This window comes from Nonomuraea phyllanthi (assembly GCF_006334985.2).
Lineage (GTDB): Bacteria > Actinomycetota > Actinomycetes > Streptosporangiales > Streptosporangiaceae > Nonomuraea > Nonomuraea phyllanthi.
The window spans coordinates 228,173-285,843 of the sequence record NZ_VDLX02000006.1 but is presented as its reverse complement, the minus strand read 5'-3'; the positions used below and the strand labels follow the sequence as shown (position 1 = coordinate 285,843).

Genomic DNA, 57,671 nt, shown 5'->3' with positions numbered 1-57,671 from the left:
CGAGTTCAACCGCACCTACGTCTACACCGCCTCCGCCGTCGACGGCACCTGGACGAAGCGCTCACGGATCAACAACTGCTACTACGACGCCGGCCTGCTGATCGACACCGACGACACGATGTACGTCGCCTACGGCAACGGCACCATCAGCGTCGCCCAGCTCTCGTCCGACGGGCTCAGCCAGGTACGCGCCCAGCAGGTGTTCCAGACGCCGAGCAGCGTCGGCACCCTGGAGGGCTCCCGCTTCTACAAGCGGAACGGCTACTACTACATCTGGCTGACCCGCCCCGCCAACGGCCAGTACGTCCTCCGCTCCACCTCGCCGTGGGGCCCGTACGAGATGCGCCAGGTCCTGCTCAACATGCCCGGCCCCATCTCCGGGGGCGGCGTCCCCCATCAGGGCGGGCTCGTCCAGACCCAGAACGGCGACTGGTACTACATGTCGTTCGTCGACGCCTACCCCGGCGGCCGGGTCCCGGCGCTCGCGCCGATCACCTGGACCGGCGACTGGCCGACCGTGCAGACCGTCAACGGCGGGTGGGGAGCCACCTACCCGAAACCGAACATCCAGACCGACCGGACCGTGGCGTCCATGATCGGTCCCGACACCTTCACGTCGAGCAGCCTCGGGCCTCGCTGGGAGTGGAACCACAACCCCGACACCAGCCGCTTCTCCACCGGCAACGGCCTGCGCCTGCAGACCGCGACCGTCACAGGCGACCTCTACAACGCCCGTAACACCCTGACCCACCGCATCCAGGGCCCGTCGTCCACGGCGACGATCGAGCTCGACTACTCGCAGATGGCCAACGGCGACCGCGCCGGGCTGGCCATGCTGCGCGACCAGTCGGCCTGGATCGGCGTCAAGCGCGACAACGGCGTCAACCGGGTCGTGATGACCAACGGGCTCACCATGAACGGCTCGTGGCAGACCACCGGCACCGGTACGGAGGCGGCGAGTGCGAGCATCTCGGGCGGCCGGATCTGGTTGCGGGTCAACGCCGACATCCGGCCCGGCTCCGGCAGGCAGGCCCGCTTCTCCTACAGCACCGACGGCAGCACCTTCGTGAGTCTCGGCCCGGCGTTCACGCTGAACAACGCCTGGCAGTTCTTCATGGGCTACCGCTACGGGATCTTCAATTACGCGACCCAGTCCCTCGGCGGCGCGGTGACCGTGCGCCGCTTCGACCTCACCACCCCCTGACAGAGCACGTCGATGGAGGGCGTCCATGAAACGACGTCTGTCCGGCTCGATCCTTCGCCGCCATGTCCACCAAGTCGGATGAATCGGAGCACATCGTGAGATTGAGATTTCTGGCCATCCTCACGACGATGGCCGCCTTACTGGCGAGCCTGTTCGTCGGCATCCAGCCCGCCGGCGCGGCCACCGTCGACACCAACGCGTGGTACGTCCTGGTCAACCGCAACAGCGGCAAGGCCCTGGACGTCTACAACCTGGCGACCAATGACGGCGCCCGCATCACCCAGTGGGCCAGGAACAACCAGAACCAGCAGCAATGGCAGTTCGTCGACTCCGGCGGCGGCTACTACCGCCTCAAATCCCGCCACTCCGGCAAGGTCCTCGACGTCTACAACTACTCCACCGCCAACAGCGCCGCCGTCGTCCAATGGAGCGACCACAACGGCACCAACCAGCAATGGAGACTCTCCGACAGCTCCGACGGCTACGTACGCCTGATCAACCGCAACAGCAACAAGGCCCTCGAAGTCCAGGGCGCCTCCACCGCCGACGGCGCCAACATCGTCCAGTACGACGACTGGGGCGGCGCCAACCAGCAATGGCAACTCGTGCCGATCGACGGCGGCGGCGGTGACCCCGACCCCGACCCCGGGAACTGCGACCTTCCGTCGTCGTACCGCTGGACGTCGACGGGCCCGCTGGCGACCCCGAAGTCGGGGTGGGTCTCGCTCAAGGACTTCACCGTCGCGCCCTACAACGGCAGGCATCTCGTCTACGCCACGACGCACGACACGGGCACGCGGTGGGGCTCGATGAACTTCAGCCCCTTCACCAACTGGTCCGACATGGCCTCGGCCAGCCAGAACACGATGTCGTCCGCCACTGTCGCGCCCACGCTGTTCTACTTCGCCCCGAGGAACATCTGGGTGCTCGCCTACCAGTGGGGCGGGACCGCCTTCTCCTACAGGACCTCCAACGACCCCACCAACCCGAACGGCTGGTCGTCGCAGCAGGTGCTCTTCTCCGGAAGCATCTCGGGCTCCGGAACGGGACCGATCGACCAGACGGTCATCGGTGACGGCACGAACATGTACCTGTTCTTCGCCGGGGACAACGGCAAGATCTACCGGGCCAGCATGCCCATCGGGAACTTCCCGGGCAGCTTCGGCTCCAACTCGACGGTGATCATGAGCGACTCGACGAACAACCTGTTCGAGGCCGTCCAGGTCTACAAGCTCCAGGGCCAGAACAAGTACCTCATGCTCGTCGAGGCGATCGGCTCGCAGGGCCGCTACTTCCGCTCGTTCACCGCCACCAGCCTGAACGGCTCGTGGACGCCCCAGGCCACCAGCGAGAGCAACCCCTTCGCCGGCAAGGCCAACAGCGGCGCCACCTGGACCAACGACATCAGCCACGGCGAGCTGATCCGCACCAGCGCCGACCAGACCATGACCGTCGACCCCTGCAACCTGCAGCTGCTCTACCAGGGCCGCAGCCCCAGCTCCGGCGGCGACTACGGCCTGCTGCCCTACCGGCCGGGCCTGCTGACGCTGCAGCGCTGATGGCGTGACAGGTTCCGGCTCGCATGTTCCTGACGTCCACGGCGACGGCGCAGGCCCTCCGGGGTGAGCGCCGTCCCGGCAGGCGGTCAGGAGCGGGCGGAGCCGGCGTGGCGGGCTCGGTGCAGGCCCGAGCCCGCCACGGTCACGACCGCCGCCGGCGCGGCCACCCCCACGGCCGCCCCGCACCTGATCGGCGGGCCCGGGGCGGCGGAGCCGCTGGCTAGACTGCCGCCATGACCGCGGAGCCGTCTCCCCTCACCATCGCCCAGCTCGCCGAGCTGGCCGGAGTTTCCACCGCGACGGTCTCCAAGGTCGTGAACGGCCGGTCCGAGGTGTCGTCCGAGACCCGTGCCGCCGTGGAGGAGCTCATCCGCCGGCACGGCTACCGCAGGCAGCGCCGCCGCTCCACGCCGACGGCCCTGGTGGAGCTGGTCTTCCACGCTCTGGAGGGCGACTATCCCGTCGAGATCACCAAGGGCGTCGCGGAGGTGGCTCGTGAGCACGGGCTCACGGTGGGCATCTCGGAGCTGCGCCGCGATCACTCCGCCGTGGACGCCTGGATGGAGGGTGTGCTGCGGCGCCGTCCGAGCGGCGTGATCGCCGTGTTCTCCGGCCTGGCGGAGGCCCAGCACGAACGCCTCGCCCACCACGAGATCCCGCTGGTGCTCCTGGATCCGGCCGACGCTCCCGGCAAGAACATCCCGTCGGTCGGCGCGGGCAACTGGAACGGCGGGCTCACGGCCACCCGCCACCTCCTGGAGCTCGGGCATCGCCGCATCGGCATCATCACAGGACCGGACTCCGCGCTGTCGAGCCGGGCCCGGCTCGACGGATACCGGACGGCTCTGGACATGGCCGGCGTGCCCGTCGATCCGGAGCTGATCGGCCGGGGGGACTTCCTCGTCGAGGGCGGGCTGGCGGAGGCGCACCGCCTGCTGAGCCGGCCCGGCCGGCCGACCGCGATCTTCGCGACCAACGACGGCCAGGCCATCGGCGTCTACCACGCCGCTCACGAGCTCGGCCTGCGCATTCCTGACGATCTCAGCGTGATCGGCTTCGACGACCTGCCGTCGGTGCGATGGGCCATCCCGCCCCTGACCACCATCCGCCAGCCTCTCAGCCAGATGGCCGCCGCGGCCACCTCGATGATGCTGACGCTCGCCGCCGGCGAGCCGCTGCCCCAGAGCCGCATCGAGCTCGCCACCGACCTCGTCGTCCGCGGCAGCACCGCCCCTCCCGGGCTCCCGGCTTCCTGAGCGGATCGCGCCTGGCCGGCGTCGCTCCGGAAGCAGTCGGTACGGCGTGACGTGGGACCCGACGTGACGGGCGGGCGGGGTTGACCCCGGAGGTCGATCGAAAATAGGTTGTCCAGGAAAAAGTGATCGATCACTCTTTGGCCGCCCGAAGGAGCTGCGCATGCCCGCGTCCTCGTCCCCGGTCCGTGTCGCCGTCATCGGCGCCGGTGGCATCGCGAAAGCCTGTCACCTTCCCGCCCTGGCCGCGGCGGGCGACGCGGTACGGGTCGTCGCCGTGTGCGACGTCGACCCCGGCCGCGCCGAGGAGCTGGCCGACACCTTCGGCGTCCCCGGCCGCCACACCGATCCGGCCCGGATGCTGGCGGACGAGAGCCCCGACCTCGTGGTCGTCGCCACGCCGCCGGTCGCGCACCGCGACGCGGTGATCGCCGGCCTGGACGCCGGCGCGTGGGTGTGGTGCGAGAAGCCGCCGACGCTGTCGCTGGCCGAGTACGACGAGATCGCCGCCCACGAGCAGGACGGCGGCCCGTACGCGAGCTACGTCTTCCAGCACCGCTTCGGGAGCGCGGCGCGGCGGCTGCGGCGGCACATCGCCGGCGGCGAGCTGGGCGCGCCGCTCGTCGCCGTGTGCAACACCCTGTGGTATCGCGGTCACGAGTACTTCGAGGTGCCGTGGCGCGGCAAGTGGGAGACCGAGGGCGGCGGCCCCACCATGGGCCACGGCATCCACCAGATGGACCTCCTGCTGAGCCTGCTCGGCGACTGGAGCGAGGTGCACGCCGTGGCGGCCACGCTCGGCCGCCGCGTCGAGACCGAGGACGTGTCGTTCGCGACCGTCCGCTTCGCCTCGGGCGCCATCGCCTCGGTCGTCAACAGCGTGCTGTCCCCGCGCGAGACGAGCTACCTGCGCTTCGACTTCACCGACGCCACGGTGGAGGTCGAGCACCTGTACGGCTACGAGAACTCCAACTGGCGCTGGACGCCCGCGCCCCACGTCACCGACGCCGCCAGGATCGCCGGCTGGGCGCCCGCCGAGAACACGCCCAGCTCGCACCGCGCCCAGCTCGCCGCGCTGCTGGCCGCCATGAAGGCCGGAGAGCGGCCCGCCGCCAGCGGCGCCGACGGCAGGCGCGTCATGGAGCTGATCACGGCCATGTACCAGTCCGCCATCACGGGACGGGCCGTCTCCCGCGCCGAGCTCGGGCCCGGCAACCCCTTCTACCACTCGCTCAACGGCGGCGACACGCCGACCGCCGTCGCCCACCTCCAGCGCAAGGACCTTCACCATGCCTGACGCCACGCTCGCCGTCCGCGACGAGGACACGTCTCTGATCATCACCGCCGGCGACGTGGAGATCGCGCAGTACGTCCACCGTCCGGACGCGCCCGACGCCGAGTCGCCCAAGCCCTACCTGCACCCCATCCGCAGCCTGTCCGGCGCGCCCATGTCGGTCTACCGGCCGTGGGACCACCGCTGGCACAAGGGCCTGCAGATGACCTGGGCACACCTGTCGGGGCAGAACTTCTGGGGCGGCCCGACCTTCTCGGTGGAGCGGAACTACCACTGGGAGGACAACCTCGGCCGCATCGACCACACCGGCTTCACCGAGCTCTCCTCGGACGGCCGGCAGGTCGTGGCCGCGGAGAGCCTGCACTGGGTCTCGGCGCAGGGCGAGCACTGGATCACCGAGCAGCGCCGCCAGGTCTTCCACGGCGTGGACGCCGCGCGGGGCATCTGGGCCCTCGACTTCACCACGGAGCTGCGCAACGTCCGCGGGGCCACGCTCGACTTCGGCAGCCCCACCACGCACGGCCGGCCGTTGGCCGGGTACGCGGGCTACTTCTGGCGCGGCCCCAGGTCCTGGACCGGAGGCACGATCATCGGCGCCGACGGTCAGGGCGGCGAGGAGATGATGGGCGCCGAGGCCCCGTGGCTGGCCATGGTCGGGCGGCACGACGAGATCGACGGCGGCGGCACCGTGCTCGCCGTCGCCGGGCACTCCAGCGCGTCCGTGCCGATCAAGTGGTTCGTCCGCAACCAGGCGTTCGCCGTGATCAGCCCCTCCCCCTCCTTCGACGAGGAGATCGCGCTGGCCGACGGCGACACCCTCGAACTCGCGCACCGCTACGTCTTCATCGACCACATGTGCGACCGGGCCGAACTGGACGATCTCGGCGCGGAGTTCGCACTGTGATCACCCGGAACGTCGCGCCGTGATCACGCGGAACGGGGGCCCGCCCGGGGCGCGCACGCGGAACGCGGGTGCCTGCCTGGGACGCGTGCTCAGGCGGGCGGCGGGCCGACCGTCTCGCGGACGATGACCCGGTTGAGCGGCCGTTCGGCCGGCGGCGGCGCGGGCTCACCGCGCACCGCCGCGACGAGCCTCGCCATGGCCTCGCGCCCCTGCATCTCCCGGTTCACGGCGACCGTGGACAGCGCGGGGGTGGCGAAGCGTCCCAGCTCCTCGTCGTCCCAGCCGAACACGCTGACATCGCCGGGAACCCGCCAGCCCCGCGAGAGCGCCCCGCGTACGGCGCCCATGGCCACGTGGTCGTTCACCGCGACGACGGCCGTCACGCCACACCCGTCGGGCAGGCCGCGGACGGCGTCGTAGCCGGACTGGGGGCTCCAGTCTCCGAGCGCGACGCCGTACGAGGTGAGCCCGCGGCGCTCGATCACCTGCTCGTAGACGAGCCTGCGGTTGCGGGCCGAGGCCCAGCTCTGCGCGCCCGCGATGTGGAAGAAGACCCGGTGGCCGAGCGAGGCGAGACAGTCGATGATCTCCTCGACCGGGGAGGCGTCGGCGAGCTCGTTGGCCCCGCGCAGCTTGTCGTCGTAGTCGCCCGTGACGACGATGGGCACCGGCGCGGCGGCGGGGTCGATCTCCAGCGGCGTCAGCGACAGGACGCCCTCGACCTGCCCCGACCCGGCCAGCTCCAGGACCCGCTCCGCCCTGGCGCGCGGATCGCCCTCGACGCTGACGACCTCCAGCTGGAAACCCTCGTCGTGCGCCGCCGCGGCGGCGGCCCGGAGCAGGCGCGCCGGCCACAGGTAGAGGGAGGCGGGCAGGGTGATCGCGAGCCGGTTCGTACGGCGCGTGCGCATGGAGCGGGCGACGAGGTTGGGCCGGTAGTTGAGCTCCTGGACGACCAGGTCGATCTTGGCGCGGGTCGCCGGCTTCAACGTGTCGTTCTGGCGGAAATATCGGGAAACCGTCTGGTGCGAAACACCCGCGCGCCGGGCCACCTCGTGGATCGTGAGGCGCGGCGTCTCCGGCTCGTCCAAGAGGACCCCCTCCTCGCTCTGCGCGTCACAGCCTAGCCGGTCAGCGGATCCTGCCCCCCGGTCGAGCCGGTCGAGCCGGTCGAGCACCCTTGACGGCCGGCCGGGCCGCCCGCGGCGAGGCCCTCCGAGCGAGGCGTGGGTCAGGGCGTGCCCGACGACCTCACCGTCGATCTGCTTCCGGAGCTTTCGGGGTGCGCGACGACGGACGTGGTCATTCCGTCCAGGGTCAGTTCCAGCACCGGCGCGAGGGTGCCGCCGAAGTTCGCCCGTGCCCGCGCGGCCTCCTCCCGCCGGATGTCCACGCCCGGCGCGGACCGGTAGTTGGCGAAGCTCACCACGCGCAGGTCGGGCAGGACCAGCCAGGCGTAGGCCTGGTCCGGCTCGGCGCGCGGGTTCCGGATCACGAGCCCGGACCCGTTGAGCGGCTCGTACGGTCCCGTCAGGCCGGGCGCGGCGAAGCCGTAGAGCCCGGTGGGTGCGCGCCCGGCGGGGTGGAAGGTGTGGTGCTGGGTGGAGAAGAAGAGGTAGTACCGCGATCGGTGGACGACGATGTGCGGCCGCTCGAGCTCGTGGTTGACGCCGTCGGCCACGACGAGGGGTGGCAGCAGGGACCAGGCGCCGGCCCGCCGCCCGGCCAGGGCGACGGCGCCCGTGAAGCGGCCGGACCCGGCGGTGGACGCAGCGGTGGACCCGGCGGTGGACCCGGCGGTGGACCCGGCGGTGGACGCGGCGACGAGCAGGTACTCGCGTCCGTCGGCGGGGTCGCGGAACCAGCCGGGGTCGCGGAACGCCCTGATGGTCCCCGGTGAGCCGTCGGCCTCGTCGGCCGGCAGGTACACGCGGCCGTCCGGGCGGAGGACCTCCCGGTGCGCGGCGTCCCCGCTCAGCCGGATCCGGCCACCACCGGTGATCAGGGCGGGCCGGGTCTCGACGACGCGCTGCCGGAACGTGGGTCGCGCCTCGCCCCGCCGCCCGGCGGCCGTGTAGAACACCGACACCGTGCCGTCCGGCCGGCGGACCGCCGATCCGGACCACTCGCGGCTGCCCGGGGAGGCCCCGCCGGCGAAGGCGTACCCCAGGTCGCTCCACCGCCCGGCGCCGTCTCTGGCGAGCAGGCGGATGCGGGCCCGGTCGTGGCGTTCCTCGGGGTGGCCTCGGGCGGGGGCGGACAGGGCCATCCACAGTTCGCGCCCGTCGATCAGGGTGGTCGAGCCGTCCTCGTCCTGGACCGGCCACAGGTCCCACAGGTCGTGCTCCGGCAGGATCCGCGGCAAGGCCGCGAGGTCGATGGCGGGCGCCGTGGTCGCGCGGCTCTCCGCGAGCCGGTCAAGGTGCCGGCCGGTCCAGAGCGCCGGTCCTGCTGGGACCATGAACGACCTCCGCTTTCACTCGTGGTGGTGTGCTCGGGGAATGTCTTGTCAGCCCTTCAAGGAGCCCTGGAGCAGGGCCTTGACGAAGTGGCGCTGGAAGATGAGGAAGATCGCGAGCGTGGGCGTCAGGATCAGCAGCGATCCGGCGCACAGCAGCGGGATGTCGGTGCCCCACTGGCCCTGGAAGGCGCCCAGCGCGCCGGACATGGTCCGCTTGGCGGGGTCGTCCACCAGGACGATGGCCAGCAGGAACTGGTTCCAGGTCCACAGGAACAGCAGGATGCCCAGGGACGAGATCGCCGGCATGGCCAGGGGGACGTGGATGCGCCGGAACAGCTGCCACACGTTGGCGCCGTCCATCCGGGCGCTCTCCGACAGCTCGCCCGGCATGTTGACGAAGTGGGCGCGCATCCAGAAGACGGAGAACGGCATGAACAGGCCGATGAGCGGCAGGATGATCGCCCAGCGCGTGTTGAGCAGCCCCATGTCGCGGATCTGGTAGTACAGCGGCGTGATGATGCCCTCGAAGGGGAGGGTCAGGCCGAGCACGAACAGCAGGAAGACCACCCTGCCGCCGATCACGCGCAGGTGGCCGATGGCGAAGCCGGCCATCGTGCCCAGCAGGATCGAGATGGGGACCACCCCCAGCACGATGAGGACGCTGGACTTCAGCAGCTCGCCCATGTTCGCGGCCTCGAAGGCGCGCGGGAAGTTGCCCCACTGCGGCTCGTCCGGCCAGGCCAGCCCGGCCGGGTAGGTGCCCGAGGGGTGCAGGGCGGTGACGAACAGGCTGAGGAACGGCAGGAGCGTGATCGCCATCATGAGGATGAGCAGCAGCCTGCCGGTCCAGGCCTCCCGCCGGGCGGTGATCATCGGTTGCCGTCCTTCGCGAACCACTGGATGGGCAGGGCGCAGGCGATCACCAGGACCATGAGCACCACGGCGAGGGCCGAGGCCGTCCCCACCTCGCGCTCGGAGAAGGCCAGGTAGAAGATCTGCAGGCCGGGCACCATGGTCGTGTTGCCGGGGCCGCCCTGGGTGGAGATGTAGATGATGTCGAAGCTGGCCAGGGCGGCGATCACGGTCACGGTGACGCAGACCGCGATCTCCTGCCGGAGGCTGGGGACCGTGATGGAGACGAACTCCCGCCACGGGCCGGCGCCGTCGAGCCGGGCGGCCTCGTACAGCGCCGGGTCGATCTTGCTCATGCCCGCGAGGAGCAGCAGCGTGCAGAGGCCGAGCAGCACCCACGCGCCGATCATGCCGACCGCTGGCAGCGCGGTGGCGAAGTCGCCCAGCCACGCCCGGGTCACCCCGCCGAGGCCGACGAGTGAGAGCAGCTGGTTGACCACGCCGGTGGAGGCCAGCAGCCAGCTCCACGCGATGCCGGCCGCGACCAGCGGGATGACCTGCGGCAGGAAGAGCACGGCGCGCGCCACGAGGGCGAGCCGGCTCTGGGCGATGCGCCGGATCGTGGCGGCGATCGCCAGGCCGAGCACGACGGGGATCGCGCTGAAGAACACGATCAGCTGAAAGGCGTTGACCAGCGAGTCGAACAGGTCGGGGTCGGTGAAGACCTTGCCGTAGTTGGCCGGGCCCGCCCAGGTGGACGGGCCGATGCCGTCCCATTCGTACAGCGAGTACTGGAACGTCAGGGCGATCGGGCGCAGCACGAAGACCGCGTAGAACGCGAGCGCCGGGAGCACGAACAGCCAGCCGGCCAGGCCGCGCGTACCGCGCAGCCTGGCCGCGGCCGCTCTCCGGTGCGCGGAGGAGCGGGCCACGATCAGTTCCCTTCGAGCTGGCCCGCGTAGTCGGCCTGGACCGCCTTCAGCAGCCCCTGCGCCGTCTGCTCCCCGGCCACCAGCTTCTGCAGGTTGGGCGTCCAGCTCTTGGCGTAGATGGCGCCGGTGGCGTTCGCGATGAAGTCCATCGCGCCGTTGTCCTCGGCGATGTCCGCCCCGGCCGCCAGGGTGCTCGCGGTGACCGTGTCCTGCGCCACGGCCGGCATGTACGCGTCGGCCGGACCCATCGGACGCGATCCGCCGACCTCGACGCCGATCTCGCGGGCCCGCTTGTCGGTGGCCACCCAGTTGAGGAAGAAGGCGGCACAGTCGGCGTTCCCGGCGTTCGCGGCGATGCCGAAGGTGAGGGGCGCCGACATGGCGGCGAGCTTGCCGCCCTGCTGGGCGGGCGGCATCAGGGCGAAGCCGACGTCGCCCGCCATCTGCTTGTCGAGGTTGCCCGACTCCCAGTCGCCGTTGAACATGAACAGGCCCTGCCCGTCGATGAAGCGGCTCATCATGGTCGCGTAGTCGACCGCGTTGACGTCCTTCTGGAAGTAGCCGGCCTTGATCCACCGCTCCAGGTGCTGCGCGGCCTGGAGGTTCGACGGCGTGTCGATGGTGGCGCCGGGCTTCTGGAAGATCCAGTCGTTGATCGGGGCGGCCGGGCCGTAGGAGGCCATGAGGTTCTGCAGCGGGAACGCCAGGCCGCCGGTGGCTCCGCCGTTGAACTGCACGATGGGCGTGATGCCCGCCTTCTTGGCCTTGTCCAGCGCCTGGTCGAGCTCGGCCAGCGTGGCGGGGGGCGCGGACATGCCGATCCGGGCGGCGAGCTCCTTGTTGTAGAAGAGGCCGGTCATGCTCATGTTGAGGCCCAGGGCGTACAGGGAGCCCTCGCCGCGCGGCCGGCCGCCCTGGCCGAGGCGCAGCTGTTCGAGCTGGGAGGCCGGCCACGTGTCCCAGCCGAAGGCGGTCGCGTAGCCGTCGAGGTTCTTCAGCAGGTCGTCCTTGACCAGCTCGGAGACCTGGGGCAGGCGCATCAGGTCGGGCGGGTTATCCGCCAGCACGCGCGGGGCGTTCTGCGTGATCACGGCGAACTGGTCCTCGCGGATGTTCCACGTGACGTTCGGGTGCTGCTTGGTGAACTCGGTGGTCAGCGCCTTGGGCAGCGGGAAGCCGGTCTCGAAGTAGCCGTTCATGGTGATCGGCGCGGTGCCGCACGTGGGTGCGGTGGACACCGGTGAGGCGGTGGTGGCCCGCGGCTGCGGGCTGTCGCTGCCGGGAGCCGCGCAGGCGGCGGCCAGCGTCCCCATGGCGATGATGAGCGCGACCCCGGCCCTGCGGGGGCGGACGCGACGAGCCATGTGATTCTCCTCTGCTGCTGGGGACATCCGGGCCCCCGGGCTGATGTCCGTTGCTAAATCGGGTTAGCGCCCGATAGTCTCACCACGCGCGTCGTACGATGTCAACCCCGCTTCGATGATCGGAGGTTCTGGGTGAGCCCACGACGGGTCACGCTGGCCGATGTGGCCAAGGCCGCCGGTGTCTCCCGCACGACCGCCTCGCTCGTGCTGTCGGGCCGTGGCCGTGAGCTGCGGATCTCTCAGGACGTCGAGCAGCGCGTGCTGCGAGCCGCCGACGAGCTGGAGTACCGGCCCAACATCGTCTCCGTCGGCCTGCGCACGGGCACCAGCCGGACGATCGGCTTCGTCTCCGACACCGTCGCCACCTCGCGGCTGGCCGGTGACATGATCAAGGGAGCGCTGGAGGCCGCCCGCGACCGCGGCTTCATGCTGTTCATCGGCGAGACCGAGGGCGACGCCGAGCTCGAACGCCTGCTGCTGCAGACCATGCACGACCGGCAGGTGGACGGTCTCATCCTCGCCTCCATGTTCACCCGGGCCATCAAAGTGCCCAAGGCCATCACCGCCGCGCCCGCCGTGCTGCTCAACGCGCTGCCCAAGCAGCCCACCCCCCTGCCCGCCGTCCTCCCCGACGAGGTCGAGGCCGGCCGCCGCGCCGCTCGCGTCCTGCTGGAGGCGGGCCACCGCGACGGCATCCACCTGATCGGCGCCGGCCCGGGCCTGCGCGACGTTCCTCCGGAGAGCGTCGCGGCGGTGGAACGGCTCGTCGGCATCCGGGAGGCGCTCGGGGAGGCCGGCGTCAAGGTGGCGGGCGCGCGCACCTGCCCCGACTGGCAGCCGGAGTACGGCTTCGCCGCGACCCGCGACCTCCTGCACACCATCCGGCCGCGCGCGCTGATCTGCTTCAACGACCGGATCGCCATGGGCGCCTACCAGGCGCTCGACGATGCCGGGCTCAAGGTCCCCGGCGACGTGTCCGTCGTCTCCTTCGACGACCACCCCATCGCCTCGTGGATCCGGCCCACGCTGACCACCGTGGCGCTGCCCCACTACGAGCTCGGCCGCACGGCCGTCGACGTGCTGTTCGCGGAGATCGGCCGCGAGCACGCCGACGCCGAGCGGGTCGGCGAGGTGCACCGGGTGCCGATGCCGCTGCGCAGCCGCGAGTCCATCGCCCCGCCACCCGCCGACTGAACGCCGCCCCCGCACCGCCCTTTCGCCGCCCCGCGCCGGCCCCTCGCCGCTACGGTCACGGCCGTGACCGCGGCGGGCGTCCCGCCGGGGCGAGCGGCGGGCCTGTGATCCTTGCGGAACGTGGCCGGACGAGTAAGGCTCTTCGTGGAGAGCCGGCTCTCGAACTCCTCATCCTTCCGTGAGGGCGACGCGCGATGGAGAACCTGAGTGATGTGCTGCGGCTGCGACGCGAGCAGGCCGGCCTGACCCAGCAGGAGCTCGCCGCCCAGGCCGGGGTGAGCGTCGCCGTGATCCGCGACGTCGAGCAGGGACGCACGCGCCGTCCGCGCACCGAGACCATTCGCCGCCTGTCGGACGTCCTTCAGCTCTCCGCGCCGAGCCCGGACGGATCGCGCGGCGGCCAGGGGCCGTCGACGGTCTGGCTGCGGATCCTGGGCCCGCTGGAGGTGCGGGCCTCCGGGTCCGTCGTCCCGCTGAGCAGCGAGCGGCAGCGCGGCATTCTGGGGCTGTTGGCGCTTTCGGCGAACCACGTGGTGTTGATGGAGTCCATCGCCGAAGCCCTGTGGGGGGAGGCCGCCGGCGACGGTCACATAAGAGCGGTGCACGGCCATGTCAGCAGGCTTCGCCGCGCCCTGCGCCACGGGCGGCGCGAGGAGCTCATCAGCTGCCGCCAGCACGGCTATCAGCTGTCCGTGGCGGACGGCGAGGTGGACACCCTCGCGTTCAGGAGCCTCCTCCGCCAGGCACGCGACCATCGTGACAGGGCCGAGCCGGATGCGGCCGCCGAGTCGTACGGGCGGGCGATCGACCTGTGGCGGGACAGCCCGCTGCTGGACGTCCCGGCGCTCCGCGACCATCCGAAGGTCTGCGCGCTCAGCGCGGAGCGGGTGACGGCCGCGATCGAGCTCGCGGAGGTGGCCGAGTCGCTCGGCCGGCATGACCTCGTCCTGTCGCGGTTGCGTGCGATCACGCAGGTGGAACGGCTGCACGAACAGGCGCACGCGCGGTTGATGATCGCCCTTGCCGGCTGCGGCCAGCAGGCCGCCGCGCTGGAGGTGTTCGGCGACATCAGCCGCCGCCTGGCCGACGATCTGGGGATCTCCCCTGGGCCCGAGCTGGTGAGCGCGCAGCTCCAGGTGCTCAGGCAGGGAACCGGCGGGCACGGCCCCCTGGAGATACGGGCACCCGGCATCGGCGGGCGGCCGGGCTCCGAGCAGGGGCCTGGTGCCCCGCCGCCGGGAACCGGCGCACCATCGGCGCCCCGGGAGCTGCCTCCCATGGTGCCGGGCTTCGTCGGGCGAACGGAGCTGATCGACGCCCTCGTACGCGATGTGGTGGACAGAAGCCCGCGGCCCGTCCTGATCTCCGGCTGCGGCGGCATCGGCAAGTCGGCGCTGGCGGTCCAGGTGGCCTGGAAGGCCGCCGACCGTTTCCCCGACGGGCAATTCTATCTGAACCTGCACGGCTCGACGCCGGACCTCGAACCGCTGGAACCCCTCCACTCCCTCGGCCGTCTCCTGCGATCCCTCGGGGTGGACCGCGCCGCCATACCCCAGGACGTCGACGAGGCCGCCGCCCAGTTCCGCTCCCGCACCGCCGGCCGCCGCATGCTGTTCGTCTTCGACAACGTGCTGGACGTCAAACAGGTGCGCGCGCTGCTTCCGGCGAGCCCGGCCTGCGGTGTCATCGTGACCAGCCGCAGGACGCTGGCCTCGCTGGAAGGCCGGATCCCGTACGAGCTGGAGGTGCTGTCCGAGGAGGACGCGCGGACCCTGCTGACCTCCCATGCCGCCGGCCACGCGCGAAGCCCGGGCGGTGCCGCCGCGCCGCGCCCCGACGCCGAGGCCCAGAGCGCCGTCGCGCGGCAGTGCGCGTACCTTCCCCTCGCGCTGTCGATCGCGGCCGCCCGGCTCTCGGTCCGGCCCGCGTGGACCTGGCGGACGCTCGCGGACCGGCTGGCCGAGGAGGGGCGGCGTCTCACCGAGCTGGAGGTCGAGGACCGGGCCGTCAGGGCCGGGTTCATGGTCAGCTACCGGGATCTCGACCGGGCGCAGGCCCGCATGTTCAGGTCCATGAGCCTGCTCGACGTCACGGAGTTCGGCGTCGACACCGCCGCCGCCCTCGCCGGCGTCTCCCCCTCGATCGCGGAGGACCTTCTCGACCAGCTCACCGAGGCCCATCTGGTGCAGACCGTCGCCCCGGGCCGCTATTCCGTGCACGACCTCACCCGGCTCTTCGCCCGGGAGCTCTCCGCGGCGCACGACCCGCCGGAGGAGCGGCGGCGGGCCGTCGGGCGCGCGCTCCACACCTACCTGGCCGCCGCCAGGGACGCGAGCAGCCAGGTGATCCCCGTCGCCGTCTGGCGCACGACGCTGGGTCCGGCGACGACCGGCGCGAGGCCGGGCTTCCGCGACCGTCACGAGGTGTACGCATGGGTGGACGCGGAGGCCGCTCAGCTGCCGGCGGCGATGGGCAGTGCCGCGGCGCTGGGTGCGGACGACCTGGTCACCGCCCTGTCGGCGGCGCTGTTCTTCCCGCTGTACGAACGGGGGCGGTGGCGGGAGCTGTGCGAGATCAGCGAGGTGGGCGCCGCCGCCGCTGACCGCCTGGGCGATCCCCGGCACCGGGCGGTGACGCACGGCGACCTCGGTTACGTGCTGGCCGACCTGGGCCGGCTCGACGAGGCGCTGGTCCACCTGAAGGTGTCACTCGAACAGCACCGGCTGACCGGCAACCGCCGGGGAGAGGCCGCCCAGCTCGACCGCTTGGGGGTCGTCTACAGCAGGCTGGGCCGTTTCGCGGAGGCCATCGGCAATTTCCGCCTCTCGGTCGACCTCGAGAACGGCCAGGGCAACCGGTACGGCGAGGCGATCACGCTGACCAACCTCGGGCTCACGTACCTGCGGAGCGGCGACCTGGAGGCCGCCGTCACGGCGTTCGGGGACGCCCTCTCCATCACCCGCGAGATCGAGGATCTGGTCGGTTCGGCCGTCGCGCTCGGGTACATCGCCGAGACCCACCGGCGCATGGGCCACTTCGAGGAGTCCGAGCGCTACTTCCTCATGGCGCTCGACGCCGATCGCGCGGCCGATGACCTCGGCAGCTGCACGGAGGCCGGGCACTGGTGGGGCCTGGGCCTGAGCCGGCACGCCCTGGGAGCGGAGAGCCGCGCCAGGGAGTGCCGGCGCAACGCCGCCACGATCCTGCACGGCCTCCGGCTCATCGGCCCGGACGAGCGGACCCGCATCGAGAGCAGCCCCGACCCGGGCACCCCGGAGGTCATCCTCAGGAACCTCTGAACGCGAGGGTGCGCCTTCCCGTACCGGAAGCCCGCACCTCCGGCCACCGTACCGCCATAACCCCATGTCGCCGCACGTGCCGGGTGCGGGAATCGCGGCACCGCCACCGCCACAGGCTCGCGAGAAGCGCCGTTCATCATGGAGTCAGCCGTTCACATCCGGTGTGCGCCGTTGAGGGAACACGGACGGGTCTTCAAGCGCAGGCCTACTTGGGGACCGGTCGTGAAAGGAGAGCGGAACAATGATCGCGACGATCACGAAACTCAGCGACCGGCTGCTGGAGCGGGTCGTGCCGAAGGCCGACGCGTCGGCGACGGCGGCCGGCTGCACATGGAGGTACATGTGCTGCACCATGGGCGGCCAGGTCGTCTACGGCAGGAGGCTGTACGACCTCGTCCACGGCACCAACTGCGGTGCCTGCCAGGTCATCTCCAGCTATTGCTAGCCGCGTCCCCATCCGTCGAGCGCTTGTCCGCCCGGTGTCGGCGGGCAAGCGCGCCTTGATCTCCGCGCCGAGGAAGTCCGGTGGAGTATGTCGCTTTCGGCGGCCAGTGCCTGATCGGTGCCGTCTTCGTGGTGTCGGCACTGAGCAAGGTCCGCAGCCGCACGGCCTATGCCGAGTTCGTCCGCGTGACAGGAGTCCTGCTCGCTGCATTGCTGCGGCGCGGCACGGGCTCGCGAGCCGCCCGCCGGGCCGCGGCGGTGGTCGTCGCGGCGGAGTCGGCCGTCCCGATCCTGACCGTCGCGCAGGTTCTTCATCCGTTCGCCCCCGTCGTGGGGTCGGCCGTCGCCGTCGCCTTGCTCGGCGCGTTCAGCGCGGCCCTGGTACGTGCTCTGCACCGCGGCGTGCGTACGCCATGCCGGTGCTTCGGGGCGTCGTCGACCCCTCTGGGACGCCACCATCTGGCCCGCAACCTCGCGCTGCTGGCAGTGGCGGGAACCACCGGGCTGTCCGTCCTGATGAGCGGCCTGACGAGCGGCCTGACGAGCGGCGCGGGCGGCCCGGGATCGGCGCAGCCGGCCGGTCTCGCGCTCGCGGGCGGAGCGGGGCTGGTGCTCGCCGTGCTCGTCAGCCGCCTTGACGACCTGGTCCAGCTGTTCGCGCCGGTGGCGGGTGCCGGATCGGCGCCGAAAGGAGAACGTCATGCCATTTCTCGTCGCCGGAGTGATCCTGGTGGGCGCGCTGTGCCTGTTCGACCTGCTGCTGACGCTGGGAGTGGTCAGACGGCTGCGGGAGCACAACACCCAGCTGCAGAGCCTCCTCGCCCGCGCTGACCGCGCCCCGGCGGAGCACGCGCGTCCGGCCGTCGCCGGTGAGGGAGTCGGCGACTTCCTGTCCACCACCGTCGACGGTGAGCCGGTTTCGCGCGACCTGCTGACCGGTGAGACCCTGGTGGCCTTCTTCAGCCCCAGCTGCACGACGTGCCGCGAGCAACTGCCGGAGTTCGTCGAGTACGCCCGCGACCTGCCGGGCGGGCGCAGCCAGGTCCTCGCCGTCGTGGCCGGTGAGCCGGAGGAGACGGCCGAGATGATCGACGCGCTCACGCCGGTGGCCCGCGTGACCGTCGAGGACTTCGACGGTCAGCTCAGCCGGGCATTCGCGGTCGACGCGTTCCCCGCGCACTACGTCGTCGACAGCGGCGGCGTCCTGCTCGCCACCGCACCCGACCTCACCTTGCTGCGGACCACGAGGAACGCGTGAGCCGAGAACCGGGCGGGCCCGCCGGCGGGCCACGGGCTCGGCGCGGGTTCGTGGCCGCCGCGGCCCGTGCCATGGCGCTGGCCTTCCGTTCGGCGCCCGTCCACGGCCTCGCGTATCTGGTCTCCACCGTGGCCGTCGCGGCGATCCCGATCGCGGCGGCCTGGCTGACGAAGTTCGTCCTGGACCGCCTGACGTCCACGGCGGGCCTGACGAACGCACCGAGCCCGACCTCCGAGCTGGTGGGCCTCGCGCTGGCCCTCGCGGCGGCCGGGGTCGCGCTCGGGGTCGTGCCCCAAGTCGCCCAGTACCTGCGTGCGGAGATGGACCGCAGGGCCGCTCTCCGCGCCCATGACGAGCTGTTCGCGGCGGTCGAGCAGGTGACGGGCGTGGCCAGGTTCGAGGATCCCCGTTTCCAGGACCGGCTCCGGCTGGCCCAGCAGAGCGCCTCCTCACCGGCCCAGACCGCCGACGCGGTGTTCGAGGTGGTGCGCGGGACGCTCACCCTCGGCGGGTTCGTCGGGTCGCTGGCCGTGATCAGCCCGGGGTTCACCGCCGTCGTGCTCGCCGCCGCGGTCCCCGCGGTGCTGCTCGAACTGCGGCTGTCCCGGCGGCGGGCCGCCATGCTGTGGCGGATCGGGCCGATCGAGCGGCGGCAGATGCTCTACGGCGACCTGCTCGCGAGCGCCGAGGCGGCCAAGGAGATCCGGCTGTTCGGGCTCGGGTCGTACCTGCGCGGCCGCATGATCGCCGAGCGGCGCGCCGCCGACGCCGACCGGCGGCGGACGGACCGGCGAGAGGTCGCCGTCCAGGGAGCCCTGGCGGCCCTGTCGGCGGCCGTCGCAGGCGGCGGTCTGGTGTGGGTCGTCGTCGCGGCCGCTCGCGGGCGGGTCACGGTGGGCGACGTCTCGATGTTCGTGGCCGCGGTCGCCGGCCTGCAAGGGGCGCTCGGCGGGCTGGTCACGTCGATGGCCGCGGCGCACCACCAGGTGCTCCTGTTCGGCCACTACATCGCGGTGGTCGACGCCGGGCCGGATCTGCCCGCGCCGGACGATCCGGCGCCGCTGCCCGCGCTCCGCCGCGGCATCGAGGTGCGCGACGTCTGGTTCCGCTACAGCGACGACCACCCGTGGGCGCTGCGCGGCGTCAACCTGTTCCTGCCCCATGGCGCGGCGGTGGCGCTGGTCGGCCGGAACGGCGCGGGCAAGAGCACGCTGGCCAAGCTGCTCTGCCGGTTCTACGACCCCACCCGGGGGGCGATCCTCTGGGACGGGGTGGACCTGCGCGACGTACCCGTCGAGGAGTTGCGCCGCCGCATCGGCGCGGTGCTCCAGGACTTCATGACCTACGACTTCAGCGCGGCGGACAACATCGCCATGGGCGATCTGGCGGCGCTCGGCGACATGGAACGGATCCGGGGCGCGGCCGTCCGAGCCGGGATCGACGGCACCCTGTCCCGCCTGCCGCGCGGCTACGACACGCTGCTGACCCGGCTGTTCTTCGGCGACTCGGAGAACGACGACCCCCAGAACGGGGTGATGCTGTCCGGCGGCCAGTGGCAGCGGGTGGCGCTCGCGCGCGCGTTCCTGCGCGAGAAGCGGGAGCTGATGATCCTCGACGAGCCGAACGCGGGCCTGGACCCCGACGCGGAGCACGAGGTGCACGACCGGCTACGGGCGATCCGGGCCGGCCGCGGCAGCCTGCTCATCTCGCATCGTCTCAGCGCCGTCCGGGACGCCGACCTCATCGTCGTCCTCTCCGACGGGGTGATCACCGAGCGGGGGCGGCACGCCGACCTGCTCGCCGCCCAGGGCGCGTACGCCCGGATGTTCACCGTCCAGGCGGCCGGTTATACCGAGGAGCCCGGCGGTCAGGGCAGGCCTGACGCGATGAGTGAAGGGACCCGCCGTTGAGCAGCGCCATGATCGTACTCGCGGCGGCGGCAGGCGTTCTCCTGGCGTCGGCCGTGATCGTCCTATGGCTGCGCCGTCGCTACATCGTCATCACCGTCACGGGCGTGAGCATGGAGCCGGCCTACCGCTCCGGCGACCGGGTGCTGGTCCGGCGGGCGCCCCTGGCGTCGGTCCGGCGCGGCCAGGCGGTGCTGCTCGCCGGCACTCTCGCGGAGATGTGGCCGGAGATGGCGGCGCCGTCGCCGGACGGAGCCGCCCGCCCGCCCTCCCGGAGGTCTCCCGGCACGTCCGCCGTGCCCGCCCCCGTGCCCGCCGCCGTGCCCGCCGCCGTGCCCGCCGCCGTGCGGGAACCGGCGGAGGAGCCGTTCCGCATGGTCAAGCGCGCGACGGCCGTGCCGGGAGACCCGATCCCGCGCGATGTCCCGTCCCTGCGGCAGGTTCCCGGGCGCGTGGTGCCCGAAGGGCTGCTCGTCGTGCTCGGCGACAACGCCGAGGCGTCGCGCGACTCGCGGCACTTCGGCTACGCGCCCTCGGAATGGCTGGTCGGCGTGGTGGTACGGCGCATCGCGGCAGGCTGATCCTCCTTCGGGCGGGGCAGCAGGCCGGTGGACCAGAGGTAGGCGAAGGACAGGCAGGCCGGAGCCGCGATCCCGAACACCGGGACCAGCCCGGGGACGACGTAGTAGACGCAGAGCACGACCGCGACCGCGACCGCGTTGAGCCCGGCGACGAGCGGCCGCGCCAGCACGAACAGCGCGCTCCGTACGACCAGCTTCGGGACGCTCTCGGCGAAGTGCGCGGCCAGCGGCCCCGCCGCCACGGACATGCCGAACAGGAACACCGCGAGCAGCCAGAACAGCCCGGCCAGCGCCGGGCCGGCGGCGCCGAGATCGACTGTGGCCACCACGTGGCGGTCGAGCAGCAGCAGCGCCCAGAGCGCGAGGAAGGCGTAGCCCAGGGCGTTCGCGGCGCGGAACTCCCGCCGCCAGGCCGTGGCGAACTCCTCGCGCAGCCGGGACGGCTCGTCGCGTCCCATCAGGTCGCGCCGCACGACGGCGTAGACGGCGGCGGTGGCCGGGAAGACGCCCAGCACCACCCCGCCGGCGAGGGTCCCGCCGAGCCAGAGCAGGTGGAGCAGGAACAGGCGCAGCCCCACCTCGCCGAGGCGGGTGTGCCAGCCGAGCAGCGCGTTCATCCCTTCACCGCCCCGATCATGACGCCCTTCTCGAAGTAGCGCTGGAGGAAGGGGTAGAGCACGATCACGGGCAGCGTCGAGACGATGATCACGCCGTACTTGATCTGGTCGGCGTACTGCTGCGCGTAGCTGGTGCCCGCCCCGCCCGCTCCTCCCGCGCCGCCGGCGAACGCCTGGTTGGACAGCAGGATGTCGCGGAGCACGACCTGGAGCGGCTGCTTGTCGTAGTCGCGGATGAAGACCAGGCCGGTGAAGAAGTCGTTCCAGTGCTGCACGAGGTAGTACAGGCCGATCACCGAGATGATGGCCTTCGACAGCGGCACCGCGATCTTCAGGAAGTAGCCGAAGTACGAGATGCCGTCGATGGCCGCCGCCTCGTACAGCTCCTCCGGCACGGAGCTCTCGAAGAAGGCGCGGGCGATGATGAGGTTGTAGACGTTCACCGCCACCGGGAGCACGAACACCAGCCAGTTGTCCAGCAGGCCGATGTCCCGGTAGAGCATGTACGTCGGGATCAGCCCGCCCTGGAAGAACATGGTGACGGCGAAGAACACCATGATCGCCTTGCGGGGCCGGAACTCCCGCCTGGACAGGGCGAAGGCCGCGGGCAGGGTGACGCAGAGGTTCAGCGCCGTCCCCACCCCGCTGTAGAGCAGGGTGTTGAGGTACCCGTTCCAGATCCGCTCGTCCTTGAGGATCTGCTCGTACCCGAACAGGTTGACGCCCCGCGGCCAGAGCCACACCTGACCGGTCGCGACCAGGGTGGAGTCGCTGATCGAGGCGATGACGACGAAGTAGACCGGGTAGATCACGGCGGCCAGGATGAGGACGCAGAGCGCGGCGAGGACGGCCGAGAAGGCGAGGTCGCCCGGCGTCCTGTTGCGGAAGTACGTGGCTACCACAGGCTCGTTCCCGACACTCGCTTGGCGATCTGGTTCGTGACCACCAGGAAGACGAAGTTGATCAGCGTGTTGAACAGCCCGATCGCGGTCGAGTAGCTGAACTGGCTGCTCAGGATGCCGATCTTGTAGACGTAGGTGGAGATGACCTCGGAGACCGGCAGGTTGAGCGTGTTCTGCATGAGCAGCACCTTCTCGAAGCCGGTGCTCAGCACCCCGCCCATGCTGAGGATCAGCAGGACGACCATCGTCGGCACCAGCGCCGGGACGTCCACGTGGCGGACGAGCTTGAGGCGGCTCGCGCCGTCGATCTTCGCGGCCTCGTACAGCTGCGTGTCGACCCGGGAGAGCGCGGCCAGGTAGATGATGCTGTTCCAGCCGCAGTGCTGCCAGATGTCGGAGATCACGTAGACGGGGACGAACGTCGAGGTGTCGCCCAGGAAGTTGACGTCCGTGACGCCGGCGAGCCCGGCCAGCCTGGTCAGCAGGCCCGACGACGGCGAGAGGAAGACCTGCAGCATGCCCACGATCACGACGGTCGAGATGAAGTGCGGCAGGTACGTCGCGGTCTGCATGAACCGCTTGCGGCCGGCGTGGACGACCTGGTTCACGATCAGCGCGAGCAGGATCGGCGCGACGAACCCCACGACCAGCGTGGCCAGGCTGATCGTGACGGTGTTGCGCATGAGCGTCCAGAAGAGCGGGCTCTCGAAGAACTGCTCGAAGTACTTGAGCCCGACCCACTCGCCCCCGGTCAGCCCGTTCTGGAAGGTGAACTTCCGGAAGGCGAGCTGGATGCCGTACATCGGGATGTAGGCGAAGACGCCGACGAAGGCGATCGCCGGGGCGAGCATGGCCCATAGCTGCCAGTGGCGGGGGAGCCTCATGAGTGCTGGGCCGCGTACTTGTCGTAGTAGCGCTGGAAGATCGAGACGTTCGCCGGGAGGCCCGAGTCGTTGACCTGCTTGACGTAGGCGTCCCACTGCTCGGCGATGCCGCCCTTGGTGATCCACTGGGCGAACTTCGGCTGCGTGATGTTGAGGATCGTCTGGTTGCTCAGGGCGAGGGTGTTGAGGTCCTCGGCGGTCATCTGGATGAACTGGCCCGGGTAGACGTCCTGCTTGAGGTCCATGTTCTTCAGGGCGGGCATCAGCGGCTCGGCCTGGACCACCGCCTCCTGGAGGTCGGTGGGGAGGTCCACCTCGATGTCGTCACGGATCCAGGTGGGCCCGTTGTCGGCGATCGTCGTCGTCCACTTCCAGGTGGAGGGGTCGCTCTTGCCGTCGGCGGGCGGGAGCACCTTGTACTCCTTGTCACTGACCTTCGTGATGTTCTGCCCGAACTCCCCGAAGAGGACCTGGATGGAGAGGTCCTGGTCGTAGAAGGCGTCGATGACGCGGAGCGCCGCCTCCTTGTTCTCCGTGGCCGCCGACATCGCGATCTGGTTGGCGGGGAAGTTCTCCGCGTAGCTGTCGTAGGTCCAGGTCACCGGCGTGCTCTGGCCTGCCTCCGCGAGCAGCGGGGCGGTGGCCTCGTACTGCCCGGCCAGCTGGGCGCCGAACCGGTCGCTCGCCGTCCAGCCCCAGCTGAACCCGACCTTGGCCACGTCGCCCTTGCCCCGGGCCACCGACTGGTAGGCGGAGTAGTCCTGCGTCATGACGTCCTTGCTGACCAGGCCGGCCGCGTAGCACTTGTGCAGGAACTCCAGCACCTGCCGGTAGCGCTCGTCCACCAGGAAGTTGCCCACCTTGCCGTCCTCGACGAAGTACCCCTGGCCGCCGCCCGCCGCGATCGGCAGCCCCAGGCTGCCGAGCAGCACGGACGGCTGGAAGTAGCCGAACCCGGTGGTGCCCACGGGGGACCAGTCCATCGGGATCTCGTCGTTCGCGTCGCCGTTGCCGTTGGCGTCCTTCTCCTTGAACGCCACGAGCACGTCGTACAGCTCGTCCCAGGTCGTGGGGGTCTTCAGGCCGAGGTTCTTCAGCCAGTCCTTGTTGATGTACTGGTGGGTCACGGTCTCCGGCCAGAACCTCTTGTAGCCGGGGACCGTGTAGATCTCGCCGCCCGGCTGCGTGGCCATGGCCTGCAGCTGCGGCTTGGCCTGGAAGAGGGCCTTGACGTTGGGCAGCTTGTCGAGGTCGTCCTTGAGGTCCTCGAAGAGCGTGCCGAAGGTGGCGAGGTCGGTGCTGTTGATCGCGTTGGTGCCGACGATGAGGTCGGGTACGTCGCCCGCCGCGAGCATGGCGGCCTTCTTCTGGTCCCAGTCCGCCGAGACCTCCTCCCAGGTGATCTTGACGTTGGCCTTCTTCTCCAGCTCCGCCACCCAGCCCATGTCCTTCATCGGCCCGGTGAGCGGGTGCTTGCTGACCAGGATGCGCAGGGTGTTGCCACCGCCGCCCTCGCTCTCGTCCGCGCCCGAGCACGCGGAAAGAGCCAGGACGGAGGCGAGTGTCACTGCGCACCACAGACGTGTCCTGCTGGCCATGGCGTTCTCCTTCAGGGGGTGGTGGCGGGCATCCAGACCCGCATGGCTCCCGGGGCGCGGTTTCCCCAGGTGGCGAAAGGGATGGCGGGTACGGCGAGCGTGCTCGTCGTACCCGCCCGGGCCGCCGGGCCGGCCGGGCGGTACAGCGCGGGCTCCTGCCCGGTCGCCTGCCCGGTCGCCTGGTCGGCGGCCTGTTCGGTGACCTGTTCGGTGACGTGGGCGGTGAGATGGAGCGTGGCGCCGTCCGCCTTGGGCGGCACGGAGAGGTCGATGACGAGGTCGTCCACCGCGACGTCCTCCGGCAGGTCGGCCTGCTCGACGCAGTAGACGACCGGGCCCCGCTCCAGCGCGACGCAGCCGCGGAGCGCGTCCACCCGCGGGTGCGCCCGCGTCCAGCGCGGGCTGACGTCGAGGTCGAGCCGGAATCCCGGCCCGGGGTCGATCCGCAGGTAGCCGTCCTCGTCCGCCGGGACGGTGCCGCGCGACCACTCCGGTACGCGCAGCGCCACCCGGACGCCGGGCTCGATCCGGCCGCGCACCGCGACGTCCACCGTGCCGCCGGCCGGGTAGCCGGTGCGGATCTCCAGCACACCGTCGCCGAGGTGGGGCGGGAGGTCGATGTCGGCGTCGGCGTAGATGTGAACGCTAACATCATGCGCGTCGGCCGTCGCGACATACGTGTCCAGCTGGGCGACGAGCCGGGCGATGTTCGGCGGGCAGCACGCGCACGCGTACCAGGGGGCCCGCTCGCGCGGGGCGTTCTCCTCGTCGTAGCGATCGGGGCGGAGCTGGAGCGGGTTGGAGTAGAAGAAGCGGGTGCCCGTCTCGTCGGTGGAGGCCGCGATCGCGTTGTGGATCTCCCGCTCCATGACGTCGGCGTACCGGGACCCGCCGGTCGCCAGCAGCATCCTCCACGACCACTGCAGGTCGGCGATGGAGGCGCAGGTCTCGGCGTAGGCGCGGTCGGAGGGGAGTTCGTAGTCGTCGCCGAAGGCCTCGTCGCGGTGCCGCGAGCCGTAGGCGCCGGTGATGTACATCTTGCGCAGGTGGGCGTTGTCCCACTGGGCGCGCTGGGCCTCGAGCAGTTCCGACTCCCCCGTCTCCAGGTAGAGATCGGTCACCCCGGCGTTGAGATAGAGCTGCCGCACGGCATGGCCGACGGCCGTCCGCGCCTCCCGTACGGGCAGATGGTCCTGGAAGTACCGGGCGCCGAGATGGCCCGTCTTGAGCAGCCCGTGACCGCGGAGGTCGATCATCCGCCTGGCGAGGGCGAGGTGGCGTTCCTCGCCGGTGTGGCGGTGGAGCTCCACGAGGGCGGTCTCGATCTCCGGATGGCCGCAGATGCCTTCCTCGCGTCCGGGGCCGAACCGCCGGTGGAGCAGGTCGACGAAGCGGCGGGCGATCGCCAGCAGGTCGTCCCGGCCGGACGCCCGGTCCAGCGCGACCGCCGCCTGGACCATGTGGCCCAGGACGTACATCTCGTGCGTCCACTCCAGCTCGGCGAAGCGCTTCTCCGGGTGCACGCCCTGGATCCAGGTCATGACATATCCGGTCGGGTCCTGGACGCGGGCGACCAGCCCGATGACCTCGTCCAGCCATCCGTCCCAGCGACGGGTGCCGGACCGTCCGATCTCCCAGGCGACGGCCTCGATGACCTTGTAGAGGTCGGAGTCCGCGAAGACGAAACCGCGGTGCGGCGCGCCGGACTCGCCGACCAGCCGCCGGAAGTTGTCGATCACTCCGCTGTCTTCGAGCCGGGCGACGCAGTGCGGGATGGTCGCCTCCGCGTTCCGCTCCTGCCAGGCACCGAGGACGCCGTGCGGGCGCAGTCGCGCGGTCAGGGGACGGTGTACGGCGATGCCGGATGAAGAGAGGGCAGGGGCACGCAAGAAGGGCTCCCTCGGGGGTCCGTTGTGTGAACCCCGACGTTAAAGGTGCTAGTTCAGCGTTGTCAACGATGAGACAGGATGAGGCGGAACGACCCGAACGAAGGCGGGCATGCGTCAGGCCGAGGAGTCCCGCAGCACCAGCCGCGCTCCCGTGCGGACCTCCCGGGCGGGCCCGTCATGGCCGTCGATCCGCTCCAGCAGCATGCGGATCGCCTCGGCGACCATCTCCCCCTGCTCCGGGCTGACCGAGGAGAGCGAGGGCGTGGTGAACTCCCCCTCGTCGGTGTTGTCGAACCCGGTGACCGCCACCTCCCGCGGGACGCGGATCCCGTGACTGCGGAGCGCGCGCAGCACTCCGCTCGCCGTGGCGTCGTTGACGCAGGCCACGGCGTCGAACCGGGCACCGGAGCGGAGCAGCCCCACCATGGCCTCATATCCGGACATCCGGCGGTCCCAGTCCGAGCCGAACGCCAGGAGCGCCTTGTCGAACGGCACGCCGTACGCGTCCAGGGCCGCGACATATCCGGCGAAACGCTCCCCCGGGGGCTCGATCATCTCCGGGCCCGTCATGACCAGGGCGATCCGGTGCCGGCCCGACGCCAGCAGGTGCCGGATGACCGCCTCGAAGCCCTCGCGCTCCCCCATCACGACGCAGTCGATGAGCCTGCTGGGAGCGCCGCCCAGCTGGACCACGGGCCGCGGCGGCATCCGGTCCTCGATCACGTGACCCGTGAAGTGATGGGGACAGATGATCACCCCGTCCACGTCGCGGGTCGTCACCCCCAGCACGGCGTCGCGCTCCGCGTCGCCGTCGTGCGCGATGCGCAGGGTCGTGGACAGGTCGCATTCGGCCAGCGCCAGGATCAGCCGCTCCGCGAGCTCGGCGAAGTACGGCTGGTAGAGGTTGGGCACGACGACGGCGATCCGCCCGGTCCGGCCCGACGCCAGCCCCCGGCCCGCCGGGTTCACCACGTAGCCGACCTCCGCCACGGCCGCGCGGACCCGCTCCCGGGTCGCGGCGGAGACGTTGGGACGGCCGAGCAGCACGTTGGAGACCGTCTTGGCCGAGACACCCGCGCGTACGGCGACGTCGGCCAGCGTCGGTCGCCTCACCCGGCTCCCACCCCGAGCGTCGACTCCCGGCGTACGAGCCTGACGGGCAGGACCGCCGAGCGGGCACGCGCGGGCGCCGTGCCGTCCAGGCGCGCGCCGAGCAGCTCGAACGCGGCGCGGGCGATCCGCTCGCGCCCCGGGTCGATCGTGGTGAGCGACGGGGTCGAGAACCAGCCGTCCTCGAGGTTGTCGTGCCCGATGACCGCCACCCGGCCGGGGACGTCGATCCCGCGTGCGGCGAGCGCCGCCAGCGCGCCCAGCGCGACCTCGTCGTTGACGCAGAGCAGCGCGTCGACCTCCGGGCGCCGCGCGAGGATCTCGGCCCCTGCCCGCGCGCCGGCCCGGCGGTCCGCGAGCGGCCCGAGGGCCACCACGGGCACGGCGCCGGGGTCGATGCCGGTCGCGGCGAGCGCGGCGAGCAGCGCCTCGGCCGGGGACCCGCCGACGCCTCCCCGGTCCGCGCCGAGCAGCGCAGGCCGGGTGCGGCCCATGACCGCGAGATGGCGTGCGGTGAGCGTGGCCGCCTCCGCCACGTCCTCGTCCACCCGGTCGGCCTCGTCGTGCGGCCGCGCCCCGTGGACGACCACGACCGGGCGCTCGTCCAGGGCGCCGGACACGGAGCCCGGCAGGTCGTCGCCGATGAGCACCACGCCGTCGAACACCCGGCCGCGCGCGTCGAGGAGCCTGCGCAGGCTCTCGGGGGCGCGGTGGGTCGGCTCGACGGCGGCCTGCATCCCGCGCCGGTCGGCCTCGGTCACCAGGGCCTCCACCAGACCCGCCAGGTACGGTCTGCGTAACTCGGCCACCCCGATGCCCACGATGCCGGTGCGCCCGGTCCGGAGGGCGCGCGCGCTGCCGTTCGGCACCCAGCCGAGCGCGTCGATGGAGGCGTGCACCCGCCGGATCACCTCGGGCCGGGTGTGCGGTTCGCGGTTGACCACCCGCGAGACGGTCTTGACCGAGACGCCCGCGTGCCTCGCCACATCCCGCATGGTCACGCGCATGCGGCAAGTCTACGTGCAGGCGGGACGGCGCCCGCGCCGGTCAGGACGGCCCCTCACCGCGCCGGACGGCGGGCCCGGGCGGGAGCGGGCCCTCCACACGCGCGCCGTCCTCGCGCGCGCCGTCCTCGCGCGCGCCGTCCACGGTGACCCGGTTGCCGGCGTCGAGGGACCGGACGTGGACCCGCTGCCCGACGGGCTCGCCGGTGGTGAGCAGGCCGAGCGTGCGGTCGTCACCGTCGGCGGTCATGGCGACGAAGCGGCGGCCGTCGGCCTCCAGCCGTCCGATGACGATCCCCGTACGCCTGCCGCCCGTGCCGTGCTTGACGGTGTAGGTCTCGACCGTCCCCCAGCCGTCCGCCCGGACCGCCTGCTCGACGGCGGGCCACGAGTCGATCTCGGCCTGCAGGTCGGCGCTGCGGTCCGGCCGCCAGGGAGCGGGCAGCGTGGAGTAGACGCCGGCGGAGTATTTGCTCAGCATGCCGCCGTTCGCGCCGACCAGCCCGTACGTGCCCGGCCGCTCGCGCAGCCGCCGCACGATCTCGGCGATGGCGTGCGTGGAGTAGTTGTTGCCGGGGCCGCCGAAGAACGGCAGGCCGCCGGTCACCGTCAGCTCGCGCGAGCCGTCGGCGGGCAGGCCGAGGCCGTCGCAGATGTTCGACACGGCAATGGGGAAGCAGCTGTAGAGGTCGATCGCGGCCAGGTCGCCGGCGCCGATCCCGGCCAGCTCCAGCGCGTGGCGGGCGGCCATCACGGAGGCCGGACCGCGGCTGAGGTCGGCGCGGTCGAGCAGGTCGCGTTCGCGCAGGTCGGCGTGGCCGTGCAGGAACACCCACCGGTCCCGCGGCACGCCGAGCCGCCGGGCCTGCTCCACCGACATGAGCAGGACGGCGGCGCCCTGGTTGACCTTCTCGCGGGCCACGACGTAGCGGGTGTACGGCTCGGCGATCAGACGGTTCGTCTCACCCGGCGTGACCAGCTCCCCAGCGGTGCGCTCGACCGGGGCGGCGGCGTGCGGGTTGGCCGCGGCGACCGTCGTGAACGGCGCGAACAGCGCTCCCATCCCGGCGGCATACTCCTGCCGGGTCTGCTTGAGCCGGGCGCGCCGGGCGTTGTCGAACAGGGCGTACTGGCTCGGCGCGTCGGCCAGCCCGTGGGCGGCCAGGTGCCGGGAGCCCAGCCCCTTGAGCCCGTATCCCCTGTCCTCCAGATCGCCTTCGACGGTCTCGCCGAAGTCGGGCCTGTCCTCGGCTCCGGCGAGATGCAACACGGTCGAGATGGCCTCCGCCCCGAAGACCAGGGCCGCGCTGGCGCCGCCGGCGGCGATGGTGGCGGCCAGCTCGTTGACCAGGTGCTGCGGCCCCTGCCCGCCGACGACCTCGAGGATCGCCCGCCGGGGCGCGGCGCCGGCGCGGGCGGCGACGGAGCGCGGGTAGTTGGTGGACCTGCCGAGAGGGGCCGGGACGCCGGGGGCGGAGATCTCGAACTGGCGCACGCCCGCCACCGTGTCGACGGCGGCGGCCACCGCGGCGGGGTCAGCGCCGGTGTCGGCCAGGGCCTCGCGCGCCGCCGCCGCGGCCAGGTCGACGGGTGACAGCCGCCGGTAGCCGGGCTCGCCGATCCGTTCCGACGACTGCCCCACGCCGACGAGCACCGGCGTACGCGGATCGAGGTCCGGGAAGGTCATCGTCACGCTCCAAGCCGATCACGCCCGACCGGTCGGCCGAGTTACCCGATCAGAGTCATTTATAGCCTGGCGAGGCCGGGCCTTGGGCGTTGAGTTGAACTCAACTAACATGGAGGCGTGCAGCACCTGTCCGTACGAGCCGCCGCCACCCGCCGCGCCATCCTCGAAGCCGCCGCCGCCGAGCTCATCGAGACCGGCGACATCGAGGTCGCGTCCGTCGCGCGCCGCGCCGGGCTCAGCGTCGGCCTGCCGTACCGCTACTTCGGCACCCGCAGCGGCCTGATGAGCGCGCTGCTCTCCGACTTCTACGACCGGCTCGTGGCGGAGACGGTGCTCGGGCACTTCCCCGGCCACACCTGGCTCGAGCGCTGGGAGGCCCAGCTCGCCCGGTGGACCGACTGGGTGTACGACGAGCCGCTCGCCGCCGTCGTGCTCGGGCGGATGGTAGGCGACGCCCAGGTCGCCGCCGTGGAGGCCCGCTGCGCCAGGCAGGTCATCGCGCTCGGGGCCAAGCACGTGGCCGCCGGCCAGGCCGAAGGGGTCCTCGCCCGCGATCGCGACGCCGAGCTCATGGCCGCGGCCGTCGTCGGCGGCATGCGCTCCGTCCTGGCCATCGTCCTGGACCAGGATCCCCGCCCCGACCGGGCCGAGGTGCTGCGGGAGATCCTGGAGTTCAGCACCGCCGCGCTCGGCGCGTCCCGGAGAGGCGCGCCATGACCGGCCGGAGCCGGTCGCCGGCCACGGCGGGGGCCATGTCCGCGCTCCACCGCGACGGCTACCTCGTCCTGCGCGACGTGCTCGCCCCCGCCACCTGCGACGGCCTCCGTGCCGAGCTCACCCCGCTGCTCCGCCCCGCGGGCCGTGACCCCTTCCGGTCGCGTCACGTCCGCCGCGTGTACGGCGTCCTGCACAACACCCGGGCCGCCGATCCCCTCCTCGACCACCCGCGTGTGCTCGCCCTGCTCGACCGGCTGCTGCTGCCCAACTACCTGCTGTCGCAGCTGGAGGTCGTCGAGGTCGCCCCCGGGGCACCCGCAAGCCCCGCGAGTTACGACGACCACCGCTATCCCCTCCCCCGGCCTCGCCCCGCGCTGTCCATCGCCGCGCTCTGGACCCTCGGCCCCGGCACCACGGTGACGGTGTGGCCGGGCAGCCACCGCTGGCCCGCCCGCCACCCCACCGCGCCGGGCGTGCCCCTCACTCCCCCGCCGGGCTCCTGCACCCTGCTCCTCGGCACCCTCTGGCACGCGCGGCCCCCGCAACCGGCACCGCCGTGCCTGACCATCACCGCACAGTACTGCGAGCCCTGGCTGCGCACGCGGGAGGCGTTCACCCTCTCCCCCGGCAGGCAGGTGGCCCGGCAGCTGAGCAACCGGACCCGCCGCATGCTCGGCTACAGCATCCATCCCCCGGACACGGGCCTGGTGGACGGCATGCACCCGTACCGCCTCTTCACCTGAAGACCCACGGGATGCATGGCCGGGGAGGCTAGTAGCCGGGGAAGACGGCGCGGAGCACGTCGAGGTCGACGGCTCCCGTCGTGGTGACGGCGGCCGGGGTGTGCCGCGGCCCGAGGCGGCCGGACACGAGCCGGACCCACGCCTCGGCGGGCAGCGTGAGCGTGCCGTCCGGCTCGGCCGGTACGTCATGGTCCACGCTGACCGGATCCCCCAGGCGCAGCGCGAAGACCGACGCGGGCGCGCTCGTGGCGACCCGGACGACCCCGGTCCGGCCGTCGAGGCGGTCCGGCTTGCCGATCCAGCCGAGCATGCCGGCCAGTCCGGGCAGGAGCTGGCCGGTGGACTCGGGGGTCAGCGTGGCGTGCTCGTCGAACGCGACGCGCACGTCCCACGAGTGCAGGGCCAGCTCGTTGAGCCTGAGCCGCCCGGCCGCCGCCACGTCCACCGGCTCGGGCATGAAGCCCAGGTCGACGTGGAGTGTCTCGCGGGTCTTGGCGTCCAGCGACTCGTAGAGCTCGATCAGGGACTCGTCGGCCTTGAGGAAGCCGTCGGCGCGCTCGCGCCGCCCCATGGCGTTCCACCTGTCCCAGACGCTCTCCCAGGAGTCGCGGCCGGGGGCGGGCCGGTCGTCCAGGGCGGCCTGGAGCGTGCCGCGGGAGATCTCGGCGCCGCTGCCCAGGTGGCTGAGCACCTGCGAGAGGTCCCACTCGGCCGCGCCGGACGGCCCGGCCAGCTGTTCGTCGGTGAGCGTGGGGACCAGCCCGGCCAGGCGGTCGTGCTCGATGCGCAGCGCGGCGATCACCGCGTCGGCGTTGCTCATGTGCTCTCCAGTCGATGAGGTGTCGCATTCGGCGAGCCGGGACGGCCGCGGATGCGTAGAGGCCCGGCCGCCCGCAGGCGGCCGGCCTGCTCGCGGACATGGTCAAGATACTCGCGTACGTCGTGGATCAACGAAGCGCCCTTCACCTCGCCGTACCCGGGGCCCTGGGCAGGTGTTCCCTCGTCTCCCAGGTGTCCCGTGTCACCCCGTTCTTCGCAGGGCGTGGAAGGTCACGGGAAGCGAGGTGAGCCTCCGGGTGGCGCCGCGGTCGGTGTGGAGAGGTTTCCCGGCCGGCCGCAACGTCGGCACGCGTTCGGCGAGCTGCCGGACCATGACCTGGAGTTGCATCCTCGCCAGGCCGGCGCTCAGCGCGTGGTGGCCGGAGGCCGGGCGCGGATCGAGCGGGCGGTGGACGTCGGAGCGGAGCAGCTCCTCCACGGCGGACGGCACGCCGGAGGGCGACTTCGCGAGCCGGGCGAGCCGGCCCGGGCGGCGCAGGAGCGTGCACACCGCTACCTGGTCGCACCACGGCCTCACCGCCGCCGCGGCCGGACTGCTCGGCCTGCTCAGCCTGGCTCCCGGGCCGGACATCAGCCTCACGGCCGCCGCGTCCCTGGCCGCGCTGCCCCCGGCTCGCACCGGCATGCTGCTGCGGGAGCTGGAGAGCGCGCATCTGGTCCATCAGCACGTACGCGGCCGCTACCGCATGCACGACCTGATCCGCGCGTGCGCCTCCGAGCAGGCCCACCGCGGCCTGCCGGGGGACGCGCGCGACGCCGCCCTGCGGCGGCTGGTCGACTTCTACCTCCACACCGCGTACGCGGGTGATCGGCTGCTGCAGCAGCACCGCGAGCCCATCGAGATCGACGCGCCGGTCGAGGGCTGCCGCCCGGAGCCGCTGGAGGACCAGGCAGCCGCACTGTCGTGGTTCGACGCGGAACACGCCTGCCTGCTCGCCGCGCACCGGCTGGCCGGCGACCTGGGCCGGCACGCCTCGGTGTGGCGGCTGGCCTGGGCGCTGCGCACCTTCCACCGGCGGCGCGGGCGCGGGCACGAGGATCTCGCCATCTGGCAGGCCGGGCTGTCCGCCGCCGAACGGCTGGGCGACGTCGCCGCCCAGATCCAGGCCCACCGGTTGCTCGGCAACACCTGGTCCGAGCTGGGCCGGCCGGACGAGGCCGGCCGGCACCTCGATCGCTCCCTCTCCCTGGCCGAGCACGCCGGCGACATCGCGGCCCAGGCTCACGCGCACATCGCCCTCGGCTGGGTGGAGAAGGCGCGTGGCGCCGACCGGCGGGCGGTGGACCACCTCGTCCGTGCCTCCCACCTGTACCGGAGCATGGGCAACGCGGTGTGGGAGGCGGACGCGCTCACCACCGCCGGCTGGTTCCACGCCGAGTCCGGCCGGTATGACAAGGCGCGCGCGCAGTGCGAGGCGGCCCTGCGCATCTACCGCGAGCACGCCGACCTGGAGGGCGAGGCCGACACGCTGAACAGTCTCGGCTACGTCGCCCACCACACGGGCCGGCACGCCGAAGCGCTCGATCACTACGAGCGGGCCCGCGCCCTGTTCCAGGACCTCGGCCACACCTACAACGAGGCGGACACTCTCGACCGCATCGGCCACACCCAGGCGGCCCTGGACCGTCCCGATCCGGCCCGCCTGGCCTGGCGCCAGGCTCTCGACCTCTACCGGGCCCAGCAGCGCGGCACCGACGCCGACCGCGTCCAGAAGCAGCTCGCCGCCCTCGACGACCGGCCGGCCACGTCGAAGGGTGTTCTCAGCCCTGATCGTGCCGGCGCATGAGCCGGTCGTACTCGGCGTGGGGCTCCAGCCCCGCCGCGGCGCGGCGCTCGTCGAGGTGCTCGGGATCCTCGATGGGGTGCGGGCCGAATCCGCCGTCGGGGGTGTCCCGGTACTGCGTGCCGTACACCTGCGGGAGGTCCTGGCCGACGCGCACGCGATCGACGAGGTACGCGAGCTGCTGCGGCGTCGCCTGCCCCCGGGCGACGGCGTCCCGCAGCGCATCCAGGCACCGGCGCTGGAACTCCCGATCGCGGTCGGCGTGCTGGGCCAGCAGCCAGGCGGCCTGCGCGGCCTTCTCGCCCACGAGATCGCGGCCGGGCCAGCCGCGTTCGGCGATGACCCGCTTGAGGAACGCGGTGTTGCCGGTGTCCACGCGCTCCCACTCGTCGAGCAGGTCCGCGGACAGCGGCTCACCCACGGGAAGGCTGAGCCGCAGCCGCTGATCACGGTCCATGCGGGCCAGCAGCTCGTCGCGCAGCTCCGGATCGAGCACGGGCGCTCCCTTCAACGGCGCTCACGGCAGCGGAATGGGCCTACGAGGAACGTATGTCGAGACGGATTCCTTGCGCCACACATATCGTCGCGGAAATAAATTTCAGCGCGCCGTGGAACCGCTCCCACCACGCTAGCCCTGAGCTATTCGGAACACGTAATCTTCTTATTCCGTTCCAGGAAGTACCGGTCCGACGTCGCGTACGCCGATCATTGGTCGCGGCAAATCAAGATCCGAGTTCAATCACGTTCCTGTTGGTGAAAGCCGCGCGCACTGCAGGGTGGTCATATGGATTTCAAGATCCTCGGACCGATCGAGGTCCGCACCTCTCACGGGAGGCCGATCGCGCTCGGGCGCCGAAAACAGCGGGTGCTGCTGGCCGCGCTGCTGCTCAACACCGGCAAGGCGATCCCCAGCCGGCGCATGCTCGACTGGCTGTGGGGCGAGCGCGCCCCCGCCACCGCGGAGTCGAACCTCTACACCTACATCTCCGCGCTGCGCAAGGTGCTCGGCTCCCCCTCCCGCATCGAGGCGGGCTCCAACGGTTACGTGCTGCGCGTCATGCCCGGCGAGGTGGACGTCACGCTCTTCGAGGACCTCGCCGCGCAGGGGCAGCAGGCGCTGGACGCCGGGCGCCACGACGTCGCGCTCGAACGCCTGACGCGCGCCCTCGGCCTGTGGCGCGGCGAGTCGGTCCTGGAGGATCTGCCCCTGCCCGCGCCGCTGCGCTGCGAGGCGGCGCGGCTGGAGCAGCTGAAGGCGACCGTCATGGACGCCTCGCTGGAGGCCCGGCTGGCGCTCGGCCAGCACGCCGAGATGCTCGCCGACCTGGAGGCGCTGGCCCGCAGGGACCCGCTGAACGAGCGGCTGAGGGCGCAGCTCATGCTGGCCCTCTACCGGTGCGGCCGCAGGGCCGACGCGCTGGCGGTCTATCAGAGCGCGCGGACGACGCTGGCCGCCGAGGTCGGCATCGACCCCGGCCCCGACCTGGTCCGCATGCACCAGCGCGTCCTCGCCGACGACCCCGCCCTGACGCCCGCCCTGGCGGCGCGGACGGCGGCCTCTCACCGGGCCCCGGCCGAGCTGCCCATGGGCTCGGCGGCCTTCACCGGCCGGAGCGCCGAGGTGGCCCGCCTGCGCGCGATGCTGACCTCGGCCTCCGGCGCGACCGCCGTCTCGGCGATCACGGGCGCCGCGGGGGTGGGCAAGTCGGCGCTGGCGGTGCACGTCGCCCATCAGGTCGCCGGCCGGTTCCCGGACGGCCGCATCTACGTGGACCTGCACGGCTGCACGCCGGGCGTCGCGCCGCTGAACCCCGCGGACGTCCTGGCCCGCCTGCTGCGCTCGCTCGGCGACGACACGGTCGGACGGCGCGGCGGGCGGCCCGACGTGGACGAGGCCGCGGCCCGCTTCCGCTCGCTGACGGACGGCAGGCACCTGCTGCTCCTGCTCGACAACGCCCGCGACGCGGCGCAGGTGCGCCCGCTGCTGCCGGCGAGCCCGACCTGCCGCGTGCTCGTCACCGCTCGCAGGACGCTCACCTCGCTGGACGCCGCCTCGCACTTTCGCCTCGGCGTCATGGTCGAGGACGAGACGTCCACGCTGCTCGGCCGCCTGATCGGGGAGGAGCGCGTGGCGGCCGAGCAGCGGGCCGCCCACGCGATCGTGCGGCTGTGCGCCGGGCTGCCGCTGGCGATCAGGATCGCCGCCGCCCGGCTGACCGCCCGCCCGGGGCTGTCGCTGCGCGCCCTGGCCGACCGGCTGGCGGTCGAGGAGCACCGCCTGTCCGAGCTTCAGGCCGACGACCAGGCCGTACGCGCGTTCTTCATGATGAGTTACCGGAGCCTCGACGCCGAGTCCTCCCGGATGTTCCGGCTGCTGAGCCTGCTCGGCGGCGCCACCATCGGCGTCGCGGCCGCCGCGGCCCTGGCCGGCCGTCCCGAGCCGCGCGCCGCCGACCTGCTGGACCATCTCGTGGAGGCCCACCTCCTGGAGGCGGGCGGCCACGACCACTACCACATGCACGACCTGCTCCGCCTGTTCGCCCGCGAGCGGGCCAGGGAGGAGGGCACCCAGGAGGAGCGCGCGCGGGCCACGGACCTACACACCCTTGCATAGTCCGGGGCATAGCCCGATTCGTCATTGTTGATGACATGTCTCACCTTTTCTCACCGTCGAGAAGAAGGCCGGGAACCAGCGTAATTAGCGAAAACCGGGAAGGGCGGACGTGTCTGAGCTCATCGGCGTGGACGAGTGTGAAAATTTCAACGTAAAACAGGTTCAAGACTTGTACAAAAGGTACGTCAGCCGCAGCCAGGTCAACCTCATGACCTCCTTCGGCTTCGGCCGGGAACTCGCCGAGAGCGCCGAGGGCGCCTGGATCACCACCCGCGACGGCCGCAAGGTCCTCGACGTCACCGGCGGGGTGGGCGTGCTCAACCACGGCCACAACCACCCCCGCATCCTCGAGGCGCGGCGCCGCTTCGCCGAGCGCCGGCGCATGGAGGTGCACAAGGCGTTCTTCTCGCCGTACGTGGCCGCCCTCAGCCACAACATCGCCACGCTGCTGCCGGGCGACCTGAACATCTCCTACTTCCCGAACTCCGGCGCCGAGGCGAACGAGGGCGCCATCAAGATGGCGTACAAGTACCACGGAGGACGCCGTAACACCATCCTCCGCTCCGACATCAGCTTCCACGGCAAGACGCTCGGCGCGGGCAGCCTGACCGGGTCGTCCGAGAACTCGTTCCGCTTCCCCGGCCTCCCCGGCATCGGGATCTACCCGTACGGCGACGTCGAGGCCGTCCGCGCGGCCGTCGAGGCCGCCCGCACCCCCGACGGCAAGTGCGACGTCTACGCGATCATGGCGGAGCCGTTCAGCGCGTCGAGCATGCGCTGCTGGTCGGAGAGCGACCTGTACGAGCTGCGCCGGCTCTGCGAGGCGAACGACATCATGCTGATCTTCGATGAGGTCTACACGGGCTGGGGCAAGACGGGCAGCCTCTTCTACTTCATGCGCTACCCCGACCTGCTGCCCGACCTCCTCGTCTACTCCAAGTCGCTCGGCGGCGGCAAGGCGTCGATCGCCGGGTACACCGCCCGCGAGCCCGTCTTCCGCAAGGCGTACGACCGGCTCTCCGACGTCATCCTGCACAGCACCACCTACTACGGCTTCGGCGAGGAGACCGTCACCGCCATCGAGGCCGTCAACATCGTCGTCGAGGACGACTACCCCGCCAGGGCGCGGCAGATCGAGCGCATCCTGGGCCCGGGGCTGCAGAACATCCACAAGCGCCACCCCGACGTGGTCGGCCGGGTGAGCGGGGTGGGCTCGCTGTGGGGCGTGTTCCTCGGCGGCGGACCCAAGGTCCTCGACCTGGCCGCCAAGCTCGCGCCCGGCTTCTCCGGCGACCCGCAGTTCCGCACCAAGCTGGTCACGCTCTCGGTCATCGCCGACCTCTACCGCGAGCACGGCATCGTCTCCTACTACAGCCCGAACGCGGACAACCCCCTCGTCATCGCGCCGACCCTCGCCATCGAGCCGGAGGACGTCGAGTACTTCCTGGACAGCCTCGACCGGACGCTGGCCAAGGGCCTGCCGCGGCTGCTGGCCCGGTTCGTACGGGAGAAGGTGGGATCGCGATGGCCCGCCGGATCGTAGTCACCGGCAGCGCCGGGATGCTCGGCGGCAACCTGGCCCGCCGGCTCGTGCTCGACGGCCACGACGTGCTCGGCGTGGACCTGCGCCCGCAGGCCGACCCCCTGCTGGCGGCGGGACACCGGATCGCCGACGTACGCGACCTCCCGCTCATGACCGAGGCCATGAGCGGCGCGGACGCCGTCGTCCACTGCGCCGGCGCGCTGCCGAGCTACCCGGCCGAGCAGATCCACGACCTGATCGTCGGGGGCACCGGCACCGTCCTGGAGGCCGGGCGGCGGGCCGGCGTGGAGCGGCTGGTCCACATCTCCTCCACTGCCGTGTACGGGCTGCCGACGCTCGTGCCCACGCCGGAGGACCACCCGCGCGCGCCGGTCGACCCCTACACCAGGGCGAAGGCCGCGGCCGAGGAACTGGCGGAGAAGTACCGGGCCGACGGCATGCGCGTGCCCATCCTGCGTCCCAAGACCTTCCTCGGCCCCGGCCGGATGGGCCTGTTCGCGATGCTCTTCGAGTGGGCGGAGGAGGGCCGCAACTTCCCGGTGCTCGGCCGCGGGGACAAGCGCATCCAGATGTTCGCCATCGAGGACCTGCTGGACGCCGTGGCCATCGTGCTCGACGCACCGGCCGACCTCGCCGACGACACCTACAACCTGGCCGCCGCCGAGTTCGGCACGCTGCGCGAGGACTTCCAGGCGGTGCTGGACGCGGCGGGCCACGGCAAGCGGGTCGTCTCGCTGCCCGCGGGACCGGCCCTGGCCGGGCTGCGGCTGCTGGAGCGCTCCCGGCTGTCCCCGGTGTACGGGCGGCTGGCGCTCAAGCTGCTCGCCGACTCGTACGTCAGCATCGACAAGGCCCGCGAACGGCTCGGCTTCCGTCCGCGCCTGTCCAACCAGGACGCGATCCTCCGCACGTACGCGTGGTGGCGGGAACAGCGCGCGGCCGGGTCGGCGGCCGGATCGGCGCGCGGCGCGACGAGCCGTGACGCGTGGCGGCAGGGCGCGCTGTCGCTCGCGAAAATCTTCTTCTGAGCTATCGGGGTAAAAGTATGCGCCTTGTCGAATCGGCAGACGTTCCAGAGAGCCCGCAGCGTCAGGAGGCGGCGCGGGACCGGACCGTGGAGACCCGCAAGCGCCCGATCGCGGACCTGGCCGCCCTGATCCGCCCCTCCCACGCGGCCAAGGCGATCCTTCTCGTGCCCGTGGCGCTCATCGGCACGTCCTCGCCCAGCCTGGCCGAGGTGGTGGGCGTCGTCTGGGCCACGGTGGCGTTCATGGTGGCCTCGGCCGCCGTCTACATCGGCAACGACATCGCCGACCGGCACCGCGACCGGCTCCATCCCGTCAAGCGCCACCGCCCCATCGCGGCCGGGCGGGTGGGGGTGCTCGCCTCGGGCGCGTGCTGCGCCGTCCTGCTGGCGGCGCTCGCGGCCATCGTCGCCCGCGCGCCGGCGTCCTTCTGGCCGCTGCTCGTGTACCTCGGGCTCAACGTCGCCTACAGCCGCGTGCTCAAGCACATCCCGCTGGTCGACGTGGGCGCGGTCGCGGCCGGGTTCGTCCTTCGCGTCGTGCAGGGGTACGAGGTGACCGGCGACCGGGCGCCCGCCTGGCTGCTGATCACCGTGTTCTCGATGTCCCTGCTGCTGCTCATCGGCAAGCGCCGCCAGGAACTGCTGGAGGCCGGGGCCGGCCACCGGCCCGCGCTGCGCGGCTACACGATGGAGCTGACCAACTGGCTGCTGCAGATCGCCTCCGTGCTCGCCCTCGTCTCCGGCCTGATGTACCTGCGCGACGAGGGGCCGTTCGGCCCGGAGCACGGCCAGACGGCGATGATGCTGTCCACCCCCTTCGCGCTCTTCGCCCTCTTCCGGTACCTGCAGAGGCAGCTCGTCGGCAAGGAGGGCGGTGACCCGGTACGCGTGCTGCTGCGCGACCGCGTCATGGTCGCGAACCTGATGCTGTGGGCCGCCACCCTGGGCGTGACGCTCGTCCTCGTCCACCACCCGGCCCTGGCGGCGGCGGCCGTCCACCCGTGAACGATCGTGAGAGGAAGGCGATGGACGTCCGCTTACTGGGACCGGTCGAGGTGACCGTCGGTGACCACCGCGTACCCCTGGGGCCGCCCCAGCGACGCGCGGTGCTGGCCGCCCTGGCGATCGACGCCGGCCACCCCGTGTCGCTCCGCACGCTGATCGAGCGTGTCTGGGACGATCCGCCGGACCGGGCGACCGACTCGCTGTACGCCCACATCGCCCGCCTGCGGCAGGCGCTGGCCGCGACCGGAGCCTCCATCGAGCGCAGGAACGGCGGTTACGCGCTCGACGTGGACCCTGAGCGGGTCGACGCCCACCGGTTCCGGAGGCTGGCCAAGCAGGCGCAGCTCCGCGCCCGCGACGACCATGTCCGGAACCGGCTGCTGGCCGAGGCCATGGACCTGTGGCGCGGCGCGCCGCTCACCGGCATCCCCGGGGAGTGGGCCGCCCGCATGCGCTACGGCATCGAGCAGCAGTACGTCGGCGCCGTCGCCGCCTGGGCCCAGGCGAACCTGAGCCTGGGCCGCCCCGACGTCGTGGTCACCGAGCTCACCCCGCTGGTCCCGCGCCACCCGCTCGCGGAGCCGCTGGCCAGCATGCTGATGCGCGGCCTGTGCGCCCTCGGACGCGGCGCGGAGGCGGTGGCCCTGTACGCCCGCCTGCGCGGCTACCTCGCCGACCACCTGGGCGTCGAGCCGGGCCCCGAGCTGCGCGCGCTGCACCTCGGGATCCTGCGGGCCGGCGCGGATCCGCTGCCACGGCCGTCCGGGCGGCCCGGTCTGCTGTACGCGCAGGTCACCGGCTGAGCGAGAGGACCAGCCGCTGCCCGCTGTGGTCGGAAAGCCCGTTCGAGCGGACCAGCCGGTAGTCGTGGACGGTGATCTCCTGGGTGGCGTACGCCCAGTCGATCCGCCACAGCGGCAGCCGCTCGTCCCAGGTGGCGGGGTAGAGCGAGCGCAGCGCCGGGGCGGCGTCGGCCATCCGCCCCGGCACCAGGCGCAGGATGCCCATCGCGGGCGAGGCGTTGAAGTCCCCGGCCAGGACGGCGGGCAGCGGGTTCGCCCGGATGTCGGCCGCGAGCGCGCGGAGGTTGGCCACGCGTGCCTCGTGCTGCGTGCGGGTGAGGCTGAGCGGGCCCGGGCCGCCGGCGGACGGGTCGACCGGCGAGTTGATGTGGGAGTTGTAGAAGGAGACGGTACGGTCGCCGATGCGCAGATCGGTGCGGAGCGTCTTCACCGTGGAGAACTCCGGCCAGTCGGAGCCCGGCGGCACGGGCGTGTGGCCGTCCTCCGCGTACGGGCGCAGGTCGAGGCCGCGCCGCAGGACGATGGGGAAGCGCGACAGCGTCACCAGCTCGCTCGCCGCGGCGATGTGGTATCCGGGGAACTCGCGGCGCAGCCTGTCCAGGTCGTTCACCCGGATCGGCCGGGAGTCCGCGCCGAAGTAGAGGTACTCCTGGAGCAGCAGCACGTCGGCGTCCTGCGCGCGGAGGTGACGGTAGAAGGCGGCCACGTCGCGCGCTGGCGTGCCGGTGGGCGGGGGCATCGTCCCGTCCAGCGTCTGGTCCCAGTACCAGGTGTTCCAGGAGAACACCTTGATCGCGTCCGGCGGGGCGGGGACGGCGCGGTGCCACAGCGAGGCGAGATTGAGCCCGCTCGCGCCCCCGCCCACCACCAGGGCCATTAGCGCCACCACCACGGCCGTCGCTCTGGCCGGCCCGGCGACGGCCGCTCCGGCGAACCCGGCAGAGGACCCTGCGACGGCGCCTGTGGCGTCGGCGGGAGGGCGGTGCGCGCGGCGCGCCGCCACCAGGGCCGCGGCGAGCAGCACCACGGGAACGGCCAGGAAGGCCGGCGGCGGGACGAGCTCGGGGACCTGCCACCACCACACCCGGCCGGACAGGGCGAGGTGCAGCACCACGAACACCAGCCAGGCGATCGCCGCGCACAGCACCGGCGACACCCTCCGGCGACCGCCCGGCCCGCGCCGGACCCCGCGGGGCGGCGTCACGCCCCACAAGACGCCGGCCGCGCGCACCTCCCCGCCCGGCGGCAGTCCACCGCGAGCGCCCTCGACCGCGCGCGGCCGGCGAGCCGGGCCGAAGAACGCCCGTCGGCGAGCCGGGCCGAAGAACGCCCGTCGGGGAGCCGTCACGTGGCAGCCTCGCCGGTGGCCGGGCGGCGCCCCGGCGCATCGACGGTCAGGTCGGCGTCGTACAGCCGGCGGAACCGCGCCGAGCACAGCCACCGCACGACCCCGGCCGCCACCCCCGCCGCGATGGTCACGTTCACCACGAAGTGCACGGCACCGAAGTACAGCAGGAACAGCGGGCCGCGCCTGCGCAGCACGAAGCGGTACATGCCGAGGTCGGCCAGCAGCGACACGGCGAGGGCGAGGGCCGGCGGGGCGGCGCCGGCCGGGCCGAGCGGGATGGCCAGGGGCGTCAGAGCCACCGCCGCCAGTGCCGCGAGGCTGCCGCCGGCCCGGCTGGAGGTCTCGAACCCGCGGGCGAAGCGCCGCCGCCGCGCGTACAGCGGCACCCGGGCGCGCCCCCGCCGGTACAGCTTGCGCAGCAGCCCGAACAGCCGGTCGTCGTGATCGTGCCGCGAGCGGACCGCGGTGGTGAGCACCATCCCGTACCGCTGGGTGAGGCGGTGGCCGTAGTCCACCTCCTCGGTCTCGCGCAGGCGCGTGTTGAACGGCCCGATGTCGTCGAACACGCGGCGCGGCATCGCCATCAGCGCCGGGAACAGGAACGAGATGGGCCCCTCGGAGCTGGCCGTCCAGTAGTGGTACTGCAGCGCCCGGTACTCCTCGACGAGGCTGTCGCGGATCAGCGGCTCGGGGTCGTGGATGCTGCACACCGCGCCGAGCCCGGGGTCGGCGGCGAGCATGCGCACCGCCACCTCGACGGCGTCGGGGTAGGCGGCCACGTCGGAGTCCGCAAATATCAGGATCTCGCCGCGCGCGTGCGCGACGCCGAGGTTGCGCGCCCCCGCCACGCCCATGTTGCGTTCCGTACGGATCACCCGCACGCCGAGCCGCCGCGCGACCTCGACCGAGTCGTCGGTGCTGCCGTCGTCCACGACGATCACCTCGATCGGCCGGTACGTCTGCCCCTGCATCGCGCGCAGGCACAGCTCCAGCGAGGCGGCGTAGTTGTAGTTGGGCACGATCACCGACACCAGCGGCCCTTGAGAGGTCATCGCTCACACCCCGGCCGACGCCGAACGGGCCGGCAGGTCGTACGTGCGGCGGAACCGGCTGGACAGCAGGCACTGGGCGGCGCCGGCGAACACCGCCACCGCGACGGTGACGTTCACCAGGAAGTGCACGGCGGTGAAGTAGAGCGTGAAGCGCAGGCCGGCGTAGCGCCGGACGAAGCGGTACATGCCCAGGTCCGCCGCTATCGACCCGGCCAGCAGCGCGAGCGGCGCGGCCAGCCAGGCGGGGCCGAGCACCGCGGGCAGCGGCGCGGCGAGCACGGCGAACAGCGCGGCGAGCGAGCCCCAGCCGCGGCTGCTGTTGGCGGGGCCGCCGTTGAAGCCGGGCCGGCGCAGGTACAGCGGGATGTGCAGGCGCGCGCGGTGGAAGAACTTCGACAGCACCACCTTGAGCCGGTCGTCGTGGTCATGCCTGCCCCTGATCCGGTTGTCGAGCACGATGCGGTAGCGCTGGGTGACGCGGTGGCCGTACTCGGCGTTCTCGCTGTGGCGGAGCGCGGGGTTGAGCGGGCCCACCTCGCGGAAGACCTCCGCCCGCATGGCGAAGAGCGCGGAGTAGATCGTGGTGATCTCGCCCTCGTCGCCGGAGATCCAGTAGTGCAGCTGGAGGCTGCGGTAGCGCTCCACGAGGCTGTCGGGGATCAGCGGCTCCGGGTCGTAGGTGCCGCACACCACGCCCAGGGTGGGATCGGCGGTGAGCAGGTTCACCGCGTGCTCGACCACGTCCTCGGCCAGCGCCAGGTCCGAGTCGAGGAAGAACAGCACCTCGCCGCGCGCGTGCTCGACTCCGAGGTTGCGCGCCGCGGGGGCGCCGATGTTGGTGTCGGTGACCACGACGCGCGCCCCGTGCCGGCGGGCGATCTCCACCGAGTCGTCGGTGCTGCGGTCGTCGACGACGATCACCTCGATGCTCGGGTACGTCTGCCGCTCCAGCGCGCTCAGGCACAGGCCGAGCGTGCGGGCGTAGTTGTAGTTCGGCACGATGACCGAGACCAGCGGCCGTCGTTCCTCCATGATCGATGCCCCCTTCGGCTAGTCGCGGGCGCGCTCGTCCAGGGCGGCGAGCGCGAGCCGCTTGTCCAGGCGGGCGAGCGCCACCCGCTGCAGCACGCCCACCGCTCCGCCGAGGGCGCCGGTGAAGGTGACGGCGAGGTGCACGCCGGAGAAGTACAGGCCGAACGCGGCGCCCCGCCGGGCGAAGGCGAAGCGGTAGGTGCCGGCGTCCAGCGCCACGGCGGTGGCGACCAGCGCGGGCGGGACGAGCGCGCCGGCGCGGCCCACCAGCCGGCGCAGGCCGAGCGCCGGGACGGCGGCGAGCAGCAGGACGCCGCCGACCGCGCGCGGCACGGAGTCGCCGGGCGTCTCTCCCTTGCGCCAGTCCAGCGCGCTGATGCGGGCGCGGCGGAACACCTTGCGCAGGATCGTCCCCACGGTGGCGTCGTGGTCCTTGCGCCCGCGGATCGCGTCGCTCAGCTTCACCTCGTACGAGCGCGTCACGCGGATGCGGTAGTCGGAGGAGACGGTCTCGCGCAGCCGCGGGTCGAAGGGGCCGACCTCGGCGAACACCTTGGCGGGGACCGCGAGCACGGCCGCGTGGAGTTCGAGCGTCGGCCGGTGGGCGGGCATCCACCAGCGGTGCATCTGCAGGGCGCGGTACTGGGAGGCCAGGCTCTGCGACGCCAGCGACTCCGGCCGCAGGATGCCGCCCAGGGCGCCGACCTCCGGGTGGGTCTCCAGGATCCGCACCGCGTTCTCCACGGCGTCCGGGTCCAGGGCGATGTCGGCGTCGAGGAAGAAGAGGATCTCCCCGGTGGCGTGCTCGGCGCCGAGGTTGCGTGCCGGGGTGGGGCCGCCGTTGACCTCTGTGCGCACCACCCTGGCGCCCCGGGACGCGGCCACCTGCGCCGCGTCCTCGGTGCCGCAGTCATCGACCACGATGACCTCAATATGCGGATAACTCTGGTTGTTCACCGCGTCCAGGCAGAGGCGCAACACCTCGGACCGGTTGTAGCTGGGGATGATGACGGAGACAAGCGGGCGCTCCCGACTCATGATGTGCTCCATTGGCCGTGTCAGACGTCCGGCTCACGGTAGGCACGGCGGCTTGTCCCATTCTTGTCGCGCGCGGAGGGCACCCCCCGGCCGCCGCTGACAAGGATGCGACAAGGACTCCTCAGTACGTTCGACGCCTGCCCACCCGGAGGACGGTGCCGATGAGCGACGGGGACGCGGTGATCGATCAGCGGCTCACCCCCACGCCACCCCAGCGAGAGAGGTCCTGGACGGAGCGCGTCAGGCGTTTCGTCCGCCCGCGGCGGCGCTGGTGCCTGGGCACCAGGCTCGTCGTGACCGCCTCGGTGGCGTGGCTGCTCTTCGTGCTCTGCCACCTGCTGGCCAGCGGGCGCACCGCGCTGTGGGCGCCGATCGAGCTGATCCCGCCGCTGATGTTCCTCGCGGTCCCCGCGCTGCTGCTGGTCGTGGCGCCGCTGGCCCGGCCGGTGCGCCGGCGGATCATCCCGCTGCTGCTGGTCACCGCGGTGCTGGGCGCCGGGCGGAGCGGGGTCAACTACGCCACCCTCTGGTACGCGCCACCGCCCGCGGGCCCCGGAGCCATCACCGTGGCGGCCTGGAACACCGAGTTCTGGGACCAGGACTGGCGCACGGCCGAGGGCGACCGGTATTCGCCCGAGTTCTACACCTACCTGCACAGGCTGGACGCCGACGTCTACCTGCTGACGGAGTACCTGTACGTGGACACCCAGGCCGGAGACATGCGGAACCAGCGCTGGACCGCCGATCTGGCGATGCGCATCGACAGGCTGGCCGAGCTGCGCCGCGAGTTCCCCGGCTACCACGTCGCGGTGTCCGGCGAGCAGATCACGCTCTCGCGCTTCCCGATCGTCGGCCACCGCGGCCTGGACCTGCGCCCGTGGCTGCCGTACGACCAGAAGGAGATCCCGGAGGCGCTACGGGACTGGCCGGAGGGCTACACGGTCGAGACGCTGCGTACCGACATCGACGTCAACGGCGAGGTCGTCAGCTTCTACGACGGGCAGATCTCCCAGCCGCCGCTCGAATGGCGGCTGTACGACGCCGCGTCCCGTGACGTCGCCACCAGCCGGACGCTGCGGCGGGAGGCGAGCTACCGGGCCATCGCCGCGGACGTCGCGGCCAACCCCCGTCCCGTCGTGCTCGCCGGCGACCTGAACACCTCCCCCGCGATGGGAATCCGCCGCCTGCTGCCCGAGCGGCTGGTCGACAGGACGCCCGCGCTGTCGTCCCTCTATCCGGCGACCTACCTGGCCGGGACCGCCGAGCTGTGGCGGATCGACTGGCTCTACACCAGCCCCGACGTGACCGTGCACCGCTACGAGCTGCCCGGCGCCGAGGGGCTGTCCGACCATCGGGCCCAGCGCATGGTCGTGTCGGTGTCCTGACCGGCGCGGCCGAGATCGACGAAGGGAACGGATATGCCTGACGAGGTGGCCTGGTGCGATGACGTCGCGGTCATCGTGCCGAACTACAACAAGCGCAAGACCCTGCGGGCCTGCCTGGAGTCGATCTACGCGCAGACCTACCGCCCGGCCGAGGTCATCGTCGTCGACGACGTCAGCACCGACGGATCGCTGGAGATCGCGCGGCGGTTCCCGTGCACGATCGTCGAGTCGCCACGCAACCAGGGGCCGGCGGGGGCCCGCAACCTCGGGGTGGCGAGCAGCAGGGCTCCGCTGCTGTTCTTCGTCGACTCCGACACGGCGCTCGCCCCCGACGCGATCCGCAACGCGGTCAGGGCGTACCGGGAGACGCCGGACTGCGGCATGGTGCAGGGCATCTACGACATCGAGCCGCTGTACGACGACGGCCCGGTCGAACGCTACCGCGTCCTGTGCGAGCACTACGAGCGCAGCCAGACGACGGCGACGTTCCTGTCCTGCACCCTCGTCCCGCGCCACGTCTTCGAGGAGGCGGGCGGGCTGGACGAGCGGCTGCGCGACGGCGAGGACTTCGAGTTCGGCACGCGCGTGCCGGCCCGCTACCGGCTGGTCGTGACCACCGCCGTGGTCACCAGGGCCGACGACGAGGACCGGTTCTGGGGATGCCTGGCGGAGCGGTTCGTCCGCTCCACGACGCTGCCGGTGATCATGCTCCGGGCGCGGCGGCTGCGCGGCGAGGGCAAGGTCGGCTTCCAGCTCAACATGATCGGCACGGGCCAGCACAAGCGCCGCAAACCACCCCGGATCTCCTCCGCCTCGGCGACGGCCACGTTCCTCACCCTGCCGCTCGCGCTCGTCAGCCCGTGGCTGCTGGCCGTACCGGCGGCGACGCTCGCGGTGTTCCTCCTGATGAACCGGGGGTTCCTCGGCTTCGCCCGCCGCCACGGCGGCGTCCGCTTCGGGCTGTGGGTCGGCTGGATGCAGCTCTGCTTCCACACGGCCTTCTTCACCGGGGCCTGCGCAGGGCTGCTGCGCGTGGCGTACGAGCTGGGCCGGCGGCAGGGCGAGCCGGTCAGGACCGGCCCCTCACCGGTGCCGTCGGCCGGGGCCCGCGAGTGAGGCGGATCAGGCTGCCCCGGCTGCCGCGCCCGCTGAAGCGTGCCCTGGTCGCCGCGTTCGCCCTGGCGGTCGTGGCGGCGATCGCGTGGACGATGTCCCGGCTGGACTGGAGCGTGGTCGGCGTCCTGTTCACCCGGCGCGACGCCGGGCAGATCAGCCTCCTGCTCGGCGGCTCGCTGCTGGTGAGCATGGCGGGGCTGTCGCTGGGGTTCCTCGCCTGGCGCGTGGTGCTGCTGGAGCTCGGCCCCCCGGTCAGCGAGCCGCGCGTGGTACGGATCTTCTTCGTCGGCTTCCTGTCCAAGTACCTGCCGGGGCGGGTGCCCGGCATGATCGCCGCGACCAAGGTGGCCACGGCCAACGGCGTCACCTTCGGCCGGCTGATCACCGCGGCTGCGCTCGTCATGAGCCTGGTGCTGCTGAGCGGGTTCACGGTCGGGCTGCTCGCGGGCGTGCAACTGCTCGGGGCGCGGGCGGCGTGGCTGGGCGGGGCCGCCGTGCTGATCGTGCTCGTCCTGGTGCGCCCGGGGATCGTCAACCAGGGCTCCGCGCTGCTGCTGCGGCTGCTGCGCCGCCCCGCCGCGGCCAACGCCGCCTCCGCCCGGGGCGTGCGGCTCGCGGTCACCTGGCAGAGCCTGTCGTGGGTGGTCACGGGGCTGCACCTGTGGCCGCTGGCCATCGCGATGGGGGCGTCCCCGTCCCGCTCGCTCGGGCTGTGTGTCGGCGCGTTCACGCTCGCCACCACGGTCGGCATCGCGAGCGTGGTCGTCCCCGACGGGATCGGCGTCCGCGAGGCGGTGCTCACGGCCGCGCTCACCGTGGTGCTGCCCGCCCCGGCCGCCGCGGTGGTGGCCCTGGCCAGCCGGCTGGTCTCCACCGTCGCCGAGGTGCTGCTCGGCGCCGCCGCCCTCGCGACCGCCGAGTACCTCATCCGCCGCGACCGGGCCGGCTCGCGGGAGATCCCGCGGCCCGCGGCGCGCCGTACCTAGCACCGGGCAGTGCATAATTGGGACGACCCGAATTGACGGGGTCTGGCTCACTCGACCTGCGCGGGGTGGTGAATGTCGAGCAGCGCTCCGCGGGGCAGGCTACGTGGCAGGCGTGGCGAGTGCGGGACGCTGGATCGGCTGGTCGCGAGCGCCAAGGCGGGTCAGAGCCAGGTGCTGGTGCTGCGCGGCGAGGCGGGGGTCGGCAAGTCCGCGCTGGTCGACCACCTGGTGGAGCGCGCGGCGGGATGCCAGGTCCTGCGGGCCGTCGGCGTCGAGTCGGAGATGGAGCTGGCGTTCGCCGGCCTGCACCAGCTGTGCGTGCCGATGATGGCGCATCTCGACGACCTCCCCGGCCCGCAACGTGACGCCCTGTCCATCGCGTTCGGCGTGAGCACGGGCAGCGCGCCCGACCGCTTTCTGGTCGGGCTGGCGGTGCTCAGCCTGCTGGCCGAGGTGGCGGAGGAGCAGCCGCTGCTCTGCGTGGTGGACGACGCCCAGTGGCTCGACCGGGTCTCCGCCCAGACCCTGGCCTTCGTCGCCCGCCGGCTGCTCGCCGAGCAGGTGGCCCTCGTGTTCGCGGTACGCACCTCGACGCTCGGCCCGGGCGACGACCAGCTCCTCGGGCTGCCGGAGCTGGTGGTCCGGGGCCTGCGCGACGACGATGCCCGCGCGCTCCTGGAGTCGGTGGTCCCCGGGCGGCTGGACGAACGGGTCAGGGACCGCATCGTCGCCGAGACCCGCGGCAACCCGCTGGCCCTGCTGGAGCTGCCGCGCGGGCTGACGGCGGCGGACCTCGCCGGCGGGTTCGGCCGGCCCGACGCGCGGCCGCTGGCGAACCAGATCGAGCAGAGCTTCCTGCGGCGCATCGGTGCGCTCCCGGGCGACTCGCAACGGCTGCTGCTCGCGGCGGCGGCCGAGCCGGTGGGCGACGTCGCGCTGCTGAGGCGGGTGACCGAGCACCTCGACATCGCGCCGGACGCCGCGGCTGCGGCCGAGGCGGCCGGGCTGATCGAGTTCGGCACGCGGGCGCGCTTCCGCCATCCGCTGGTGCGCTCGGCCGCCTACCGCGCGGCCGATCCCGCGGAGCGCCAGGAGGTGCACCGCGCGCTCGCCGAGGCCACCGATCCCCGATCCGACCCCGACCGCCGGGCCTGGCATCGCGCGCACGCGGCGGTCGAACCCGACGAAACCGTGGCCGGCGAGCTGGAGCGCTCGGCCGACCGGGCGCAGGCGCGCGGCGGCGTCGCGGCGGCGGCGGCCTTCCTGAAGCGCGCGACCGAGCTGACCCCCGATCCGGCCCGGCGCGGAACGCGGGCGCTGGCCGCGGCGCAGGCCACCTTCGAGGCCGGCGCCCCGGACACCGCGCTCGAACTCCTCGCCGCCGCCGAGATGGGCCCGCTCGACGAGCTCCAGCACGCGCGGCTGGCCCGGCTGCGCGGACAGATCGTCTTCGCGCGCAGGCGCGGCGGCGACGCCCTGCCGCTGCTGCTCGACGCCGCCCGCCGGCTGGAGCGGGTCGACGAAGGGCAGGCGCGCGAGGCGTACCTCGAAGCCATCGGAGCGGCCGTCTTCGCCGGCCGTCTCGACGGGCGCGGCGGAGTGCGGCAGGTGGCCGAGGCCGCCCGCGGCGCGCCCCAGGGGCCGCGACGGCTCGTGGACACCCTGCTCGACGGCCTGGCGGCGCGGTTCGCCGAGGGCTACGCCAGCGGCGCGCCGCCGCTGAAGCGCGCCCTGCGGGCGTTCCTGCGGGACGCCGGGCGCGACGGAGACGACATCATGCGCTGGCTCTGGCTCACCTGGCTGGTCGCCGGCGACCTGTGGGACGACGAGGCGTGGCACGACCTGACCACGCACGCGGTGAGGACCGCCCGCGAGACCGGCGCGCTCAACTTCCTCCCTCTGGCCCTCACCTACCGCGCCGGCGTACACGTGCACGCCGGGGAGTTCGACCTCGCCTCGACGCTGGTCGAGGAGTCCGACGCGATCACGGAGGCGACCCGCAACTCGCCCCTCGCGTACGCCTCCCTCCTGCTCCTCGCCTGGCGCGGCGAGGACCCCGAGGCACCGGCGCGGATCCAGGCCAACGTCCGCGACGCGGTCACCTGGGGTGAGGGACGCGCGATCGGCCTGGGCCACTACCTGAACGCCATCCTGTACAACGGCCTCGGCCAGTACCGCGCCGCCCTGGCCAGCGCGGAGCGGGCCTGCGAGCACGACGACCTCGGCGTCCGCGGCTTCTCCCTCATGGAGCTCGTCGAGGCGGCCGCCCGCTGCGACGCGCCCGAGCCCGCCGCGGCCGCCCTGCGCCACATAGAGGAGCGGACCCTCGCCGGCGGCACCGAATGGGCCCACGGCGTCCTCGCCCGCTCGAAAGCGCTGCTCAGCGAGGGCCGCACCGCCGACCGGCTGTACCACGAGGCCATCGAGCACCTTGAGCGCAGCCGGATCGCCGTGCACCTCGCGCGCACCCACCTGGTGTACGGCGAGTGGCTGCGCCGCGAGAACCGGCGCGTCGAGGCGCGCGAGCACCTGCGCACCGCCCACGAGATGCTGCAGCGCTTCGGCGCCAAGGCCTTCGCCGAGCGCGCCCGCCGCGAACTCCTGGCCACCGGCGAGACGGTCCGCCGCCGCACGGTCGAGATGCGCGAGGTCCTGACGGCGCAGGAGGCCCAGATCGCCCGGCTCGCCGCCGACGGGAAGACCAACTCCGAGATCGGCGCCGAGCTGTTCATCAGCCCCCGCACGGTCGAGTGGCACCTGCACAAGGTGTTCACCAAGCTCGACGTCAAGTCGCGCAACAAGCTCCGCGGAGTGCTGGCCTGCAGCTCCTGACGGCGCGGGCTACGAGAACCAGTCGGCGCCGAGTTCCTGGATGGTCCTGCTGCCCTTGGGCACCAGCAGCGCCTCGCTCAGCACGTTGTTGACGCTCTTCGGGTCGTTGATCATGGCGAACAGGAAGAACGAGCCGCCGTCCGCCGTGCGGAAGCCGAAGATCGAGCCGTGACCGGCGAATCCGACGTACAGCCCCTTGTTGACCTTGGGGAACGCCTTGCGGCTGTAGCTGTTCCTGGCCAGCCGGTAACCCGAGTCGCCCTCCTTCTTCCGCTCGCCGTTCCAGAAGTTCCGGTACTCCTCGGCCACGGCCCGCGCCATGGCGCCGTCCATGTCGGTGATGTAGCCGTCGGCGTCGAGCAGCGGCTTGGGGATCCTCTGTCCCCAGTGGACGGGGGTCGCGACGGCGAGCCTGAAGGGCTGTCCCTGGGAGCGGATGAACCCGAGCACGTGCGGGCGGGCGTGGCCCTCGGTGTCCTTGTACGTGGCCTGCGCGATGAACCAGTCACCGGCCGGGGACTGCTGCTCCGGCCGGGGCAGGTAGATGACCGGGGTGCCGGTCGGGTGGATGGGCTTGTGCCCCGTCTTCCAGCCGAAGTCCTCGTGGTTGCGTTCGAGCACGCCCTCGTGCAGCGCCCCCTCGACGAACAGCGCGTCGAGCCGGGCGTTCGATCGCCACCATTTGCGCTTCGTGAGCATCGCGTTGTACTTGTCCACCCACTGGCGCAGCGCCTGCCCGGCCTGGCTGACGGTCACGCCCGCGCTCGTGGCGGAGGGGGTGGCAGTGGGACTCGCGGTGGCGCTCGGCGACTGAGACGTGGGCGTGGGCGTGGGCGAGGGCGAGGAGGACGCGGGGGGCGTGGAGGGGGTGGAGGGGGTGGGGGCGTCGGCGGACCAGTTCATCAGGCCGGGGGCCATGCCGCAGCCGGACAGGCTCAGGGCAAGAGCCCCGATGAGCAGTGTCCTACGCACTCGCAACGACCCCCACGACCGACACAGACATGACCGAGGGAGAACATATCGGACACCGGGTCCCGCACGATCGGCGGCGTCGTACGGCGGATGGTCTATCCCCTCGGTTGACCCCGCGGCGCGAGGTACGGCGAAAAGGGGACGGACAGCTCGAACCAGGGATGGATTCCTAGGATCCACCTCTTTCGTATCGTCACAGGCATGGCTCACGGACCGAGGTCGTTCAACGAGGCCCGCGGCAGCTCGGGCGCGGCGCTCCAGCAGATCCTGTCCCGGGAGGACCGCAACATCGTCGGCGGCGGCTTCGGCCGGCGGACCACCGCGGGCGTGCGGCTCTCCACCCCGGCGTGCGTCGTGTACGTCGTGCGCAAACTGCCCGCCGACGCGCTTCCCCGGGAGCGGCTGCTGCCCAGGACCATGGAGATCAACGGGGTCACGGTCGAGGTGGACGTGGAGGAGACGGGCCCGTTCCGCGCCCTGGAGTACACCGACTGGGTCAAGCGTCCGGTCCCCTCGGGAGTGAGCATCGGCAATGTCGGGTTGCCCATCTACGGCACGTTCGGATGCCTGGTCCGCGACCTGTCCAATGGCGGCCGGCTGTCCATCCTGTCGAACTGGCACGTGCTGGCACGGCGGAACAACGCCAGGCCCGGTGAGAGGATCACTCAGCCGGGCTCGAGCACCGCCGAGGACCACACGATCGGCACGCTGGCCCGGTGGGTCAACATCAACTTCAACGGCGACAACTACGTCGACTGCGCCATCGCCCACGTCAGCGGCTCCAATGTCGTGGCGAACAAGACGATGGGGGATCAAGCCGTCATCAAGGTGCCCTCGATGTCACAGCCCGCCGTCGGCCTGCTGTTCGCCGGAAGCGGCACTCGAACGATCATGAACCCCATGAGCGCGGTCCTGAGACGGCTCAATGTCGAGCTGCTCGATCGGGCCGCCTATGAGGACTACGGGGACGACGATGAAGCATTCCGGATCTCGGTCGCCAAGTCCGGCGCCAGGACCGAGGTGACCAGGAACAACCTGCAGGAGATCGATGTCAGCGCGAAAATCGACTACGACAACATCGGAGAGGTGAAATTCGTCCACCAGATCACCGCGAACGTGATGAGCTGCGGCGGCGACTCGGGTTCGGTGATCTGCCGGGTCCCCCCGGCCCCCGAGTACGGCCACGTGCCCTGCGCGGAGCCGAGCTCGTGCGCGTTCCTCGGCACCGCCGAGCGGATGACCGGCATCCCCTTCAGCCAGGAGGGGGATCTGGTGCGCACGGCCCGGGACAAGTACCTGGCCCAGACCAAGGTCGGCCGCTGGCTGATCGACATGGTGTACGTCAACCAGCGGGCCCTGTTCGAGCGCGGCGAGAGCACGCAGGTCCAGCCCGGCGACCGGGCTCTGGCGCAGGCGCTGTACACGCGGTATCTGGGAGAGGTGAAGCTCGCCATCGCCGACCCGGCCCGCGACGACCTGCGGCTCACCACCGCGCACCTGGCCGACGTGCAACTGGCGCTGACGAGCCTGAAGAAGTACCTCACCGAGCAGGAGGCGGGCGCGGCCGACGTGCTCTACAACATGCTGCAGGGGCAAGTGGGCAAGAAGCCCAGCGAGCTGATCGCGATGCTGGACGACCCGGGCGTCCACCAGACCGTCATCACGCTGTTCGGCGAGGCGCCGTTCCTCGCGGACCCGTACACCGGCTGATGCATGAAGCGACGAAGCCTGCTCGCCGCGCTCGCGCTCGCGGCGGGCTGCGGCACCACCGACGGAGGTCCCGTGTACGAGGAGGGCGTTGACCTGGCGACCGCCAGGCGGGTGCTGGCCGACCGGGGCGACGACCTCGATCGCGACTACCCGGCCTCGGTGGGGCACGGCGTGGGAGTGGTGGTCCGGGACCCCGAGCGGGCGGACGGCCGGGCGTACGGGATCGTCGTGTACCTGAGGCAGGACCGTGACCGCCCACGCGGGCGGCGATTCGTCGACGGCGTGCCGGTGACGTTCACCGTGACCGGCGATTTCGAGGCGACGTAGTGAGCTGGGTGACGCACGAGCCGTGCGTGCGGCGGTTGGAGCGGCTCGGACCGCTGCTGGAGGAGACGCTCGCGAGCGAGGACGAGCACCTGTCGGAGGTGGCCCGCCACCTGGTGGCGCAGGGCGGCAAGCGGCTGCGCCCGGCGCTCGTGTTCCTGTCGGCCGAGTTCGGGCCGCGCGTGGACGAGGACGTCCTGCTGCGCGCCGCGGCCGCGATCGAGCTGCTGCACGTGGCGACGCTCTACCACGACGACGTGATGGACCGCGCCGAGTCGCGCAGGGGCGCCCCCAGCACGCACGCGCGCTGGGGGCAGGCCGCCGCCGTCACGGCCGGCACGTACGTCTTCGCCCGCGCCATGCGCCTCCTCGGCGGGCTCGACCGGCCCGTGCCGGCATGGGCCGGGCAGGCCGTCCTGGCCCTCGCGCTCGGCCAGCTCCAGGAGACCGAGAACGCCTACAACGCCGGCCACCAGGTGGCCCGCTATCTCGAGGTGTCCGTCAGGAAGACGGCGTCCCTGTTCGAGCTGTCCTGCCGCGCGGGCGCCGCGCTGAGCGGCGCGGACGAGGACGCCTGCGAGGCCCTCGGCCTGTACGGCAGGGCGCTGGGACTGGCGTTCCAGGCCGTGGACGACGTGCTCGACGTGACCGCCGACGCGGCGCTGCTCGGCAAACGGCCGGGCTCCGACCTGCGCGAGGGCGTGTACGGCCTGCCCACGCTGATGGCCCTGGCCCACGGCGCGGAAGCGGAGCAGGAGCGGTTGCGCGCCCTCCTCGCCCTGGACTCGCCGGACGACGGGGACCTGGCCGAGGCCCGCGAGCTCATCCTCGGCTCCGGCGCCGTCGCGCACGCCACCGCCGTCGCCGACCACTACGCCGACGAGGCCGTCTCGGCCGCCCAGCGCCTGCCCGACCGTCCCGCCAGGCGGGCGCTGGTCCAGCTCTGCCACCATCTCGTGCTCACAGGCCGCTGAGGCCACGGATCAGGAGTCGCGATGCCCCAGGAACCGGAACCACGCACCCGCAGGGGATTCATCCGCACGGCCGGCCTCCTGGCCGGTGGCACGGCCGTGGCCGCCGCCGGGCCCGCCCAGGCGGCGTCGGCGGACGCCACCTTGGACGCAGGAGCCGCCCGCACGCTGGACGCCCTGGCCGGGACCGTCTCGGCGCTCTTCCCCGACCTGGTCGCGGGACCTGCCGGCGCCGCCGCGCACGGCGCGCGCTACGCCCGCCTCTCCCCCGCCGAGCGGGAGCGCGTCGACCGGGCGATCGGCGCGCTCGGACCCGGCTTCGCCGCACTCGACCAGCAGGCCAGGCTCGCCCACCTCGGCGCGCGTCTGAACGGCACGCGGGCGTCGGACGTCGAGACCGCGCTCGGCCTGCTCGCCGCCGCACGGACCGGGGAGGCGCGCGGGGTCATGGACGAGGCGCGCGGAGGTTCGGACCAGGCGCGCGGCACCGTGGACGAGGGGCCTGGGGCCGTGGACGAGGCGCGCGGGCGGCTGCTGGGCAGGGCGCTGCGGGCGGCGACCGGCGCGAGGATCCCGGCCGCCCCGGCCATGACGGACACGCCGTTCGTCATCTGAGATGAGCCACCCGTCACCTGAGGCGATCGCCGACGTCATCGTCGTCGGGGCCGGGCCCGCGGGGGCCTGCGCCGCCTACCACCTGGCCCGGCGCGGCAGGCGCGTGGCGCTGCTCGACCGTACGGCCTTCCCGCGCGACAAGAGCTGCGGCGACGCCGTGACCAGGGCGGGCATCGCGCTGCTGGCGGAGATGGGCGCGCTGGAGCTGCTGCCGTCCGCCTGGCCGGTGCGGGGCCTGCGCGTCACCATGCGCGGCCACGCGCCGCGCGAGTTCCGCGACGCCGCCGGACCCGAGCGGGACGGCCTGGTCGTGCCCCGCGCGCTCCTCGACGACGCCCTCGTCCGCCTGGCCGTGGCCGCCGGGGCCCAGCTGCGCGAGCGGGTCAGGGTACGCCGGCTGGTCCAGGAGGACGGCGTGGTCCGGGGCGTCGAGGCGGGCGGGCGGCTGCTGCGGGCGCCCGTGGTGATCGCCGCCGACGGCGCGGCCTCGGCGCTGTCCCGCCAGGCCGGTCTCACCGCCACCCCGCCGGGTGGCCTGGGCTACGCCCTGCGGGCCTATGTCGAGGACGTCCACGGCCTCGACCACCTGCTGGAGTTCATGGCCCCGCTCACCGACGCGGGCGCGCGGCACTGGCTGCCGTCGTACGGCTGGGCGTTCCCGACGGGTCCCACGTCCGCGAACGTGGGCGTGGGACTGGTCGAGCGGGTCCCGAACGCCAGGAGCGACGCGCTGTTCGCGGCGTTCCTGGAGGAGCTCAGGACCGGCGACCCCCGCTTCCGCGGCATGCGGCCGGCCGGGGCCCGGCGCGGCGCGCCGCTCCGATTCGACTTCTCCCCGCACCGCTGCTGGGCCCCCGGCCTGCTGCTGGCCGGCGACGCCGCCGGCATGATCAGCCCGTTCACCGGCGAGGGCATCAGCTTCGCCCTCGAATCGGGCAAGCTGGCGGCGGAGGTGGCCGACGAGCGGCTGGCCGATCCGCGTGACCTGTCGCGCTACGCCCGCCTGCTGAGCGGGCG

At 72.4% G+C, this 57,671-nt stretch carries 49 protein-coding genes and 1 pseudogene (2 of these 50 running past the window's edge); 29 read left to right on the top strand and 21 right to left on the bottom strand.

Features of this window, described 5'->3' with window-relative positions; genetic code table 11:
• From FH608_RS18450 to FH608_RS18430, 5 genes are all read left to right on the top strand, one after another.
• Positions 1-1,204, top strand: the 3' portion of a protein-coding gene (locus FH608_RS18450) for an RICIN domain-containing protein (RefSeq protein ID WP_226899663.1). It extends 824 nt beyond the left edge of the window; 1,204 of the gene's 2,028 nt are visible here — the last part of the coding sequence; its start codon lies beyond the left edge, outside the window; the stop codon is at positions 1,202-1,204.
• 95 nt (positions 1,205-1,299) lie between these two features.
• Entirely contained in the window at positions 1,300-2,763 is a 1,464-nt protein-coding gene (locus FH608_RS18445; RefSeq protein WP_226899662.1) for a non-reducing end alpha-L-arabinofuranosidase family hydrolase, read from the top strand.
• Positions 2,764-2,996: 233 nt separating this feature from the next.
• Positions 2,997-4,019 (top strand): LacI family DNA-binding transcriptional regulator, encoded by a 1,023-nt coding sequence (locus tag FH608_RS18440; protein ID WP_139631759.1) that lies wholly within the window; start codon positions 2,997-2,999, stop codon positions 4,017-4,019.
• A 160-nt stretch (positions 4,020-4,179) separates the two neighbouring features.
• Complete coding sequence (locus FH608_RS18435; protein WP_139631758.1) at positions 4,180-5,313, top strand: Gfo/Idh/MocA family protein; 1,134 nt, start codon at positions 4,180-4,182, stop codon at positions 5,311-5,313.
• Positions 5,306-6,214 (top strand): DUF6807 domain-containing protein, encoded by a 909-nt coding sequence (locus FH608_RS18430; protein WP_139631757.1) that lies wholly within the window; start codon positions 5,306-5,308, stop codon positions 6,212-6,214. Before FH608_RS18435 ends, FH608_RS18430 begins: the two co-directional genes overlap by 8 nt.
• A gap of 89 nt (positions 6,215-6,303) precedes the next feature.
• Here FH608_RS18430 and FH608_RS18425 read toward each other — a convergent pair whose 3' ends face one another.
• The 5 genes from FH608_RS18425 to FH608_RS18405 all read right to left on the bottom strand — a co-directional run bounded on the left by FH608_RS18425 (position 6,304) and on the right by FH608_RS18405 (position 11,823).
• A complete protein-coding gene (locus FH608_RS18425; protein WP_139631756.1) occupies positions 6,304-7,305 on the bottom strand; it encodes a LacI family DNA-binding transcriptional regulator in 1,002 nt (333 codons plus the stop codon).
• 140 nt (positions 7,306-7,445) lie between these two features.
• Positions 7,446-8,675, bottom strand: coding sequence for a glycoside hydrolase family 68 protein (locus FH608_RS18420; protein WP_139631755.1), 1,230 nt, complete (start codon positions 8,673-8,675; stop codon positions 7,446-7,448).
• A 48-nt stretch (positions 8,676-8,723) separates the two neighbouring features.
• Complete coding sequence (locus tag FH608_RS18415; RefSeq protein ID WP_139631754.1) at positions 8,724-9,548, bottom strand: carbohydrate ABC transporter permease; 825 nt, start codon at positions 9,546-9,548, stop codon at positions 8,724-8,726.
• Positions 9,545-10,459, bottom strand: coding sequence for a carbohydrate ABC transporter permease (locus FH608_RS18410; RefSeq protein WP_226899661.1), 915 nt, complete (start codon positions 10,457-10,459; stop codon positions 9,545-9,547). The genes FH608_RS18415 and FH608_RS18410 overlap by 4 nt, the downstream gene beginning before the upstream one ends.
• A gap of 2 nt (positions 10,460-10,461) precedes the next feature.
• Positions 10,462-11,823 (bottom strand): ABC transporter substrate-binding protein, encoded by a 1,362-nt coding sequence (locus tag FH608_RS18405; RefSeq protein ID WP_139631753.1) that lies wholly within the window; start codon positions 11,821-11,823, stop codon positions 10,462-10,464.
• Between the two features lie 132 nt (positions 11,824-11,955).
• Here FH608_RS18405 and FH608_RS18400 point away from each other — a divergent pair, with 132 nt between their 5' ends.
• From FH608_RS18400 to FH608_RS52795, 7 genes and pseudogenes are all read left to right on the top strand, one after another.
• A complete protein-coding gene (locus tag FH608_RS18400) occupies positions 11,956-13,017 on the top strand; it encodes a LacI family DNA-binding transcriptional regulator (RefSeq protein ID WP_139631752.1) in 1,062 nt (353 codons plus the stop codon).
• 194 nt (positions 13,018-13,211) lie between these two features.
• A complete protein-coding gene (locus FH608_RS18395; RefSeq protein ID WP_139631751.1) occupies positions 13,212-16,316 on the top strand; it encodes a tetratricopeptide repeat protein in 3,105 nt (1,034 codons plus the stop codon).
• Positions 16,317-16,557: 241 nt separating this feature from the next.
• Positions 16,558-16,761 carry a hypothetical protein gene (locus FH608_RS18390; protein WP_139631750.1) on the top strand — a complete coding sequence of 68 codons (204 nt, stop codon included), beginning with the start codon at positions 16,558-16,560 and terminating at the stop codon, positions 16,759-16,761.
• Between the two features lie 80 nt (positions 16,762-16,841).
• A pseudogene (locus FH608_RS54405) lies at positions 16,842-17,198 on the top strand (MauE/DoxX family redox-associated membrane protein); the annotation flags it as partial.
• A 262-nt stretch (positions 17,199-17,460) separates the two neighbouring features.
• Positions 17,461-18,018: a TlpA disulfide reductase family protein gene (locus FH608_RS18385; protein WP_139631749.1), complete on the top strand. Its 558-nt coding sequence runs from the start codon at positions 17,461-17,463 to the stop codon at positions 18,016-18,018.
• The gene (locus FH608_RS18380; protein WP_226899660.1) at positions 18,015-19,928 is read left to right on the top strand and encodes an ABC transporter ATP-binding protein; all 1,914 of its coding nucleotides are present in this window, start codon (positions 18,015-18,017) and stop codon (positions 19,926-19,928) included. Before FH608_RS18385 ends, FH608_RS18380 begins: the two co-directional genes overlap by 4 nt.
• A gap of 8 nt (positions 19,929-19,936) precedes the next feature.
• Positions 19,937-20,506, top strand: coding sequence for a S26 family signal peptidase (locus FH608_RS52795; protein WP_226899659.1), 570 nt, complete (start codon positions 19,937-19,939; stop codon positions 20,504-20,506).
• Here FH608_RS52795 and FH608_RS18370 read toward each other — a convergent pair.
• From FH608_RS18370 to FH608_RS18340, 8 genes are all read right to left on the bottom strand, one after another.
• The gene (locus FH608_RS18370; protein WP_139631748.1) at positions 20,449-21,123 is read right to left on the bottom strand and encodes a YesL family protein; all 675 of its coding nucleotides are present in this window, start codon (positions 21,121-21,123) and stop codon (positions 20,449-20,451) included. The two genes, FH608_RS52795 and FH608_RS18370, sit on opposite strands and share 58 nt — an antisense overlap.
• Positions 21,120-22,025 (bottom strand): carbohydrate ABC transporter permease, encoded by a 906-nt coding sequence (locus FH608_RS52790; RefSeq protein WP_226899658.1) that lies wholly within the window; start codon positions 22,023-22,025, stop codon positions 21,120-21,122. Before FH608_RS52790 ends, FH608_RS18370 begins: the two co-directional genes overlap by 4 nt.
• Complete coding sequence (locus tag FH608_RS52785; protein WP_226899657.1) at positions 22,019-22,909, bottom strand: ABC transporter permease; 891 nt, start codon at positions 22,907-22,909, stop codon at positions 22,019-22,021. The genes FH608_RS52790 and FH608_RS52785 overlap by 7 nt, the downstream gene beginning before the upstream one ends.
• Positions 22,906-24,507, bottom strand: coding sequence for a type 2 periplasmic-binding domain-containing protein (locus FH608_RS18360; protein WP_139631746.1), 1,602 nt, complete (start codon positions 24,505-24,507; stop codon positions 22,906-22,908). The genes FH608_RS52785 and FH608_RS18360 overlap by 4 nt, the downstream gene beginning before the upstream one ends.
• An 11-nt stretch (positions 24,508-24,518) precedes the next feature.
• Complete coding sequence (locus FH608_RS18355) at positions 24,519-26,396, bottom strand: glycoside hydrolase family 127 protein (RefSeq protein ID WP_139631745.1); 1,878 nt, start codon at positions 26,394-26,396, stop codon at positions 24,519-24,521.
• A 114-nt stretch (positions 26,397-26,510) separates the two neighbouring features.
• The gene (locus FH608_RS18350; protein ID WP_139631744.1) at positions 26,511-27,509 is read right to left on the bottom strand and encodes a LacI family DNA-binding transcriptional regulator; all 999 of its coding nucleotides are present in this window, start codon (positions 27,507-27,509) and stop codon (positions 26,511-26,513) included.
• Positions 27,506-28,513 (bottom strand): LacI family DNA-binding transcriptional regulator, encoded by a 1,008-nt coding sequence (locus FH608_RS18345; RefSeq protein WP_139631743.1) that lies wholly within the window; start codon positions 28,511-28,513, stop codon positions 27,506-27,508. Before FH608_RS18345 ends, FH608_RS18350 begins: the two co-directional genes overlap by 4 nt.
• Positions 28,514-28,553: 40 nt before the next feature.
• Positions 28,554-30,197, bottom strand: a complete 1,644-nt coding sequence (locus FH608_RS18340) for an acetyl-CoA acetyltransferase (RefSeq protein ID WP_139631742.1) — start codon at positions 30,195-30,197, stop codon at positions 28,554-28,556.
• Between the two features lie 117 nt (positions 30,198-30,314).
• Between FH608_RS18340 and FH608_RS18335 the strand changes: the two genes are divergently transcribed.
• Positions 30,315-30,914 carry a TetR/AcrR family transcriptional regulator gene (locus tag FH608_RS18335; protein WP_139631741.1) on the top strand — a complete coding sequence of 200 codons (600 nt, stop codon included), beginning with the start codon at positions 30,315-30,317 and terminating at the stop codon, positions 30,912-30,914.
• Positions 30,911-31,657, top strand: a complete 747-nt coding sequence (locus tag FH608_RS18330) for a phytanoyl-CoA dioxygenase family protein (RefSeq protein ID WP_139631740.1) — start codon at positions 30,911-30,913, stop codon at positions 31,655-31,657. The genes FH608_RS18335 and FH608_RS18330 overlap by 4 nt, the downstream gene beginning before the upstream one ends.
• A 28-nt stretch (positions 31,658-31,685) precedes the next feature.
• Here FH608_RS18330 and FH608_RS18325 read toward each other — a convergent pair whose 3' ends face one another.
• Complete coding sequence (locus FH608_RS18325) at positions 31,686-32,477, bottom strand: maleylpyruvate isomerase N-terminal domain-containing protein (RefSeq protein WP_139631739.1); 792 nt, start codon at positions 32,475-32,477, stop codon at positions 31,686-31,688.
• A 201-nt stretch (positions 32,478-32,678) separates the two neighbouring features.
• Positions 32,679-32,987, bottom strand: a complete 309-nt coding sequence (locus FH608_RS18315) for a cytochrome P450 family protein (protein WP_139631738.1) — start codon at positions 32,985-32,987, stop codon at positions 32,679-32,681.
• Here FH608_RS18315 and FH608_RS18310 point away from each other — a divergent pair.
• Complete coding sequence (locus FH608_RS18310) at positions 32,980-34,284, top strand: tetratricopeptide repeat protein (protein ID WP_139631737.1); 1,305 nt, start codon at positions 32,980-32,982, stop codon at positions 34,282-34,284. The two genes, FH608_RS18315 and FH608_RS18310, sit on opposite strands and share 8 nt — an antisense overlap.
• Here the strand turns inward: FH608_RS18310 and FH608_RS18305 are convergent.
• Positions 34,259-34,777, bottom strand: a complete 519-nt coding sequence (locus tag FH608_RS18305; RefSeq protein ID WP_226899656.1) for a DUF6624 domain-containing protein — start codon at positions 34,775-34,777, stop codon at positions 34,259-34,261. The two genes, FH608_RS18310 and FH608_RS18305, sit on opposite strands and share 26 nt — an antisense overlap.
• Before the next feature lie 288 nt (positions 34,778-35,065).
• On the opposite strand from FH608_RS18305, the gene FH608_RS18300 reads away from it, so the two are divergent.
• From FH608_RS18300 to FH608_RS18280, 5 genes are all read left to right on the top strand, one after another.
• The gene (locus tag FH608_RS18300; protein WP_139631736.1) at positions 35,066-36,895 is read left to right on the top strand and encodes an AfsR/SARP family transcriptional regulator; all 1,830 of its coding nucleotides are present in this window, start codon (positions 35,066-35,068) and stop codon (positions 36,893-36,895) included.
• 169 nt (positions 36,896-37,064) lie between these two features.
• On the top strand, positions 37,065-38,438 hold the full coding sequence (locus FH608_RS18295) for an aspartate aminotransferase family protein (protein ID WP_226899655.1): 1,374 nt from the start codon (positions 37,065-37,067) through the stop codon (positions 38,436-38,438).
• Positions 38,420-39,466 (top strand): NAD-dependent epimerase/dehydratase family protein, encoded by a 1,047-nt coding sequence (locus FH608_RS18290; RefSeq protein WP_139631734.1) that lies wholly within the window; start codon positions 38,420-38,422, stop codon positions 39,464-39,466. Before FH608_RS18295 ends, FH608_RS18290 begins: the two co-directional genes overlap by 19 nt.
• Positions 39,467-39,552: 86 nt before the next feature.
• A complete protein-coding gene (locus FH608_RS18285) occupies positions 39,553-40,470 on the top strand; it encodes a UbiA prenyltransferase family protein (protein WP_193318486.1) in 918 nt (305 codons plus the stop codon).
• Positions 40,471-40,490: 20 nt separating this feature from the next.
• Positions 40,491-41,273 carry an AfsR/SARP family transcriptional regulator gene (locus FH608_RS18280; protein ID WP_139631732.1) on the top strand — a complete coding sequence of 261 codons (783 nt, stop codon included), beginning with the start codon at positions 40,491-40,493 and terminating at the stop codon, positions 41,271-41,273.
• Here the strand turns inward: FH608_RS18280 and FH608_RS18275 are convergent.
• The 4 genes from FH608_RS18275 to FH608_RS18260 are packed head-to-tail and all read right to left on the bottom strand — an operon-like array spanning position 41,263 to position 45,743.
• On the bottom strand, positions 41,263-42,621 hold the full coding sequence (locus FH608_RS18275) for an endonuclease/exonuclease/phosphatase family protein (RefSeq protein WP_139631731.1): 1,359 nt from the start codon (positions 42,619-42,621) through the stop codon (positions 41,263-41,265). The two genes, FH608_RS18280 and FH608_RS18275, sit on opposite strands and share 11 nt — an antisense overlap.
• Positions 42,618-43,673 (bottom strand): glycosyltransferase family 2 protein, encoded by a 1,056-nt coding sequence (locus tag FH608_RS18270; protein WP_139631730.1) that lies wholly within the window; start codon positions 43,671-43,673, stop codon positions 42,618-42,620. The genes FH608_RS18275 and FH608_RS18270 overlap by 4 nt, the downstream gene beginning before the upstream one ends.
• Positions 43,674-43,676: 3 nt before the next feature.
• Positions 43,677-44,705, bottom strand: coding sequence for a glycosyltransferase family 2 protein (locus FH608_RS18265; protein ID WP_139631729.1), 1,029 nt, complete (start codon positions 44,703-44,705; stop codon positions 43,677-43,679).
• An 18-nt stretch (positions 44,706-44,723) separates the two neighbouring features.
• Positions 44,724-45,743 (bottom strand): glycosyltransferase family A protein, encoded by a 1,020-nt coding sequence (locus FH608_RS18260; protein WP_193318485.1) that lies wholly within the window; start codon positions 45,741-45,743, stop codon positions 44,724-44,726.
• A 161-nt stretch (positions 45,744-45,904) separates the two neighbouring features.
• Between FH608_RS18260 and FH608_RS18255 the strand changes: the two genes are divergently transcribed.
• From FH608_RS18255 to FH608_RS18240, 4 genes are all read left to right on the top strand, one after another.
• A complete protein-coding gene (locus tag FH608_RS18255; RefSeq protein ID WP_139631727.1) occupies positions 45,905-47,128 on the top strand; it encodes an endonuclease/exonuclease/phosphatase family protein in 1,224 nt (407 codons plus the stop codon).
• A 33-nt stretch (positions 47,129-47,161) separates the two neighbouring features.
• Positions 47,162-48,244: a glycosyltransferase family 2 protein gene (locus tag FH608_RS18250; protein WP_139631726.1), complete on the top strand. Its 1,083-nt coding sequence runs from the start codon at positions 47,162-47,164 to the stop codon at positions 48,242-48,244.
• Entirely contained in the window at positions 48,241-49,230 is a 990-nt protein-coding gene (locus FH608_RS18245; RefSeq protein ID WP_139631725.1) for a lysylphosphatidylglycerol synthase domain-containing protein, read from the top strand. Before FH608_RS18250 ends, FH608_RS18245 begins: the two co-directional genes overlap by 4 nt.
• A gap of 72 nt (positions 49,231-49,302) precedes the next feature.
• Positions 49,303-52,062 (top strand): helix-turn-helix transcriptional regulator, encoded by a 2,760-nt coding sequence (locus tag FH608_RS18240; protein ID WP_139631724.1) that lies wholly within the window; start codon positions 49,303-49,305, stop codon positions 52,060-52,062.
• Positions 52,063-52,071: 9 nt separating this feature from the next.
• Here FH608_RS18240 and FH608_RS18235 read toward each other — a convergent pair whose 3' ends face one another.
• The gene (locus FH608_RS18235; protein WP_139631723.1) at positions 52,072-53,034 is read right to left on the bottom strand and encodes a hypothetical protein; all 963 of its coding nucleotides are present in this window, start codon (positions 53,032-53,034) and stop codon (positions 52,072-52,074) included.
• 201 nt (positions 53,035-53,235) lie between these two features.
• On the opposite strand from FH608_RS18235, the gene FH608_RS18230 reads away from it, so the two are divergent.
• The 5 genes in view from FH608_RS18230 to FH608_RS18210 are tightly spaced (at most 21 nt apart) and all read left to right on the top strand, a layout consistent with a single transcriptional unit that may run on beyond the window.
• Complete coding sequence (locus FH608_RS18230; protein WP_139631722.1) at positions 53,236-54,744, top strand: hypothetical protein; 1,509 nt, start codon at positions 53,236-53,238, stop codon at positions 54,742-54,744.
• A gap of 3 nt (positions 54,745-54,747) precedes the next feature.
• Positions 54,748-55,071, top strand: coding sequence for a hypothetical protein (locus FH608_RS18225; protein ID WP_139631721.1), 324 nt, complete (start codon positions 54,748-54,750; stop codon positions 55,069-55,071).
• Positions 55,071-56,042, top strand: a complete 972-nt coding sequence (locus FH608_RS18220) for a polyprenyl synthetase family protein (RefSeq protein WP_193318484.1) — start codon at positions 55,071-55,073, stop codon at positions 56,040-56,042. The genes FH608_RS18225 and FH608_RS18220 overlap by 1 nt, the downstream gene beginning before the upstream one ends.
• Positions 56,043-56,063: 21 nt before the next feature.
• The gene (locus FH608_RS18215; RefSeq protein ID WP_139631719.1) at positions 56,064-56,654 is read left to right on the top strand and encodes a hypothetical protein; all 591 of its coding nucleotides are present in this window, start codon (positions 56,064-56,066) and stop codon (positions 56,652-56,654) included.
• Position 56,655: 1 nt separating this feature from the next.
• Positions 56,656-57,671, top strand: the 5' end (the start) of a protein-coding gene (locus FH608_RS18210) for a geranylgeranyl reductase family protein (RefSeq protein ID WP_139631718.1). Its footprint extends 1,195 nt past the window's final position; the window shows 1,016 of its 2,211 coding nt (coding positions 1-1,016); it begins with the start codon at positions 56,656-56,658; the stop codon falls past the right edge of the window.

Coding starts and splice junctions, on each gene's coding strand:
- FH608_RS18440 (WP_139631759.1), top strand. CDS start 2,997: ATGACCGCGGAGCCGTCTCCCCTCACCATCGCCCAGCTCGCCGAGCTG.
- FH608_RS18435 (WP_139631758.1), top strand. CDS start 4,180: ATGCCCGCGTCCTCGTCCCCGGTCCGTGTCGCCGTCATCGGCGCCGGT.
- FH608_RS18430 (WP_139631757.1), top strand. CDS start 5,306: ATGCCTGACGCCACGCTCGCCGTCCGCGACGAGGACACGTCTCTGATC.
- FH608_RS18420 (WP_139631755.1), bottom strand. CDS start 8,675: ATGGTCCCAGCAGGACCGGCGCTCTGGACCGGCCGGCACCTTGACCGG.
- FH608_RS18415 (WP_139631754.1), bottom strand. CDS start 9,548: ATGATCACCGCCCGGCGGGAGGCCTGGACCGGCAGGCTGCTGCTCATC.
- FH608_RS18405 (WP_139631753.1), bottom strand. CDS start 11,823: ATGGCTCGTCGCGTCCGCCCCCGCAGGGCCGGGGTCGCGCTCATCATC.
- FH608_RS18395 (WP_139631751.1), top strand. CDS start 13,212: ATGGAGAACCTGAGTGATGTGCTGCGGCTGCGACGCGAGCAGGCCGGC.
- FH608_RS18390 (WP_139631750.1), top strand. CDS start 16,558: ATGATCGCGACGATCACGAAACTCAGCGACCGGCTGCTGGAGCGGGTC.
- FH608_RS18385 (WP_139631749.1), top strand. CDS start 17,461: ATGCCATTTCTCGTCGCCGGAGTGATCCTGGTGGGCGCGCTGTGCCTG.
- FH608_RS52795 (WP_226899659.1), top strand. CDS start 19,937: ATGATCGTACTCGCGGCGGCGGCAGGCGTTCTCCTGGCGTCGGCCGTG.
- FH608_RS18370 (WP_139631748.1), bottom strand. CDS start 21,123: ATGAACGCGCTGCTCGGCTGGCACACCCGCCTCGGCGAGGTGGGGCTG.
- FH608_RS52785 (WP_226899657.1), bottom strand. CDS start 22,909: ATGAGGCTCCCCCGCCACTGGCAGCTATGGGCCATGCTCGCCCCGGCG.
- FH608_RS18360 (WP_139631746.1), bottom strand. CDS start 24,507: ATGGCCAGCAGGACACGTCTGTGGTGCGCAGTGACACTCGCCTCCGTC.
- FH608_RS18345 (WP_139631743.1), bottom strand. CDS start 28,513: ATGCGCGTGACCATGCGGGATGTGGCGAGGCACGCGGGCGTCTCGGTC.
- FH608_RS18340 (WP_139631742.1), bottom strand. CDS start 30,197: ATGACCTTCCCGGACCTCGATCCGCGTACGCCGGTGCTCGTCGGCGTG.
- FH608_RS18330 (WP_139631740.1), top strand. CDS start 30,911: ATGACCGGCCGGAGCCGGTCGCCGGCCACGGCGGGGGCCATGTCCGCG.
- FH608_RS18325 (WP_139631739.1), bottom strand. CDS start 32,477: ATGAGCAACGCCGACGCGGTGATCGCCGCGCTGCGCATCGAGCACGAC.
- FH608_RS18300 (WP_139631736.1), top strand. CDS start 35,066: ATGGATTTCAAGATCCTCGGACCGATCGAGGTCCGCACCTCTCACGGG.
- FH608_RS18290 (WP_139631734.1), top strand. CDS start 38,420: ATGGCCCGCCGGATCGTAGTCACCGGCAGCGCCGGGATGCTCGGCGGC.
- FH608_RS18280 (WP_139631732.1), top strand. CDS start 40,491: ATGGACGTCCGCTTACTGGGACCGGTCGAGGTGACCGTCGGTGACCAC.
- FH608_RS18270 (WP_139631730.1), bottom strand. CDS start 43,673: ATGACCTCTCAAGGGCCGCTGGTGTCGGTGATCGTGCCCAACTACAAC.
- FH608_RS18265 (WP_139631729.1), bottom strand. CDS start 44,705: ATGGAGGAACGACGGCCGCTGGTCTCGGTCATCGTGCCGAACTACAAC.
- FH608_RS18260 (WP_193318485.1), bottom strand. CDS start 45,743: ATGAGTCGGGAGCGCCCGCTTGTCTCCGTCATCATCCCCAGCTACAAC.
- FH608_RS18255 (WP_139631727.1), top strand. CDS start 45,905: ATGAGCGACGGGGACGCGGTGATCGATCAGCGGCTCACCCCCACGCCA.
- FH608_RS18250 (WP_139631726.1), top strand. CDS start 47,162: ATGCCTGACGAGGTGGCCTGGTGCGATGACGTCGCGGTCATCGTGCCG.
- FH608_RS18240 (WP_139631724.1), top strand. CDS start 49,303: ATGTCGAGCAGCGCTCCGCGGGGCAGGCTACGTGGCAGGCGTGGCGAG.
- FH608_RS18230 (WP_139631722.1), top strand. CDS start 53,236: ATGGCTCACGGACCGAGGTCGTTCAACGAGGCCCGCGGCAGCTCGGGC.
- FH608_RS18225 (WP_139631721.1), top strand. CDS start 54,748: ATGAAGCGACGAAGCCTGCTCGCCGCGCTCGCGCTCGCGGCGGGCTGC.
- FH608_RS18215 (WP_139631719.1), top strand. CDS start 56,064: ATGCCCCAGGAACCGGAACCACGCACCCGCAGGGGATTCATCCGCACG.